Source organism: Psychromarinibacter sp. S121, assembly GCF_049801035.1.
Taxonomy (GTDB): Bacteria; Pseudomonadota; Alphaproteobacteria; order Rhodobacterales; family Rhodobacteraceae; genus Psychromarinibacter.
In genome coordinates, this window is the sequence record NZ_JBNAGE010000002.1 from 822487 (window position 1) to 874925 (window position 52439).

Genomic DNA, 52439 nt, shown 5'->3' on the forward strand with positions numbered 1-52439 from the left:
TCGCCGAGATCTCGGCGGAATCGACTTCGGTGCTGGCCGAGCGGGCAATCCCGCGCGGCGAGGTGTCGAAGGAGTTCCTCGACGAACTGCGCGCCGAGGCGGAAGCCCGGCACGAGGCCGCCGAGGACCACGAGAAGGACATCACGTCCAAGGCGCTGTCCGATCTGGCCCACCTGGCCGAGGACATGGTCTGACCGACCCAGCCTTAAGGCACTCTTAAAGAAGCCCCGGCAGACTTGCCGGGGCTTTTTCTTTTCGTAAAATCGGAATTCGCGAGGGGCGAATTCAATCTTGGATTGCAGGGGTCGGAGGAAACGATCGGAATGAGACGGCTGAGCAACTACCTGGTCGGTGTCGATCAGGGCAGCGTTCCGATGTTCTCTGATTTCGAGAACGACGGCCGCATGTGGTCCGGCGACGGCCCCCGGATGCGCCGCCGCAAGGTCGCGTTCTCTCACCCGTTCCGCGCAACCCCCGCCGTTCACGTGTCTATTTCCATGTGGGATACCGACGGCGACCGCAACCAGCGCGCCGACATCTCGGCCGAGGCGATCACGCCCGAGGGGTTCGAGCTTGTGTTCCGGACTTGGGGCGACAGCCGTGTCGCGCGCATCCGGGCGGACTGGCTGGCCATCGGCGAGCTGCCGCACGACGACGACTGGCAAATGTACTAGCGGTCAGTTCACGCTTGCCTTGACGCGGGTGGCGGGAAACAAACCGTCATGGCGCTTCGCATTGGTCCATACGTCTTTATTCTCGCCACGCTGGTGATCGACGCCATCGGCATCGGGATCGTGTTTCCGATCATGCCCGACCTGATGGAACGCGTCGGCGCGCACGACACCGCCGAGGGCTCGATCTGGGCGGGTGTGCTGATGGCGGCCTATGCCGGGGCGCAGTTCGTCTTCGGCCCTATCGTGGGCTCTGTGTCCGACGCGTGGGGCCGCAAGCCGGTGCTGCTGGCGGCACTGTTCTTCCTTGCCATCGACTATGTGGTGATGGCGCTTGCGGGCACGTTTTGGCTGCTGCTGATCGGTCGGACTTTGGCCGGGTTGGCGGGCGCGACCTTCATCACCGCCACGGCCTATATCTCGGACATCACCCCGCGCGAGGACAGAGCGGCACGGTTCGGCATGATCGGCGCGGCCTTCGGCATCGGCTTCGTGATCGGCCCGTCGCTGGGCGGGCTTGTCGCCGCATGGCACGTCACCGCGCCGTTCTGGGTGGCAGCGGTGCTGGCGGCCGCGAACCTTGTGCTGGGGCTGCTGGTGCTGCCGGAATCGCTGCCGAAGGACCGCCGCCGGGCCTTCGGCGCCCGAGACCTGAATCCCTTCGCCAGTTTCGCAATCGCGTGGGCAATGCCGGGCATGGCGATCCCGCTGATTTGTATCGGCCTCTTCGAGTTCGCCAACATGGTCTACCCGACGCTCTGGGCCTTCTGGGGCCGCGAGATGTTCGGCTGGTCCGCGCTGGTGATCGGCCTGTCGCTGTCGGGCTACGGCCTGCTGGCCGCGCTGGCCCAGATTTTCGTGATGCCCGTCGCCGTGGCCCGGCTGGGAGAGGGCAGGCTGGCGCTGTGCGGACTGATAACGGCGCTGGTCGGGTTCATGGGCTTCGGGCTGGCGGGCAGCGTCTGGGCCGTGGCGCTGGTGATGCCGTTGGCGGCTCTGTCGGACCTCGTTCCGCCAACCCTGACCGCCCTGTCCGCAAATGCCGCCGACGAAGACCGGCAGGGCATGATCCAGGGCGTGATCGCCTCGCTCGGCTCGCTTGCCGCCGTGATCGGCCCCTTGGTGTTCACCCCGGTATTCTCGGTCTTCGCAGGTCCGGACGCGGCGGTGCGAATGCCCGGCGCGCCCTTCCTGCTGTCGGCAGCCATCGTCGCGTGCGTATTGCCGCTCGCGTACCGGCTGACCCGGCCCGGCGTTCAGAACCGGGCGTAGGTGCCTTCGTAGATCGGATGCAGCGTCTCGGTCTCGAACAGAGACGAGACAGAGGTGCCGTTCCAGATGTTCAGGATCGCCTGAGCGAAGATCGGAGCGGTCGGAACGATACGGATGTTCTTCGCGGCCTTCACCGGCGCGGTCGCCTGAATGGTGTCAGTGATCACCAGCGACTTCATCACCGACTTGGTGATCCGCTCGACGGCAGGGCCGGACAGAACGCCGTGCGTGATATACGAGTGGACCTCTTTCGCGCCCTGCTCCATCAGCACCTCGGCCGCCTTGCACAGGGTGCCGGCGGTGTCGCAGATGTCGTCGACGATGATACAGGTCTTGCCCTTCACGTCACCGATCACGGTCATCTCGGCGACCTCGCCCGGCTTCTCGCGGCGCTTGTCCACGATGGCCAGTTGCACGCCGATCCGCTTTGCAAGCTCGCGGGCGCGCGCCACGCCACCCACGTCGGGCGAAATCACGGTGACGTCCTTCAGCTTGCCCTTGAACTGGTGCTCGATGTCCAGCGCGAAGACCGGTGCGGCGTACAGGTTGTCCACCGGGATGTCGAAGAAACCCTGAATCTGCGCCGCGTGCAGGTCCATCGTCAGGATCCGCTCGATCCCTGCGGTGACCATCATGTTGGCGACCAGCTTGGCCGAAATCGGAGTGCGGGCCTTGGTGCGGCGATCCTGACGGGCATAGCCGAAATAGGGGATCACGGCGGTGATCCGCGCCGCCGACGACCGGCGCAGCGCGTCGGCCATGATCAGCAGTTCCATAAGGTTGTCGTTCGCCGGGTTCGAGGTCGGCTGGAGGATGAACATATCCTCGCCGCGGACGTTCTCGAAGACCTCGACGAAGATCTCGCCGTCGTTGAAGCGCTCGACCCGCGCTTCCACCAGGCCGACGTTCACGCCCCGGTGCATCGACATCCGCCGTGCGACGGCAGAGGCGAGGGTCAGGTTGGCGTTGCCGGACATCAGTTTGGGTTCGTGGATCGCGGGCATGGCAGCAGGTCTCTGGGAAGATGCAGGGATGACGGATTCGTGACGTTGGCCACCGCTTAGCACCCTGATACGGTCTTGCAAACAAGACGCAGCGTAGGGAGGCCGGGCCGTTGCCGCATATCGACTATTACTTCTCGACAATCTCGCCATTCAGCTATCTCGCAGGGACCCGGATGGAAGAGATCGCCGGGAAGCACGGGGTCTCGGTGACCTACAAGCCCTATGACCTGATGGCGGCGTTTCCCCGCACCGGAGGCACCCCGCCCGCCGAGCGCTTCGAGGGCCGGCTGGTCTATCGCCTTCAGCTTCTTGCGCGGACGGCAAAGAAGCTTGGGATGCCGATCAACCTGAAACCCGCGCATTTTCCAACCAACGCGGCGCCGTCGTCCTATGCCATCATCGCGGCGCAGTCTGCGGGCGGCGGCGACATGGCGGCGCTGACCCACGGCATTCTTCGCGCCTGCTGGGCGGAAGAGAAGGACATCGCGCAGGACGACGTGATCCGCGACTGCCTGTCCGCGGCGGGCTTCGACCCGTCCCTTGCCGACAGCGGGCTGCTGGCCGGGGCCGAGACCTACGCCACGAACCTTGAAGACGCCGTTTCGCATGGCGTCTTCGGCTCGCCCTTCTACATCACGGATGGCGACGAAAGGTTCTGGGGGCAGGACAGTCTCGAAGATCTTGACCTGCACCTGTCCGGCAAGCTCTGACGGGCCAAGGTCAGGCGGTCAGTGCACCAAGGAAGCTGTCGATCTCGTCCTCGCCGGTGCACCAGCTGCACACGAGCCGGCCCGAGACGGGCTGATCCGGGTCGCCGTCAAGCGACTGGTGGCCGGGCCAGACGTGATACGCCGCGCCCGCCGCGCGCACCTTGTGGTGCAGCCCGCGCGGGAAGGCGGCGAACACCATGTTGGCGTCCTGCGGATGGACAAGGCTGGCGCCGGGCACCTTCAGGATGCCCTCGGCCAGCCGGTCGGCGCGCGCGTTCGCGGTCCGCGCCATGTCCAGCCACAGGTCGTCGGTCAGATAGGCCTGCATCTGCGCCGACAGGAAGCGATGCTTCGAGAACAAGTGCCCGCCGCGTTTGCGGCGCAACTCGAACTCCCATGCCTTCTTCGGATCGAACAGCACGACAGCCTCGACCCCCATCAGGCCGTTCTTGGTGCCGCCGAAGGACAGCACGTCGACGCCCGCGCGCCACGTCAGGTCGGCGGGCGAGGCGTTGGTCGACACCAGCGCATTCGCGAACCGCGCGCCGTCCATGTGGACCGGCAGGTCATAGTCCTTCGCCACGGCGGCCAGCGCCGCGACCTCGGATACCGAATAGACCGTCCCGTTCTCCGTCACGTCGGTGATCGACACCATACCGCGCTGCACGTTGTGCACCCCGCCGCGCCCAGTGAAGCGGATCGTCTCGCGCAGACCCTCCGGTGTCATCTTGGCGTGCTCGCCATCCACCAGCACCAACTTGGCGCCGCCGGTATAGAACTCGGGCGACGCGCATTCGTCCTCCTCGATATGCGCGTTGCGGTGGCAGAAGATCGCGGCCCACGGCGGACAGTAGCAGGCCAGCGACAGCACGTTCGCGGCGGTGCCGGTGGCGACCAGATACACCGCGGCCTCCGGCGCCTCGAAGATGTCGCGGATGCGGTCGCGCACTTCGTCCATGATCGGATCGGCGCCGTAGGACGGCACGTAACCGGAATTGGCGGCGGCCAGCGCCTCGATCACCTTGGGATGCGCGGGGGACGTGTTGTCGGAAGAGAAGAACATCGCGGTCGTCCTGAAGTTCGGGGATTGCCCGTGTCAGACCATATTCAGCGGCAGAGGGCAATCGCGCCCGCTGATGCGTGTTCTGACCGGAAATGCCCGGGGAAACGCGGGGCGCCGGCCCCATGCAAGCGCGGCGTCAGCCTTTCGGCTCTTCGATGATATAGTCTTCCCAGTCTTCTTCCGGGATTTCGAACTCTGGCACCGTCCAGCCCTGCACCGAGACGCCCGCCTCGTGAACCGTGTCCGGCGTGCCCGAGATCAGCGGGTGCCAGTCGTACAGCGCCTTGCCTTCGTACAGCAGCCGGTAGGCGCAGGTCTCGGGCATCCAATAGGCGATCTCGCCGATGTTCTTCGGGGTCAGCACGACGCAGTCGGGCACGAACTGCTTGCGGATCTCGTACTGCGCACAGCGGCAGGTCGCGTCGTCCAGCAGGCGGCAGGCGATGCGGGTAAAGGCGACCTCGTTGGTGTCCGGGTCTTCAAGCTTGTTCAGACAGCACTTGCCGCAGCCGTCGCACAGCGCCTCCCACTCGCGCGCGGTGAGGTTCTTCAGCGGCACCCGTTCCCAGAACCTGTCCCGCAATCCGTGGCGGTCGATCGGGTCGGCGGTCATGGCAGCGCCGCGAGGATCTCTCGCGCGCGGGCGCAGTCGGCGTCCATCTGCGCGACCAAAGCGTCGAGGCTGTCGAACTTCGCCTCGGGGCGCAGGTAGTCGACCAGCGCGATCGACAGGTGCTGGTCGTACAGATCGCCGCTGAAGTCGAACAGGAAGGTTTCGAGGTTCGGCACGTTCTCTCCGAACATCGGGCGCAGGCCGATGTTCGCGGCGCCGTCATAGCTGCCCTTGTGCGGTCCGGTCAGGATGTCGGCCTTCACGGCATAGACGCCGAATTTCGGCGGGTGCAGCCCGGTGATCGACATGTTGGCGGTCGGATAGCCAAGGTCGCGGCCCCGCTTGTCGCCATGCCGCACGGCGCCGTCGATCCGGTGCCAGTGCCCCAGCATCGCGGCGGCGTGGCGCGGCTCGCCCTCGGCCAGCGCGGTGCGTATGCGTGTCGACGAGACTTCCAGCCCGGCCGTCTCGACAAGCTCGGCGACCGTCACGCCAAAGCCGAAACGCGCGCCGAACTCCTGCAACATCCCGGTGGTGCCCGTCCGGCCCTTCCCAAAGCAGAAGTCGGCGCCGACGACGACATGGCTCAGGCCCAGCCCCTCGGCGATCACCACGCGGGCAAAGTCCTCGGCCGACAGGCCCGACAGCCGGGCGTCGAACGGAAGCTGGTACAACTGATCCACGCCCAGCTTCTCCAGCCGGTGCGACTTCGTCTCGGCGCTCATCAGCCGGAAGGGCGGTGCGTCGGGGGCGAAGAACTCGCGCGGGTGCGGCTCGAAGGTCATGATGCCAAGCGGCGCGCCGGTGCGCGTCGCCTCGGACCGGGCGATGTCGATGACAGCCTGATGGCCAAGGTGTACGCCGTCGAAATTGCCGATAGCGGCGGACGCGCCCTTGTCGGCGTCGGCGATCCCTGTCCAGTCGGTGAAGGTCTTCATGGTCCCCCGAGCGACGGGGGAGGCCCCGTCCGTCAGTCGAATTTCCGGCTGGGCGCCAGGACCAGCGCTTCGCCTTTCAGGACGACCGTATCGCCCACGGCGCAGTGACAATCAAGCGTGACCCGCCGCCGCGAGTGATCGATCTCGCGCACCTTCACCTCGGCATAGACCATGTCGCCGGGGCGCACCGGGGCCATGAATTTCAGCGTCTGGCCAAGGTAGACCGTTCCATGTCCGGGAAGCTGCTCGCCGATGACCGCCGAGATCAGCCCCGCGGTCAGCATCCCGTGCGCGATGCGGCCCTCGAAGATCGTGTCCATCGCATAGGCATCGTCCAGATGCACCGGGTTGCGGTCGGTCGACACCTCGGCGAACAGCTCGATATCGCGGTCGGTGACCTGCTTGCGCAGATAGCGGCACATGCCGATCTCGAGATCCTCGATACAGATCGTGCCACGTTCCAGATTGTCGAGCATGACGGCCTCCGGGCGGTTGTTGCACTGCAGCATATACCGTCCGGCGGCCTACGGATCAATCACGAAAGTAATTTAGGTCACGAAATGCCGCACAATTTGAAATTTTATTGCTGCTCCGTTTCGGGCTAGCGTAGGAACCCGATGCTGAAGGTCGGGTCGAACCCGTGGATGTTCAGCCATGCGTCCAGCCGGTCGGAATGCGGATGCGCGCCGTCCAGCGTGTCCTCTGCCGCCAGCCCGCCCGCGACGAAAAGCACGTCCAGATCCTCGCCCACCGCGCCTTGCACATCCGTGTGGATGCCGTCGCCGATGCAGAGGATGCGCGCCTCGGGCACATCTTTCTCTATCGCGGCCAGACGCCGCCGGGCCAGATCGTAGATCGGTGGGTGCGGCTTGCCGAAATACAGGCTTTCGCCGCCCATCTCGGTATAAAGTTCGGCCAGCGCGCCGGCGCACCACTGGCGCTTGTCCCCCACGTCGACGATCACGTCGGGGTTCATGCACAGAAGCTTCATGCCCTTGGTCTTCGCGTACAGGAAGTCACCGCGATAGACCGACGGATCGGCATAGGGGTCTTCCGGCCCGGCAACGACCAACCCCTCGGCCTCTTGCAGCGGCACCACGTCGACATGGATCGGATCGTCCAGAATTTTCGGCGGCTCGAAGATGGTGCGGTCGGTCTCGTAGCCGATGAAATGCACCTTGCTGCCCACCGCGCCGGTGAACAGTGCGGTGCGGGCGCTGTCGCCCGACGTCGCAATCGCATCCCATGCGTCGCGCGGCACGCCGATCCGGTCCAGGCCCTTCGCCACCTCGGTCCAGGCGCGCGGGGCGTTGGTGACAAGCACCACCGACCCGCCCTTGGCCCGGAACGCCTGCAATGCGGCGACCGCCTCGGCGAAGGGCTCGCGCCCGTTGTGCAGGCAGCCCCAGACGTCGCAGAAAACGGCGTCATACTCGGCGGAAATCTCGGAAAGGTGGTGGATGATGCGGGTCATGGGGCGGGCCTTGGCTGCGCGTTCGGGGGCGGTATCGCACGAACCAACAGGCGCTGGAACCCGCGATCGTGGCGCCCGGACGCCGGATGCCGCAAGCGTGTCACGGGTTCAGGATCTGGCCCGCAAGTCCCGCGCATCGGACAGAAGGCGCGCCATGTCGGCATCCTCGATTTTCAGGATCTCGAAGTGCTCGGCGAGGTTCTCGATATACTCGAGGCTGGTGCCAAGGATGCCTTCGCCCGTCGCGGCATAGGCGACCTGATCCGCGTGAGACAGGTCGGGATGGATCATGTCGGCGTCGTGGTCGGCGGCAAAGGCAAGCACGGTAATCTCGCCATGGTCGGTGCCCGCGGGCAGGAACTCCTCGTGGTAACAGGGCGAGATGCGCTCGCGGCGCCACAGGATGTCGGTCTCTTCCTCCAGCCGTTCGGCGGCGATGCGAAACGCAAGCCCGTCGCAACCCGGCCCGTCCGGGTCGCGGTCCAGCGCCGCCATGACGCCGGGATGATCCGGCGTGCCGCGACCACCCGAGACGTCTTTCAGGATGAAACGGCGGGCGAAGCCGGGCAGGTGGGCGCGGCGCACTTCCTCGAACAGGAAGGCCGGGTTCCACATCAGCGAACCATAGGCGAAGACCCACAGGTCGCTGTCGCGCCGGTCCTCAAGCGCGGCGTTGCGGAATGCTTCGCGCACATCGTCCGGATAGGCGGGCATCGGGTCAAGGCCGCGTGCCGCCAGTTCCGCCTCGATCGCAGCGGGGTCGAAGGTGCGGAAGAACGAGGTCAGCGGATCCTCGATCTTGCCGCGCAGGCCGGGGTGATGGCGGTAGGGATCGGTCATCTGGCTCTCGCTGGACTGCAACGCGCCATGGGTGACAGCCGCACCCGGCGGGCACAACCCGGATCGCCGCACACAGATGGTGCACGAGGGCCCGATACGAAAAGACCCCCGGCGATGCGGGGGTCTTCAGGCATTCGGAAAGCGGTTCGCTTACAGCGTCAGCGCCGGGATGATCTGCTTCTTGCGGCTCATCACGCCCGGCAGCACCACGGTGTCGCCCGAAACGGTTGCGCCAAAGCTCTTCTCGGCCACGGTCTTGACCGTGTCATTCGGCACCAGCAACGTCGCTTCTTCCTTCAGGATATCGACGACGAACAGCAGAACCTCGTCCACGCCATCCTCGGCGGCGACGGTTTTCATCGTCTCCATCAGCGACGCCTTGCGGTCCAGCGGGATGTTCGGCGCGGTGGTTTCCAGAACCGAGACGCGGAACTTGGTGCCCGAAACTTCGTATTCCTTCGAGTCCATGCGGATCAGTTCGGCGTCCGAGAAGGCCGACACATCCGATTTCGCCGCGAACATCTCGGCGGCGTAGTCCGGGATCGACAGGCCGAGGTCGGCGGCAAGCTGCTCGGCCAGCGCCTTGTCCTGCTCGGTCGTGGTGGGCGAGCGGAATTCCAGCGTGTCGGACAGGATGCACGACAGCATCAGGCCCTTGATGCCTTCGGGCATCTTGGCGTCGTTGTCGCCCATCAGGTTGTGCATGATGGTCGCGGTGCAGGCGAGCGGCTTGATCGTGATGTCGATCGGGCCTTTCGTTTCCAGACCGCCGGTCAGCTTGTGGTGGTCGATGATCTGCAGGATGTCCGCGTCGTTGATCGCGTCGGGCAGTTCGGCCGGGTTGTTGGTGTCGACGATGACGACCTCGTCACCCGCTGCGACGCCCGAGATGATCTCGGGCTTGTCATAGCCCCAGCGCTTCAGGACGAATGCGGCCTCGGTGTTGGGCTCGCCCAGCAGCTTCGCCTCGGCGGGCTGGCCGCGGTGCTCGGAAAGGTACCAGGCCCAGATCAGGGGCGAGCCGGTGGAATCGGTGTCGGGGGATTTGTGGCCGAAGACTTTGATGGTCATGTCTCTGTCCGTCGTTTTCAGGAAGGCGTTGGTGCAGGCGTATCGGTCGTGCGTTTCGGGCGCCTCTATAGGGCTACGGCGGCGGGTTGTCACGCGGCGGCAGGTGAGGTCAAGTGGCGCGCATGGCCGACATGCGCGAAACAGATCTCTACCCGCCCGTGAAGGCGTTTCTCGAAGGGCAGGGGTACGAGGTGAAAGGCGACGTGGCCGAGGCCGACGTGGTCGCCTGTCGCGGCGACGCCCCGCCGGTGATCGTCGAGCTGAAGACGGCCTTCTCGCTGACCCTTCTGCATCAGGCCGTGGCGCGGCTGGCGATCAGCGACACCGTCTATGTCTGCGTCCCGCGCAAGACGGGGCGCGCGTTTCACCGCGCGTTGAAGGACAACATCGCGCTGTGCCGCCGCCTTGGGCTTGGGGTGATCCTTGTCCGCCTGTCGGACGGCCATGTCGAGGTGCCCTGCGACCCCGGACCCTACGCCCCGCGCCAGTCCGCGAAACGCCGCGACCGCCTGCTGCGCGAGTTCGCGCGGCGCGAAGGCGACCCGTCGCCCGGCGGCTCGGTCCGGGGCGGTGTGGTCACCGCCTACCGGCAGGATGCAATGCGTCTTGCGGCGCATCTGGCAGAGCATGGCCCGAGCAAGGGCGCCGAGGTGGCCCGCGCGACCGGCGTCGAAAAGGCTACCCGGATGATGGCGGACGACCATTACGGCTGGTTCGAGAGGGTCCAGAAGGGCGTCTACGGATTGACGCCAAAAGGTGCAAAATCGCTGGACTGCACCGATTCCGACGTGGACCTCGCGTCAAGTTCTTGAATTTACATGCGTTTAGCAGGTATTTGCCCCAATTCCGCCGGAATGTCGGGGCTTGAACGGGCTGTGCGGCCGCAAAGCGGCGTGTTCAAGACAGGCGGAAAGCGATGTCATCCCAGAACGGGGGCGATACCATTAACGGCGACTGGCAGGACAATGACCTGACCGGGACCGAAGGCGACGACAGCATATCCGGCGCGACCGGCAACGACACTCTTGATGGCGGCGGCGGTGACGACACGCTGCACGGTGGCGACGGAAGCGACGGTCTGACGGGCGGCGAGGGCAACGACAGCCTCGACGGCGGTTCGCAGACCGATACGCTGGATGGCGGCGCTGGCAACGACACGCTTTACGGCCAAAGCGAGAACGACGTCGTGATCGGCGGTGACGGCGACGATTACCTCGATGGCGGAGCGCAGGACGACAGCCTGTATGGCGGTGCGGGGAACGACACGCTGGTCGGCGGGACGGACAGCGACCTGATGGACGGCGGCGCCGGCGACGACATGATCTATGCCGGCGGCTACGAAGGTGGCCACGACATGATCGTGTGGGGCGCCGACGGCGGTCACGACACGATCAGCGGATTCAGCCCCGAGGACGATGTCATCTATGTCGATGGCGCGACCATCGACGACGTCGTGCTGACGGCGACGGATGATCCGAAGATCTGGGTCATGACCCTGAAAGGCGTCGACGACGCCAGCCTGACCATCGACTTCACCTATTTCTGGAACAGCGGCATCACTGTCGAGGAACTGAAACAGCAGGTGGTGACCGAGAAGGATGTCACCATTCCCGACTCGCCCGCCGCCGCGCCTGTCTGCCTGACAGCCGGGGCGATGGTGGACACGGCGACGGGCCCACGCCCGGTCGAGACACTTGCCGAAGGCGATCTTCTGCGCGTTGCGGATGGCGGCTTGCGCCCGGTCCGCGCCGTGCTGCGCAACCGCGTAAGCGTCGCCGCCCAGCAGGCCGATCCGGCGCTGCGGCCGGTCGAGGTAGCGGCAGGCGCTTTCGGCGACGGCCTGCCAAGACGGCGCATGCTGGTGTCGCTTCAGCACGCCTTTCTTGCGCTGGACGACCGGCCCAACGGCAAGGGCGAGGTGCTGGTGCGCGCCCGCCATCTGGCCGAGGAACTGGGACTTGCCCGTCTGGTGGCGATGCCGCGTGCGAACGTCACCTATTTTCATCTGGTGATGGACCGCCACGAACTGATCAACGCCGACGGCGTCTGGACTGAGACCGTCTTCGCGGGCCCCGAGGCGCTGGCGGCGGACGTGGTGTTGCAGCGAATGCTCGAAGGCCACGACATCCGGCCGATGGACCGTCGCGCGCGACCGTTGCTGCTGCGCAAGCACCTGCGCCGGTTCGCACGGCTCAGGATCGGTCGCGGTGCAGGTGAAAAGGACGCTGCCGCCTAAGACGGCGGCGCGTTACTTTGCCATTCGGGGCCTTCGGGTCACGCTGAACCCTTCCTCTTCCAGCAGGTGCAGCAGTCCGGCCTCTCCGGGCAGGTGCATCGCGCCCACGGCGACCAGCGTGTCGCCTTCGGCTGACAGGATGCGCTCCATCCAGGCGGCGTTGCGGTCCTCGATCAGGACCGTTTCGAACCGGTCGATCTGGTCGGCGAGTTCTTCCGCCGAAAAGGCGGGGTCGTCCACGGACTGCGCGATGGTGAACTCCCAGATCAGCTGGATCTCTTCGCGGAAATAAGCCTCTGCCATCGTCACCGCTTGATCGGCGCTTTGTCCTGCCTGCTGGGCCAGCCCGTAGCGCAGAAGATCAAGCTGCTCTTCCTCGGTGAACGCCGCGAAGGCCTTCAGCGCGGTGTCGATCGGCTCGAGCGCCAGTGCCGGCTTGTCCATCGCCTCGGCGGCGGCGGTGATCATGCCGTCCAGCCCGCGCTTGCCCTCCTGCAAGGCCTCCAGGTCGCAGCGTGTCATGCCAAGCTGCGCCATCGCCATCCACGGACGCATCTGCGACGCAAGAAAACCCGGCACGCCCCGGTCGGCCATCGCTTCACGCAGGCGGGCCCAGTCTTCTTCGCCCAAAAGGTCGGGTAGGGTCGGGCCTTCGGTGATGAAGGCAAGCGAAGGCTCTGCGGCGATCATGCGTTGTAGCCGCGCCTCGTCGCCCGAGCCCATCTCGAGATAGACCGCATCCGCGGTTTCCAGGAACGGGCGCACCTGTTCCATCGTCGCCTCGTGGCGCGGGTCGTACAGGTGCATGGTGCCGACCAGCAGGATGTGCCGCCCGTCGCGTTCGGCGTCCCACAGGATGCCGCTGCCGTGCGGAACCGCGTCGGCAAGGTCCCGCAGACGGGCCTGTTCATCCGCCGGAAGGGCTGTTATCAGGTCGCTTCCGCCACAGTCGGCTGTGGCCGCTGCGGGCCTCAGCGCGACCAGCGCGAGGAAAAGAAACGTAAGAAATTTGCGCACTTGCGGAACCTCCGGGGGTGTCGCGCAAGAGGGTAAGCCAGCTATCCCCGCACGCAAGCAAATTTCTGTGAAGCCGCCTGTTGACTCGTGGAAGCCCGCTCCTTATCTCCGGCTCGTTAGCACTCGATGGAGGTGAGTGCTAACTTGGGAGAACAATGAACCAAGGAGCGTTCAGAGATGGCATTCACCCCGCTGCATGACCGTGTGCTGGTCCGCCGTGTGGAATCCGACGAGAAGACCAAGGGTGGTCTGATCATCCCCGACAGCGCGAAAGAGAAACCGGCCGAAGGCGAGATCGTCGCTGTTGGCGCCGGCGCCAAGGACGACGACGGCGATCGCATCGCGATGGACGTCAAAGCCGGCGACAAGATCCTGTTCGGCAAGTGGTCCGGCACCGAGATCTCGCTGGATGGCGAAGAGCTGCTGATCATGAAGGAAAGCGACATTCTCGGCATCATCGCCTGAGACCTGTCCCCTTCAATCACTCAAACAATTCAGACGGAGTAACCAATCATGGCTGCTAAGGACGTCAAGTTCGACACCGACGCCCGTAACCGTATGCTCAAGGGTGTAAACATCCTTGCCGATGCGGTGAAAGTGACCCTCGGCCCGAAAGGCCGCAACGTGGTCATCGAGAAATCGTTCGGTGCCCCGCGCATCACCAAGGACGGTGTTTCGGTCGCCAAGGAAATCGAACTGGAAGACAAGTTCGAGAACATGGGCGCCCAGATGGTGAAGGAAGTCGCTTCCCGCACCAACGACGAAGCCGGCGACGGCACCACCACCGCGACGGTTCTGGCCCAGGCCATCGTCAAGGACGGCCTCAAGTCGGTTGCCGCCGGCATGAACCCGATGGATCTGAAGCGCGGCATCGACCTGGCCACCGCCAAGGTCGTCGAAGCGATCAAGAACGCTGCCCGCGACGTGACCGACTCGGCTGAAGTCGCTCAGGTCGGCACCATCTCTGCCAACGGCGAAGAAGCCATCGGCAAGCAGATCGCCGACGCGATGCAGAAAGTCGGCAACGACGGCGTCATCACCGTCGAAGAGAACAAAGGCCTCGAGACCGAGACCGAAGTCGTCGAAGGCATGCAGTTCGACCGCGGCTACCTGTCGCCCTACTTCGTCACCAACCCGGACAAGATGATTGCCGAGCTGGATGACTGCATGATCCTGCTGCACGAGAAGAAACTCTCGTCGCTGCAGCCGCTGGTTCCGCTGCTCGAGCAGGTGATCCAGTCGCAGAAGCCGCTTCTGATCATCGCCGAAGACGTCGAAGGCGAAGCGCTGGCGACCCTCGTGGTCAACAAGCTGCGCGGCGGCCTGAAGATCGCTGCCGTCAAAGCTCCGGGCTTCGGCGACCGCCGCAAGGCCATGCTGCAGGACATCGCGATCCTGACCGGCGGCCAGGTGATCTCGGAAGACCTCGGCATGAAGCTCGAGTCGGTGACCATGGACATGCTCGGCACCGCCAAGACCGTGTCGATCACCAAGGACGAGACCACCATCGTCGACGGCCACGGCGAGAAGGCAGAGATCGAAGCCCGCGTGGCCCAGATCCGCACGCAGATCGAGGAAACCACCTCGGACTACGACCGCGAGAAGCTGCAGGAACGTGTTGCCAAGCTGGCGGGCGGCGTTGCCGTCATCCGCGTTGGCGGCATGACCGAAGTGGAAGTGAAAGAGCGTAAAGACCGCGTCGACGACGCGCTGAACGCGACCCGCGCTGCTGTGCAGGAAGGTGTCGTGGTCGGTGGCGGTGTTGCCCTGATCCAGGGTGGCAAGGCCCTCGAAGGTCTGGAAGGCGCGAATAGCGACCAGAACGCCGGTATCGCCATCGTGCGCAAGGCTCTGGAAGCTCCGCTTCGTCAGATCGCCGAGAACGCTGGCGTTGACGGTTCGGTCGTTGCCGGCAAGATCCGCGAAAGCCAGGACCTGTCCTTCGGCTTCAACGCTCAGACCGAAGAATACGGCGACATGTTCAAGTTCGGCGTGATCGACCCCGCGAAGGTCGTCCGCACCGCGCTGGAAGACGCTGCCTCGGTTGCCGGTCTGCTGATCACCACCGAAGCGATGGTCGCCGACAAGCCGCAGAAGGAAGGCGCCGGCGGCGCCCCCGACATGGGCGGCATGGGCGGCATGGGCGGCATGATGTAATCAGCCGCTCCATCCGGAGTTACGGGAAAGGGCGCCCCTTGCGGCGCCCTTTTTCTTTGCCCGCGGTCCCTTCCGGCAACCGACTGCCGAACAAGGACACGCGGCCAAGCGCGCACTTGCGACTCGCCACCGGACCGCCGCTAATGTTCCTGCGCATCGGGGGACGTCATGGGGCCGAAACGGATCGTCATTCTGGGCAATGCGGGCAGCGGGAAATCCACGCTGGCGCGGATGCTTGGACATGAGCTGTCGCTGCCGGTGATCCATCTCGACAAGCTGTTCTGGGGGCCGGGCTGGACCAAGCCCGTCCGCAGCGCGTTCCGGCAAAAGGTCTCGGACGCCGTCGAAGGCCCCGCCTGGATTACCGAGGGCAATTATCACCATCAGACCTTCGACCTGCGCCTGCCGCGCGCCGATCTCGTGATCTGGATGGACACGCCCCGCCTGACCTGCGCCAAGCGGGTCGCGCTTCGGACGGTCCGAAGCGACCAAAGGACCGATCTGCCCGCAGGCTGCGCCGAGAAGCTGGATCGCGAGTTCATTGCCTTCCTGCGATACGTCTGGCGCTTCGACGAAGTGTACCGTCCCGTCATCGAGGCCGCCCGCGAAACGCACGGCGGCCATGTGCCGGTCATCCGGCTGGGTGGGCGCGCCAAGGTCCGGCACTTCGTCGAGACGTTGCAACCCTCGGCCACGACGGGCTGAACGCTACGGCAGACCCATTTGATCCGTAACAAGGCGCGCGCGGCGCCCCGCGCCTAGACTGCCGGCGAATCGCGACAGCCAATGGCAGGGGGAGAACCGCCATGAAACGCCTGTTCCTGATTGTTTTGGCCTGTCTGGCCGCCACCGCCGCATCGGCGCAATCCGACGACAACGCATTCCTCGACATCGGCAACGATGCCTTCCGCGCTGGCAACAGTGTCAGCTTCTCCGCCGACGGCACGGAGGACCTGTTCGCCGCCGGTCAACGGGTGACGGTCGGGTCCGACATCTCCGGCTCTGCCCACCTTGCGGGCCGCACGGTCGAAGCGTCGGGCGCTATCGGTGGCAACGTCTATGCCATGGGGATGAATGTCGACGTGACCGGCGCCGTGGCCGGAAACGCGACGCTGACGGGCTATTCGGTGCAGGTCGGCGCGGTCTCGGGCGACCTGCGCGGCGCGGGGTCCGAGGTGACGGTCACCGGCCCGGTCGGCGGCTATGCCCTGCTGTCGGGCGAGACGGTGCGGGTCGAAGGCGCGATCGCGGGCGATGTGCGCATCGCGGCCAACACGGTCGAGTTCGGGCCGGACGCGTCGATCAACGGCACGCTGACGCTGTACGAGGAAAAGCCGGACAGCATCGACGTGCCGGAGAGTGTCATCGCCGAAGACCGGATCGAACGCATCGCATGGGACGGCAGCCGCGCGCCGGGTGACGTGCGCGGCTGGACCTTCAAGGCGTTCCTCGGCGCGCTCTGGAGCTTCGTCGCCACCGTCCTGTTCGTCGCGGCGCTGGCGGCGCTGGCGGCGGCGCTGTTCCCGGAATGGCTTGCGGCAACGCGGCGCCGCATCCTGTCGCGCCCGCTGGGCACGCTGGGGCTTGGGTTCCTGCTGATGTCCACGATCCTTGGATCGTCGATCATGCTGGCGCTGACGGTGATCGGCATCTTCATCACCCCGGCGGTGCTGGTGCTTGGCGGGCTCGTGGTGCTGGCAGGCTACCTGCTGGGCACCTACGCGCTGGGCGTCGGCGTGATGATGGCCGTTGGCCGCCCGGAACCAGATCGCGTGCTGGAACGCGCGCTGGCGGGAGGGTTGGGCGCGATCATCGCGGGCCTTCTGGCGCTGATCCCGCTGCTGGGGTGGCTGTTCGTGCTGGCGCTGACGCTCGCTGGCGCAGGGGCGATGGCATGGCGCACGCTGGCGCCGCGCCTCGCCGCTCCCAGCTGACGGAACTCAGGCGGCGCGGGCCTTCGCGGCCTTCGCCGCCAGCCGTTCGCGATGCAGGGTGTAAAGCCCGGTCGCGACGATGATCAGCGCGCCGATCCATGTCCAGAAATCCGGCAGCTGGTTGAATACCAGCCAGCCGTAAAAGGTCGACCAGATCAGCAGCGAATACTGCACCGGCGCCACCACGGCGGCCTGTCCGACTTCCAGCGCCTTGATCAGAGTGAACTCTCCCGCTCCCGCCAGAACCGCGACGCCCAGCATCAGCAGAAACTCGACCCCGGTCGTCGGCGTCTGCCAGACGAAGGGCAGGGGCAGCGTCAGAAGGACGACGCTGGCCAGCGCGGTATAGGCGACGGTGGTGATGGTGCGGTCCGAGTTCGCCAGCGCGCGCGACACGATCTGCCGCAATGCGAAGGCCGCCGCCGCGAGGATCACGAAGAAGATCGCCGGGTGGACCACGCCAAGCCCGGGCCGGATCACGATAAGCGTCCCGATGAAGCCGATGGTCACCGCCACCCAGCGCCGGATGCCCACCGTCTCGCGCAGCACCAAAGCCGACAGAAGCGTCACGACAAAGGGCGCGATGAAGCTGATCGAAACCGCATCCGCCAGCGGCACGAAGCTGACCGCCACGATGAAACACAGGGCCGAGACAGCCGCCAGAAACCCGCGGAAAAGCTGAAGGTAGGGATGCGATGTCTTCAGCAACGACGGCCCGTGACGCGCCAGCAGGAACAGCATCGCCGCGAACAGCCCCAGTTGGCGGGTCCAGGTGACCTGAACCGGGTGCAGCGTCTGGGTCAGGAACTTCGCCTGCGTGTCCACCGCCGAGAAAATGAACATCGCCAGCGCCATCAGGGCAAGGCCGCGCATGTTGTCGACCTGCTGTCCCGGCGGGGACGGCACGTTCATCGGGGAGGACGGGATGGGAATGATCTTGCTCCGGAACTGACCGGCTGTGCCCGGCTCTTCGTTAGTGCTACGCCCGTGCAGCCGGAGGGTCCAGTGCCGCCCGGCGGGAATCTGGTGGCGGGAGAATGTCGGTATGCGTCTGTTCGGACTGGTGGCGCTGGTGATGGTGGCCTTCGCGGCGAACTCGGTCCTGAACCGGCTGGCGGTCGGCGGCGGCTGGATCGACGCGATGGACTTCGCCCTGATCCGCGTCGCGTCCGGCGCGGCGGCGCTGTCGGCGATGGTGCTGATCCGTGACCGGCGGCTGACGCTTGGAGGGCCGCACCGGCTGGCCGGTGTCCTGTCGCTGACGCTGTACCTCGCCGGGTTCTCTGCGGCCTATGTCACGCTGGATGCGGGGGCGGGGGCGCTAATCCTGTTCGGCGGTGTTCAGGTGACGATGTTCGCGGGCGCCGTCCTTGCGCGCGAGCCGATGCCGGTGCTGCGCTGGATCGGCGCTTTGGTCGCCCTTTCGGGACTGGCGTGGATGTTCTGGCCCGGCAACGGCGCGCGGGTGCCGCCTGTCGCGGGCGCGATGATGGCGGCGGCGGCGGTCGGGTGGGGCGTTTACTCGCTGGTCGGACGCCGCTCGGGCGAACCGCTGCGCGCGACCGCGGCGAACTTCCTGCTGGCGGTGCCGGTCTGCGCCGTGATCGCCCTTCTGGCGCGCGCGGGCACCGCGATCACGCCCCACGGCATCCTGCTGGCGCTGACCTCCGGCATCGTGACCTCGGGTCTCGGCTATGCCCTGTGGTACGCCGTCCTGCCGCGCCTTGCCGCCAGCGTCGCGGCGGTGGCGCAACTGACCGTGCCGGTGATCGCGCTGGCGGGCGGCGCGCTGATCCTGTCGGAACCCGTCACCCCGGCGCTGATCGCCGCCTGCGCGCTGGTGCTGGGCGGCGTCGCGCTGTCGGTACTGGCGCGGCGCTAGCACTGGTCGGAGGCGCGTGATGGCATATCTCAGGGCGATGCGCGTGCTTCTAGTGATCCTCTTGCTGTTCCCAGTTCCCGCCGCGGCCGATTGCGTCGTGCTGCTGCACGGGCTGGCCCGCAGCGCGACCAGCATGGTCCCGCTGGCCGAGGCCCTTCGTCTGAACGGCTACCGCGTGGTGAATCGCGGCTACCCCTCGACCGAGCGCAAGATCGAGGTGCTGGTCGACATGGCCGTCGGCCCTGCGGTCGAGGATTGCGGCGACGACCGCGTTCATTTCGTGACGCACTCCATGGGCGGTATCCTTGTCCGCCTGTGGCTGGCCGATCACCGTCCCAAAACCATGGGCCGCGTGGTGATGATGGGGCCGCCCAATCAGGGCAGCGAACTCGTCGACGAATTCGGCGACCTTGCCCCGTTCGAATGGATCAACGGCCCGGCGGGGCTGGAACTGGGCACCGGGCCGGACAGCGTGCCGAACCAACTGGGCCAGCCGCATTTCGAACTGGGAATCATCGCGGGCACCCGCTCGCTGAATCCGGTCTATTCCAACGTCATCGACGGGCAGGACGACGGCAAGGTCTCGGTCGATTCCACCCGCCTGCGCGGAATGACCGATCACCTTGTCCTGCCGGTCACGCACACGTTCATGATGATGAACCCGCTGGTGATCGCAGAGGCGATGGAATTTCTGGAACACGGGCGTTTCCGCCCCGAGATGACCTATGGCGAGGCGCTTACGCGGGTGACCGGCGGCTGAGCCCTAGCTTTTCGGCCCGGTGATCCGGTTCACGTGACCCATCTTGCGGCCCGGCCGCGCCTCGGCCTTGCCGTAAAGGTGGATCGCCGTCGCCGGATCGCGGGCCAGCTCTGGCACCCGCAGGATGTCGTCGCCGATCAGGTTCTCCATCACCACGTCCGAATGCCGACCGCCGTCACCCAGCGGCCAACCCGCCACGGCGCGGATGTGCTGCTCGAACTGGTCCGACACACAGCCTGTCTGCGTCCAGTGGCCCGAGTTGTGGACCCGGGGCGCGATCTCGTTGACCAGCAAGCCCTGCGGCGTCACGAACAGCTCCACCCCCAGTACGCCCACGTAATCCAGCGCGTTCAGGATGCGGCCCGCCAGCAGGATGGCGTCGGTCTTCAGCGCGGCAGAGATGCGCGCGGGCACCGTGGTGGTGTCAAGGATGCCGTCCTTGTGGACGTTCTCGCCGGGATCGAAAGCCGCGACCTCGCCATTCGCACCGCGCGCGGCGATCACGCTGATCTCCATCGAGAAATCGACGAAGCCTTCAAGGATCGCGGGCGCGCCGTTCATGTCGGCCAGCGCGCTGTCCGCGTCTTCGGGCGACCGCAGCCGCGCCTGTCCCTTGCCGTCATACCCGAACCGCCGGGTCTTCAGGATCGCGGGCGTGCCGATCTCGTCAATCGCCTTCGCAAGATCCTCGGCGCTGTCGACGGCGGCGAACGGGGCGGTGCCAAGCCCGAGTTCCCGCAGAAAGGTCTTCTCGGTCAGCCGGTCCTGACTGGTGGCCAGCGCCTGCCGTCCCGGATGGATCGGCTTCAGCGATTCCAGCAGGTCCAGCGCGGCGGTCGGGATGTTCTCGAACTCGTAGGTGATCACGTCGACAGAGGCGGCGAAGGTCTTCAGCGCCTTCTCGTCCTCGTAGGGCGCGGTGGTCACGCGGTGCGCGACGTGGCCCGCCGGAGGCTCGGCGCCCGGCTCGTAGATATGCGTCAGGAAGCCAAGACGCGACGCCGCGACCGACAGCATCCGGCCAAGCTGGCCGCCGCCTAGAATGCCGATGGTGGCGCCGGGAGTAAGGGGAAGGCTCATGCGGGACTCCGGGTCAGGGCTCCAGCCGCTTGCCGATCGCGGCGAGGGCATCGCGCAGGGTGTCATGGGCGCCGCCGTCGCGCAGCGCCTCGGTCATCTGAAGGCTGAGGCTGCCAGCGGTGGCAAGCGCGTCGCGCTCTTCGGCCAGCCGTCCGGCGCTGCCTTTCGACATGGCGGACAGGAAGCCCGACAAAAGTTGCGTGGTGTAGAATTCCGCCCCGTCGGCATCGCCGGTGTGATCCGCCAGCCAGCCAGAGGCGCTGGCCGCCAGATCAAGCACGCCGGGCACGAAAGCGCAGATCGCGAAATGCGCGTTCAGCGCGGCTTCCGAGGCGACCTTCACCACCGGGTTCTCGGGGGCGAACAGATCGGCCAGCAGGTCGTCGTTGCCGAACGCGGCCAGCGGGCAGCCGCCCTGCTCGAGGTAGCCCAGCGGGATCGTCTGCACCATGTCGGCGGCGGGGGCGCACAGACGGCCAAGCTCGGCGCGCGAGACACCCGCCATCACCGAGACGATCCGCTGGTCGGCGCGGAAGGTCAGTGGCTCCAGCGCCTCGGCGGCGTGTTGCGGTCGGACGCAGAGAAACACGATGTCGGATGCGTCGACCACGGCCTGCGGCTCGGCCACGGTGACGCCAAGCTCGGCTTTCAGCGCGGCGGAAACGGCCTCGCCCCGGCGGGTGACTGCGATCTCGTGCCCGCGCTCGGCTAGAAAGCGGACCATGGGCGCGGCGATGTGGCCGGTGCCGATGAAGCCCAGCTTAGCCATCGGAGGGCTCGTCCGGGATCGAGGCGGACAGCGCGTCGCGCCATGCGTCGACGCGTTCGGCCAGGGCCGCATCGGTGACGGCAAGGATCTGCGCCGCCATCAGCCCGGCGTTCGCGGCGCCGCCGATGGCCATCGTGGCGACCGGAAAGCCGCGCGGCATCTGCACGATGGAATACAGCGAGTCGACGCCTCCCAGCGCCCGCGTCTGCACCGGCACGCCGACCACAGGAATGCGGGTCTTTGACGCCATCATGCCCGGCAGGTGCGCCGCGCCACCGGCGCCCGCGATGATCACCTTCAACCCGCGCGCGGCAGCGGTCTTGCCATAGTCCCAAAGGCGGTCCGGCGTGCGGTGCGCCGACACGATCTTCGACTCGTAGGAAATCCCCAGCTCGTCGAGGATCTCGGCGGCGAGCTTCATGGTGGGCCAGTCGCTTTGGCTGCCCATGATGATACCCACGTCCACGGTCATGTCCTGTCCCCCGTACCTTCGCCCGCCTGAAACGCCCCGTTCCTCGGGAACGCGCAATATACGCGGGAGGGGCAGCGATGCAATCGGCAGGGTGACGGTTTGGCTCAGGCGATGATGTCGGGCAGCAGCCGGTCCTCGATCCGGCGGATCTTGTCCTTCAGCATCAGCTTTTGCCGTTTCAGCCGGCTCAGCCGCAGCTGGTCGGCGCGCTGCGTCTCTTGCAGCGCCGAGATCGCGTCATCGAGATCGCGGTGTTCTCGTCTCAGGACTTCCAGTTCCACCCTCAGAACCTCGGTCTCGTCCATTTGGCCGGATGCGTTCATTGCGCGTTCATCCCCGTGCCCTGGCTCCTGTCTGGGTTCTTCGCTGTGGCGCGAGTATTACCGCCATTTCCCGAATTCTCAAAGCCACTTGCAGGCACACACCCTTGCGGGGTCCGGCCGTGCTGCCCATATTCGTTAAAAGGGTCGCCGCAACGGGGCCCTTACGCAGTGTCGCTTATGAAAGGGCAAGGCCATGACGAAAGTTGGCTTGGGTTCGCATCCCTTCTTCTTGGGATTCGAACAGCTTGAACGGCTTATGGAACGGACGGTGAAGTCCGAAAACAACGGATACCCGCCGTTCAACATCGAGCAGACCAGCGCGAATTCCTACCGCATCACCCTTGCCGTGGCGGGGTTTGCCGAGGATGACCTGTCGATCACCATCGAGGACCGGCAGCTTATGATCCGCGGCCGCCAGAGCGAAGAGGATGACGGCCGGATCTTCCTGCACCGTGGCATCGCCGCGCGGCAGTTCCAGCGCAGCTTCGTTCTGGCCGAGGGTGTCGAGGTATCCGGCGCCGCCATGGAAAACGGACTGCTGCATGTAGACCTGAGCCGGGCCGAGCCCGAGAAGGTCGTGCGGACGATCCAGATCGACCGCAGGTAAACCGGGGGTGAGACCATGAACACCACTTACGACTTCGCGGCCGAGATGCCGCAGGACATCGTGTATGTCCGTTCCGTCGACGTCGCCGACCTGCCCGAGGACGTGCAGGCCGAGGTCGAGGGGCTGGAAACCATCTTCGCCGTCCACAACACCGAGGGCGAGCGGTTGGCGCTGGTGCGCGACCGCAAAATGGCCTTCGCGCTGGCGCGGCAAAACGATCTGGCGCCCGTAAGCGTCCACTGAACGAAGGAACGCGGGGCATGCCGATGGATTTCGACTGGGTCGACGCCTTCACGGCTGTGCCCTTCGGCGGCAACGGCTGTGCCGTGGTCTATGACGACGGCGGCCTCGACCCCGAGACCTGCATGACCTTCGTGCGCGAGACGGGGCTGGTGGAGTGTACTTTCATCGGCCCCTCCGACATCGCGGACGTGAAGATCCGATACTTCATGAACAACATGGAGATCCCCTTCGCGGGACACCCGACGCTTGCCTCGGTCGCGTCGATGGCGGATCGCGGCCGCGCGAAGCCGGGCCTTCTGCGGTGCGAGACCGGCGCCGGCGTCATCCCGGTCGAGATCGAGACCACGCCCGACGGCCCGTTGATCACCATGACGCAGGTCGCGCCCACCTTCGGCGAAAAGATGGACCCGGCGCTTGTCGCCGCAGCCGGCGGCCTGTCAGCCGGGGATATAGTCGGCACGCCGCAGGTGGTCTCGACCGGCCTGCCGTTCGTCATCACCGTGGTGAAGGACAAGGACTGCCTGCGCCGACTGTCGCCCGACTTCGACGCGATGCGCATGGTGCGCGGTGCGCATGACACGATGGAACCGTTCTGGGTCTCGCTTGGCGGCGAGACGGCAGAGGGGGACACGTTCTCGCGCCTCGTCCTTGCGCCGCCGCTGCCGCCCGAGGACCCCTTCACGGGTTCGGCCACCGGCGCGATGGCATCGTACCTCTGGCATCACGGACTGATCGACAGCCCGCGCTTTGTTGCGGAGCAGGGGCACTGGATGGGCCGCCCCGGACGTGCGGATGTCGAGGTTCTGGGCCCGCGCGACGCCATCGAGGGCGTCCGCGTCGGCGGGCGCGGTCACGTGCTGATGCGCGGATACCTGAACCTTTAGGGCTCAGGGCCAGAGGCCATAGGTCTCTCTCATGTAATCGAAACACTGACGGTCGGCGGTTCGCCGGTCTGCGCCGTCCAGCACCGCCTGATACAGCGGCGCACGGTCGTGGTTCGACAAAAGGCGCGGGCCCTTGATCCCGGCCGGCGCCCAGATCCGCGTGCCGGCCTTCGCCAGCATCCCCGACAGCCAGATATCGTCCACCGACCACAGCACCGGCGGGATGTCGAACACGTCGTCGTCGAAGAACGATGGCCGCACCAGAACCCCGCCGTAGCCCTGAAAGATGTCGCGATAGCCTGGCGTGCGGATATGCGCGTGGCTTGGTCCCTCGCCGCGATAGCCCAGGGCCGACGCCACCGAATGCAGCGCGCTCTTCACCTGGTAGGGCAGGTCCATAGCCTTGTTCGCCCGCTGTGCCTGCGGCTGGGGCCGGTCGCGCTGATCCGAGGTGAACATCTCGTCCGCCGCCCACGAGATCGGGGCGATGGCGTCGTCGGGCCGGTCGCGGCGCGCGTCGTAGAAGACCGAGGACCAGTCGGGCCGGTACAGCCGGTCGTCATCGCCGAACAGGATCTCGACGTTCTCGCCACGATGGGCGCGAACCGCGTGCAGCACCTTGCTGGCGGGGCCGAAATCCTCGTCGGGACGGACGATGGTCACACCCTCGGGTACCTCGGGCACAGAGCCGTCGTAGTCAGGAAACCGGCGATAGCGTCGCGGCACGTACAGTTCCACCCGATCCGCCGGCCGGCGCTGATTCAGCATTGACCGAAGCGCGCCGCCGATTTCGGCGAAGCGGGGCGGTATGGTGGTCAGGGTGATAAGACGCAGGGGCGGCAAGCCGGGCTCCGGATCGGGATCGGCTTTCGTGTTAGCCCGCCGGCGGCCCCGTGTCACGGCGGGTCAGGCAGACGCCGCCACGCAATGCGCGCGGCGGCGTCAATTGGATCAGGCGGCGATCAGCCCCATCGATTCCAGCTTCAGGATCACCTGATGGGCGCAGTTGTCGACGTCCACGTTCTCGGTATCCAGCGACAGTTCGGGGTTCGCGGGTACATCGTAGGGGTCGGAGATGCCGGTGAACTCCTTGATCTTGCCCTCGCGCGCCAGCTTGTAGAGCCCCTTGCGGTCGCGCCGTTCGCATTCCTCCAGCGAGGTCGCGACGTGGACCTCGACGAAGGCGCCGAACTGCTCGATGTCCTCGCGCACCGCGCGGCGGGTCGTCGCGTACGGCGCGATGGGCGCACAGATCGCGATACCGCCGTTCTTGGTGATCTCGGACGCGACGAAGCCGATGCGCCGGATGTTCAGGTCGCGGTGCTCTTTCGAGAAGCCCAGTTCCGAACTGAGGTTCTTCCGCACGATGTCGCCGTCCAGCAGCGTGACGGGACGGCCGCCCATCTCCATGAGCTTGACCATAAGCGCGTTCGCGATCGTCGATTTGCCCGACCCCGAGAAGCCGGTGAAGAAGACGGTGAAGCCCTGCTGCGACCGCGGCGGACGCGTGCGGCGCAGTTCCTTGACCACCTCGGGGAACGAAAACCACTCGGGGATCTCAAGACCCTCGGCCAGACGGCGGCGCAGTTCGGTGCCCGAGATGTTCAGGACGGTGACGCCATCCTCGATCTCGTCGGCGGGCTCGTACTGGGCGCGTTCCTGCACGTAGACCATGTGCTTGAACGGAACCATCTCCAGCCCGATCTCGGATTCGTACTGCTTGAATAGCTCCTGCGCATCGTAGGGGCCGTAGAAGTCCTCGCCCGCAGAGTTCTTGCCGGGGCCGGCGTGGTCGCGGCCCACGATGAAGTGGGTGCAGCCGTGGTTGGCGCGGATCAGGCCGTGCCACACCGCCTCGCGCGGGCCCGCCATGCGCATCGCGAGGTTCAGCAGCGACATCGAGGTGGTCGAGGCCGGGTACTTGTCCAGCACCGCCTCGTAACAGCGGACGCGGGTGAAGTGATCGACGTCGCCCGGCTTGGTCATGCCGACGATCGGGTGGATCAGCAGGTTGGCCTGCGCTTCCTTCGCGGCGCGGAAGGTCAGTTCCTGGTGCGCGCGATGCAGCGGGTTGCGGGTCTGGAACGCGACGACGCGGCGCCAGCCCATTTTGCGGAAGAAGGCGCGCAATTCGTTCGGCGTGTCGCGGCGGGCGCGGAAGTCATAGTGCACCGGCTGCTGAATGCCGGTGACCGGGCCGCCCAGATAGATCTTGCCCGCGTGGTTGTGCAGGTAGTTCACCGCCGGGTGCGCGCTGTCATCGGCGCCGAACACCTTCTCGGCCTCGTTCGCCTTGTTCGGCTCCCACTTGTCGGTGACGGTCATCGTGCCAAGGATCACGCCTTCCTGATCGCGCAGGGCGATGTCCTGCCCGACCTCAATCGAGTCGGCGAACTTCTCGTTCACGTCCAGCGTGATGGGCATCGGCCACAGCGTGCCATCGGCGAGACGCATGTTCTCGACCACGCCGTTGTAGTCCTCTTCCGACAGGAAGCCCTTGAGCGGGTTGAAGCCGCCGTTCATCAGCAGTTCCAGGTCGCAGATCTGTCGCGGGGTCAGATCCCAGCTGGTCAGGTCGGCGGCTTCGACCTTCAGCTTCTGGGCGCTTTCATAAGAGACGTAAAGTTCCGGGATCGGAGCGAGGTTGTTCAACTGCATTTCGGGCCTACTGGTTCGGAACGACGCGCGTATCGCGTCTTTCAAGGTATCGCGGGCCGTCTAGACCCGGACCGACGCCGAAGTCTAGGGAACCCGCCCTGTTTTCGGGCAAAAGGTCTGCGATTGCGCGATTTTCGGCGCAAATGGGACGCGCGTTCAGGAATTTGCGACTCGGCGGAACGCCTTGAGGCAGGGTGTTCCGAACGGCGGTCAGGCGTTCCGCCGCAGCGCAGAAACGGACGCGAGGGAAACATGCCCGACATCGACTTCCGCCCGGCCACGCCCGGCGACGCGAAGCGACTGGTGGAATTCGTCATGATGGCGGGCGAGGGCCTGCCCGAAATGGCGTGGGCCGAAATGGCCGATCCCTGGCAGAAACCCCGCGACGTGGGACTGGCGCGCGCCGAGAGGGACGAAGGCAGTTTCAGCTATCGCAACGCGACGATGGCGCAGCGTCTGGGCCGGGTGCTGGGCGGCATGATCGGCTATGCGCTGCCCGACGACCCGGTCGAGATCGGCCCCGGTTTCCCTGCGCCCTTCGTGCCCTTGCAAGAGCTCGAGAACATGGCGACAGGCACGTGGTACCTGAACGTGCTGGCGGTCTATCCCGAACTGCGGGGGCAGGGGCTTGGCGGCAGGTTGCTGGAACGGGCCGAATGGATTGCGAAACGGCAGGGGCGCTCTGGCGTCTCGATCATCGCCTTCGCATCGAATCCCGGTGCGGTGCGGCTGTATCTTCGGATGGGATTCGAAGAAATAGCCCGGCGCCGCATGGCGGTGCCGGGCTGGGCCCACGACGGGACCGATGCAATTCTGCTGGTAAAGCCGGTCTAGACCTTACTCTGCCGGCGCACCGACCTCGGCCACCGGGGCATCCGGCGCCACGACCGCCTCGCCCTCGGCTGCAAGGAAACGCTCGGCTTCAAGCGCGGCCATGCAGCCCATGCCAGCCGATGTCACCGCCTGACGGTACTTGTGGTCGGTCAGGTCGCCCGCGGCGAACACGCCGGGGATCGAGGTCTCGGTGGAATCGGGCTTGGTCACCACGTAGCCGCCCATGTGCGTTTCCAGCTGGTCCTTCACCAGTTCGGACGCGGGCGCGTGGCCGATCGCGACGAAGAAGCCATCGCACGGGATCTTGCGCTCTTCGCCGGTGTTCACGTCGCGGACCTTCACGCCCTCGACGCCGCGGGGCTGGTCGGCGCCATAGACTTCCTCGACCGTGGTATTCCACGCGATCTCGACCTTCGGATGCTCGAACAGCCGTTTTTGCAGGATCTTCTCGGCCCGCAGGCTGTCGCGGCGGTGGACCAGCGTGACCTTCGACGCGAAGTTGGTCAGGAACAGCGCTTCTTCCACGGCGGTATTGCCGCCGCCGATGACCACGACCTCCTTGCCGCGATAGAAGAAGCCGTCGCAGGTCGCACAGGCCGAAACGCCGAAGCCCTTGAAATGCTCTTCCGACGGCAGGCCCAGCCACTTTGCCTGCGCCCCCGTCGCAAGGATCACGGCGTCGGCGGTATAGGTGGTGCCGGTGTCGCCCTGCGCCACGAAAGGCCGCTTCGACAGGTCGATGGACGAAATGTGGTCCGAGATGATCTCGGTGCCGACGGCGCGGGCATGGGCTTCCATGTTGACCATCAGGTCGGGGCCCTGAATCTCTGTCTCACCCGGCCAGTTCTCGACCTCGGTGGTGATCGTCAGCTGGCCGCCCGGCTGGATGCCCTGCACCAGCACCGGTTCCAGCATCGCGCGGCTGGCATAGACACCGGCGGTATAGCCGGCCGGGCCGGAGCCGATGATAAGAACCTTGGTGTGCTTCGTCTCGGCCATCGCGGACCTCCTGCGGGTTCGTTAAAATCTGGAACACGCATATAACCATGCCGGCCCCGTCCTGAAAGCCCCGCAAACGGTATCGCTCATCATGCTGCATCTGCATAATGATGTTGCGCGATCTTGAAATATTATTGCCGAGGCTATTCTCTTTCGGTATCTATCGGAAAAACAGATGCGGAGTTGCCATGCCCGGTTCCAAGCTTGACCCGATTGATCGCCAGATCCTTGCGGAATTGCAGGCTGACGGTCGCATGACGAACGTCGAACTGGCCAAGCGCGTGGGCATTTCCGCGCCGCCCTGCCTGCGTCGTGTGCGCACGTTGGAAGAACAGGGCTTTATCCGCGGCTATCACGCCGAGGTCGACGCCCGCCAACTGGGGTTCGAGGTGCAGGTTTTCGCGATGGTCGGTCTGCAAAGCCAGGCCGAGGCCGACCTGTCCGCGTTCGAACGGCGCTGCCGCGACTGGCCGCTGGTCCGCGAGTGCCACATGCTGAACGGCGAGGTGGACTTTATCCTGAAATGCGTGGCGCCGGATCTGTCGACCTTCCAGACCTTCCTGACGGAACAGCTGACGGCGGCGGACAACGTGATCTCGGTGAAGACCTCGCTGGTGATCCGGGGCGCCAAGGACGAACCGGGCGTGCCCTTCGACATTCTGGAGCAAAGGCTGAACCAGACCGCCTGACGCCTCAAAGGGCGCCGGCGGCCGGCAGGTTCAGTAGATCGCCGTCTCGTATTCTTCCGGCGACAGGCGCGGTGCGCACAGCGGGCCGAACTCGGCCAGCGACGTGACATGCGGGAAGAAGGACAGGAACAGGCGCATCCCGTCCGCGCCCAGCCGGGTCATCAGATCGGTGCCCGGGTGGTAGCTTTCGATCTCCAGCCCGTTCGCGCGCAGGATCTGATGATCGCGGAACGCAAGATGGTAGGTGTTCACCGGCGAGGCGGGCGCCACGCGGATCACGCTTTGACCGTCCTCGAACGCCGTGATCGGGGTCAGCGCGCTGTCGCCCTGCACCACGTCCTGCAACCGCGCGTGGCGGTGCAGCAGGCGGGCGTGCGGGGCCAGCATCAGGTCGGGCATAGGCCGCGAGGGGCCGAAGCTGTCCACCGGAATACGGAACAGGCGCGGCGGCGTCTGGCCGGGCTGCTGGCCGGGAATAAGCGTGATGTTCCCGATCCACATCAGCGGCTGATAGCCGTTGTCGCGAGTCTCGATCCGCATGCCGGGCAGCAGGTCCTCGACGGCGACGGGGCCATCCTCGGTCGCCATGATCGTGCCGCGGGCCAAGGCGCAGAACGCGCTCTCGAACACCGGATGGGCCGGCGCGCGCTTGATGATCTCGGCCAGCGAGCCATCCGGCAGCAGCGACAGCGCCTCGAAACGGCGTGCGGGGAATTGTTGTTGCGGTTGCGGTGTGCCTGCGTTGGCGCGACGGACCGTCCAGCGATGCTGACCCATCGGTGCGGCAGTGCGGGCGACGGCAGCTTCGCCCGGCCGATGCGGATATGTCATTCGTTTCCCTCTCGACTGCCCCGCACAGCCGAAGGCGACCATGCGGGTGCACGCCATGGCTTCGCCACGGCTCCCCGGTGACACGGACGCAATCACGCCCGCGGCAGACTATTCCCCCATAGGTCGGGCCTGGGCCCCGACTGGGGCCCGTCCCTCGTTCGCGTATCCCTGGGTGCCGTCAGCGCGCGGCGTGCAGCGCTTGGTCCGGCTTGGCCGCGGCAGCGGCCCGCTTGGCGATGAAGGCGTCGCGGCGTGCGCCGCGGGTCCAGGGCATCTTCACCTCCAGCTTGGCGGACTCTTTCGCGACCGTTGCGATCCAGTTCGACTTGCTGGCCATGACGTCTCTCCTCGATTCGCGCGAAGGCAGTCCGCGCTCTCTCTCGTCGTTTCCCGAAGCGGGGCAATCGGCCCTCGCTTGGTCGACTATCGGCGGGCAATGGGGCTGCAGAATGTCGGGGTCAGGATTCTTTACGGCTCAATAAGGCCGGGAATGTGGCGCTGTGCCGGCTTTGGAAACGCTGCGGTCAAGAGCTACCGCGACGTCGCCGAAAATGAGCGGATCAGAGCCGAACGACGGAAATCAGGCGACCGTAGTCCGCCTCGCTCCGGTGCTGGCTGCGGCGATAGGAAAAGAATCGCCGAGGGTCGGCATAGGTGCACCAGCGGGTCCATTCGGCCCGGCCAACGCCGGCAGCGCGCAAGCGATGCAGCCCATAGCCGGGCAGGTCGAACTGCTGCCGGTCGCCGTCGCCCGCCTTGAAGAACCGCGCGTTCGCCGGATCGTCGGCAAGGAAGGCGTCAAGGAACTCGGGCCCGACCTCGTAGGCGGACTGGCTGATCGTCGGGCCGATCGCCGCGACGATACGGTCCCGCTGTGCGCCCGCCTCAACCATTAGGTCGACGGTCGCCTCCAGCACCCCGTCCAGCGCGCCGCGCCACCCGGCATGGGCCGCACCCACGACGCCCCCTTCGCGGTCCGCGAACAGGACCGGCTGGCAGTCGGCGGTCAGGATCGCAAGCGCCATGCCGGGCGTGGTGCTGACCATCGCGTCGGCGCGCGGGCTCTCGGCACCGATATCCTCGGCCCGGACGGCGGTGGCCGAATGCACCTGCCGCACACCGATCAGTGTCTCGGGAGAGACCTCCATCGCATCGGCCACGCGGGACCGGTTGATCTTGACGATGTCGGATTGGTCCGAGGAACCGGGCCCGCAGTTCAGGCCGGAAAATACACCGGAGGACGCGCCGCCAAGCCGGGTGAAGAACCCGTGGCGCACGCCGTCGAGTGCGGGAGAGGTCAGGATTTCAAGCGTCATCGCTCCAGCCCTGGCGGGGGCGCTGTTCCTTCCGGGTGAATGGCAAGCACCTTGAACAGACTTCCCATTTCCTGCGGGTGGGTCAAGCGGCGATGCGCGGCGACCAACGCGTCCAGCGGCGCACTAGTCAGCCCGTCCGCAAGCTGCTGCGCCCGCTGCGTGATGCCCAGCCGCTCCAGAAACACGCCCTGAGCGACCATGGCCGAGGTCGCGGCGCCCTGAGCGCCCCGCGCGAAAGCCTCGAAGTCGACATGCGCGGTCAGGTCCGCCTCACCGGGATGTGAAAGCGGATTGTCCGGCTGATGCGCCCGCAGCGCCTGCAACGTGTCCCCTTTCGATCGCCAGTCGCCATAGTCGACGAAAATCGCGGCGCCGCCCCGTGCGGCGATCCGGGGCGCTACAGCCTCTGCCACCGCCGCCGCCGGAGCGCAGGTCTCGACAAGGTCGCCGTCCACGGTATCCGCCAGCCGATCCGCCAGCGCACCAAGCGGCGTGACCGCCCCCAGCCCGAAAGCCAGCGCACCGTCCACAACCGTCACCAGCCGTTCCCGCCACCCGATCCCGTCCCGCAAGAATTGCCGGATCGGCAAGGCGTCGAGGAACTCGTTCGCCACAAGAAACAGCGGCCCCGTCGGCAGCGCGCCAACGTCGTCGCACCACGAGACATCATGCCCCGCGAGCGTCTCGCGCTGCTTCCGGCGCAGCGTCGGCGACGCCTCGACAAGACAGACCCGCGCCGCGTCGTGAAACCCCGGAACCCGCGCCGTCGCCCGCAGCAGGTCCGCCATCAGCGTGCCGCGCCCCGGTCCAAGCTCGGCCAGCACGAAAGGGTCCGGCGCGCCCTGATCCATCCACGCCTGCGCCAGCGACAGGCCCAGCAGCTCGCCAAACATCTGGCTGATCTCGGGCGCGGTGGTGAAATCGCCCGCGGCGCCGAACGGATCGCGGGTGGTGTAATACCCATGCTCGGGGTGCAGCAGGCATTCGGCCATGTACTCGGCCACCGTCAGCGGCCCGGTTGCGGCGATCCTGCGTAAAAGGAGCTCGGCCAGCGCCGTCATGGCGCGGCGGGCGCGCGCCTGCGGGCCCAGATCACCAGCGCGACCCCGATCAACAGCATCGGCAGCGACAGCAACTGGCCCATCTTCAGGCCAAACGCGCCAAGCTGCACGACATAGCCCATCGGGTTGTCCAGCGTGATGTATTGCGCATCGGCCTGCCGGAAGAACTCGACGAAGAACCGCGCCGCACCGTAGCCGCCGATGAACACGCCGGTGATCGCCCAGGGCGTCCGGAACCATTTGCGCGCGAAGACCAGGAACAGGATCAGCAGGCCCAGCGCCAGCCCCTCCAGCCCCGCTTCGTACAGCTGCGACGGGTGGCGGGCGCAAGGTCCGTCCACCAGCGGGCAGTCCTGCGCCGCAAGCCCGGGAAAGATCACACCCCACGGCATCGTGGTCGGCAGGCCCCACAGCTCGGCGTTGATGAAGTTGGCCAGCCGCCCCAGCAAAAGCCCCGGCGGCGTCGCGGCCACCAGCATGTCGGCCACACTGCCCGTGACCGCACCGATGCGGCGCGAATAGACAAGGATCACCGTCATCACGCCAAGGAAGCCGCCGTGGAACGACATGCCGCCGTTCCAGATCTGCAGGATCTCAAGCGGATGGCTCAGGTAATAGCCGGGCGCGTAGAACAGCACGAAGCCCAGACGCCCGCCAAGGATCACGCCCACGATCACCCACGTTACGAAGTCGTCGACCTGCGCCGCCGTCATCGGCGGCTCGCCGCGCCACAAGTGCGGGCGGCGCACGAAGGCCACCGCCATCCGCCAGCCGATGATGATGCCCACGATGTAGGCCATCGCGTACCAGCGCAGCGCGAAGGTGAAACTGCCGATGTCGATCGAGAAGATCTCGGGCGAGACAGAGGGGAAGGGGATGGCGGCCAACATGCGCTCTCCTTGGCCACGGCGGCGAAGTGAAGTCAACCGGACGAACGCGACCTTGCCCGCCGCGCCGCGGCGGCCCATATAGGGGGGAAGTGGAACGGAGCTAAGACATGCAGACCCGCAACAAGGTTTTCGACGATATCGGCCAGCTGATGACCAACGCCATGGGCGTTGCGCAGGGTGCGCGGCAGGAAGCCGAAACCGCGATGAAGGGCCTCGTCGACCGCTGGCTTGCCGATCGCGATTTCGTCACGCGCGAGGAATTCGACGCCGTGCGCGCCATGGCCCAGAAAGCCCGCGAAGAGAACGAGGCGCTGAAGGCCCGTCTCGACGCTCTGGAAGCCGCGTCCAAGTCCTGACGTTAAGCCGGTGCAACCGCTCTGGTTGCACCGCTGCTCCGGCGATTCACCGATCTGTTACCGGATTATGTGCCCTTTGCCGGGTCATCCCCAAGTTATTGCAGTTATCCCCGATTTAGTGCTTTACAGTGCGAATCACTCGCCCTTACCATATCTCGTAGGACGCGCGGCATAGATCGCCGATCCTAGAGCAGGCACCTAGTTCTGGGGCGAATTCACGACCCCCGAACGATAAGCAGAGAGGCGGGGGCATGGCACTGGCAGAGCAGTTTCACACGGAAGATCTTCACCCGATCGACATCGTGGAGCATATCGCGGAACACCACGCGTGGGATTTCGACCGGGTGGCCGACGACCAGATCGCGATGGCGGTCGAAGGCCAGTGGCGCACCTACTCGATCACGCTCGCCTGGTCGGACTACGACGAGACGCTGCGCCTGATCTGCACCTTCGAAATGGAGCCGCCCGAGGACAAGCTTCCGGGCATCTACGAGACGCTGAACCGCGCCAACGACATGTGCTGGTCCGGCGCCTTCACCTACTGGGCCGACCAGCGGCTGATGGTCTACCGGTACGGCCTTGTCCTGTCGGGCGGCCAGATGGCCAACCCCGAACAGATCGACACGCTGATCGGCTCGGCGGTCGCGTCGGCCGAGCGCTTCTACCCGGCCTTCCAGCTGGTGGCATGGGGCGACCAGTGTCCGGAAGAGGCGGTGAACGTCGCCATCGCCGAGGCCTACGGCCGCGCCTGACGCGCAACAGCTGCAGAATTCGACGGGCCGCGCCGGGACCAACCCGCGCGGCCCGTTCGCATTTTCGGGCCTCGCTTGTTCCCGCCCGCGCGCAGGGCTAGGAACGTCGCAAAGCAAGGGGGCTGTAACATGTTCGACGATATTTCCCGCCGGGGACTGGTGCTGCTGGGCTGCGGAAAGATGGGCTCTGCGATGCTCGCCGGCTGGCTGGGCCGCGGGCTTCAAGCCGGCTCGGTCTGGGTCATCGACCCGGACCCCTCGGACTGGCTGAACGGCACCGGCGTCAAAATCAACGCCGACCTTCCCGAAAGCCCCGCCGTCGTCCTGATCGCGGTGAAGCCGCAGATGATGGGCTCGGCCCTGCCGGACATCGCCGAATACGGCAACGGCGCCACCCTCTTCGTATCGGTGGCGGCAGGCACCACGATCGAGACCTACGAGGACATGCTGGGCGAAGCCTCTCCCATCGTTCGCGCGATGCCCAACACGCCCGCCGCGGTGGGCCGCGGCATTACCGCCATCGTCGGCAATCCCCGCGTCGCGCCAGCGCAGCTCGACACCGCCGAAGCGCTGCTCGCGGCGGTCGGGCAGGTGGTGCGGCTGGACGACGAAAGCCAGATGGACGCCGTGACCGCCGTCTCCGGCTCGGGCCCGGCCTATGTGTTCCACCTGATCGAAACGCTCGCCGCCGCGGGCGTGGCCGAGGGCCTGCCCGCCGACCTCGCAATGCAACTGGCCAAGGCCACCGTCGCGGGCGCCGGCGCGCTGGCCGAGGACTCGTCTGACGATCCGGCGCAACTGCGGGTCAACGTCACCTCGCCGGGCGGCACCACCGCCGCCGCGCTCGAGGTGCTGATGGACGACGAAACCGGCTTCCCCGCGCTCCTGCGCCGCGCGGTCAGGGCTGCCGCGAACCGGGGCCGGGAGCTTGCGAAATGACCATCGCGGATCTCATCGGCATCGACGACTTCCTCAAGGTCGACATCCGCGTCGGCGTGATCACCCGCGCCGAACCGTTCCCCGAGGCGCGCAAACCCGCTCTCAAGCTGTGGGTCGACTACGGTCCCGAGATCGGCCAGCGCAAAAGCTCGGCCCAGATCACGGTCCACTATGCGCCCGAAGACCTGATCGGTCGCCGGGTGCTGGGCGTCGTCAACTTCCCGCCCCGCCAGATCGGCCCCTTCATGTCCGAAGCGCTGGTCCTCGGCGTTCCCGACGAGAACGGCGCCGTCGTCCTCATCACGCCGGACAAGGACGTGCCTCTGGGCGGCCGCCTGTTCTAGACGTCGCGCGCGCCACGCCCCAGGGCCGGGACCCTCTCAGCCCCTTCTTCTCTTTGAAAATACCTCGGGGAGCACGAGGGGCTGGCCCCTCGTTCCGGCCTGCGCCGACGCTCAGCCGTCGCCCACGGCTTCGCGCCAGTGCTTGCGGCACAACGAAACATAGGTCTCGTTTCCGCCGATCTGCACCTGCGCGCCGTCGCGCAGCGTCTTGCCCTCGGCGTCGCGCCGCACCACCATCGTCGCCTTGCTGCCGCAGTGGCAGATCGTGCGCACCTCGCGCATCTCGTCGGCCAGCGCCAGCAGCGCCGACGAGCCGGGAAACAGCTCGCCCCTGAAATCCACCCGCAACCCGTAGCACATGACCGGAACGCCAAGGTCGTCCACCGCGCGGGCCAGTTGCCAGACCTGTTCCTTGTCGAGGAACTGCGCCTCGTCCACGAAAACGCACGCGATCGGGCCTTCGTCCAGCCGGGCGGCGATCTTGGCGAACAGGTCTTCGCCCGACACGAAGGTGTCCGCCTCGTCGGCGATGCCGATACGGCTGGCGATCCGGCCTTCCCCGGCGCGGCGGTCCATGCGCGCGGTCAGCAGGTAGGTCTGCATGCCCCGTTCACGGTAGTTGTAGGCAGCCTGCAGCAGGATCGTCGACTTGCCGGCGTTCATGGTCGAGTAGTGGAAATACAGCTTTGCCATATGCGTCCTTTGCCCCGAGGACGCACGCCGTGCAAGCGTGCGGGGTGCCGCAGGGGCGGAAACGCTTGATTTTCGCCCCGTAGGCAGGCACGAATAGTTTGCACGGAAAGTTTCCGGCCGCCTTGGGAGGGGCGGTTCTTGCACTGAGGGAGGACAAATTGAAACACTTCGTTAAGACCGCCGCGGCGGCCTGCGCGCTTGCTGTCACGTCGCTGGCGGCGCAGGCGGCCGACGTCACGCTCACCATCTCGTCCTGGGCGCCGCCCACGCACGGAATGAACGCGATCACCTGGCCCGAGATGATCCGCCAGATCGAAGAGGCGACCGAGGGTCGCGTCACCGGCGAGATCAAGTACGGCCTCGCGCCGCCGCCGGCACAGTATGACCTTGTGCTGGACGGCGTGGCCGACATCGCGTGGATCTTCCACGGCTACACCCCCGGCCGCTTCGTCACCACCAAGCTGATCGAACTGCCAGGCTACACCGGCAACGCCGAGGCCGCCTCGGTGGCCTACTGGCGCGCCTATGAGCAGTATTTCGAGGAACTGGGCGAGCACAAAGGCGTCGAGGTGATGGGCCTCATGACCCATGGCCCGGGCGTGGTGCACACCAACGCCGACGTGACCTCGCTGGACGATCTCGCCTCGATGAAGATGCGTATCGGCGGCGGCGTCGCGAACATGGTGGGCGAGGCACTGGGCGTCACCGGCATCAACGTGCCCGCGCCCAAGGTCTACGAAACGCTGGCGTCGAACGCCGCCGACGGCGTGATGATCCCGATGGAGGCCAAGGACAGCTTCAAGCTCTTCGAGGTGGCCAAGAACACCTACACCGTGCCCGGCGGCTTCTATCGCGGTTCGTTCGCGATGATCATGAGCCCCTTCGCGCTCGACAAGGTGTCTGACGAGGACCGCGCCGCGATCGAGGCGCTGTTCGGCGAGAACTTCAGCCGGATGGGCGGCAAGATGTGGGACACCATCGACGCGACCGGCATGGAGGCGCTGGAAGCGGCGGGCGACAACACCCTGCGCGAGGCCTCTGCCGAGGACGTCGCCAAGTGGGAAGAGATGACCAAGCCGATCATCGACGCCGTGGTGGCCGAGGTGAACGACACCGGGGTCGACGCCGAAGCGGCGCGCGCCTTCATCATGGAAGAGATGGCGAACTACTGACCATCGCGCCGGCGGGCCCCGACGGGTCCGCCGGTTCGGACCGCTCTGGCCCGCAGAGGCCGGGCGGCGACCTAGGGGGCGGTCAGGTGACAGGAGGGGGACGCAATGGCCGAGACCGGTGACGGAGCAACGGGGTTTTCCCTGCGCCAGCCCGACATCTGGCATTACATCGCGGTGGTGCCGACATGGATCGCGGCCATCGCGCTGTTCTCGCTGATGTGCATGACCTTCGCCGACGTGCTGCTGCGCTCGGCGCTGGACAATCCCATCGAATACGCCTCGGAACTTACCCGCATCTTTCTTGCGGTGATCGTCTTCGCCTCGCTGCCCGCGGTCTCTTGGAACGGCGGGCACATCGTGGTCGACCTGATGGACCCGCTGTTCTCGCGCCGCATGGCGCGGGTGCGCGACGTGCTGATCGACCTTGCTTGCGGCATCTTGCTGTTCTGGCCCGCGATGCGGGTGCTGGACCTTGCCGAACGCTCTCGCGAATTCGGTGACGTGACCGAATACATGGGCTTTCCTCAGTTTCTTGTCGGCTGGTTCATCGCCGCCTTCACCGCGCTGACCGCGGTGACGCTGATTGCCCGCGGGGTGGCGCGGGTGTTCTTCCCCACGAAGGTTCCCAACTGATGCTGGCCTCGGTCATCGGCCTCGGCGCCGTTCTCGTTCTCGTCTTCCTGCGGATGCCCATCGCCATCGCGATGGGGCTGGTGGGCTTTCTCGGCTACATGGACGAACGCGGCTTCCGCGCAGCGATCTCGATGGTGGGCCGGCTGGTCATCGACACCGCGCAGGACTACGGCCTTTCGGTGGTGCCGCTGTTCATCCTGATGGGCCTGTTCGTGTCGCGCGGCGGCCTGTCGCGTGAACTGTATCAGGTATCCTACGCCTTCCTCGGCCACCTGCGCGGCGGGCTGGCGATGGCGACGATCTGCGCCTGCGCCGGGTTCTCGGCGATCTGCGGCTCGTCGCTGGCGACGGCGGCCACCATGTCGAAAGTCGCGATGCCGCAGATGCGCAGCTATGGCTACAACGACCGCTTGTCGACCGCCTCTATCGCGGCGGGCGGCACGCTGGGCATCCTGATCCCGCCGTCGGTGATCCTCGTGATCTACGGGCTGCTGACCGAAACCTCGATCGGCAAACTGTTCATCGCGGGCGTCGTGCCCGGCATCCTCGGCGTGCTGCTGTATCTCGTCGCGGTGAAATACACGATCACCGTCGACCCCGAGGCGGGACCGGCGGGCGAGAAATCCAGCTGGTCCGATCGCCTTGCCGCCCTGCGCGGCGTCTGGGCAGTGCTCTTGCTGTTCTTCCTCGTCATCGGCGGCCTGTACGGCGCGCTTGATATCTGGCCGGTCTACCTGACCTTCTCGCCGACCGAGGCCGCCGGGATGGGCGCCGCGGGCGCCTTCCTGATCGCCCTGTCGCGCGGCTCGCTGTCGTTCCGCATCGTGGTGCAGGTGCTGGTCGAAGCCGCGCATACCACCGCCTCGCTGTTCGCGGTGCTGATCGGCGCGTGGATCTTCTCGAACTTCGTCAACCTCGCGGGCCTGCCCGAAGCGCTGCGCACGGCGGTCCAAAGCCTTGGCGTCGCGCCGCTGGCGGTGATGCTGATGATCCTGCTGATCTACGTCGTGCTCGGCTGCGTCTTCGAAAGCCTGTCGATGCTGCTGCTGACGGTGCCGATCTTCTTCCCGCTGGTCACCTCGCTTGGCTACGACCCCGTGTGGTTTGGCATCATAGTGGTGGTCGTCACCGAGATCTCGCTGATCACCCCGCCAGTCGGACTGAACGTCTTCGTGCTGAAAGGCGTGGTCGGAGACGTGTCGACCGCGACGATCTTCCGGGGCGTGACGCCGTTCTGGATCGTCGACATCATCCGCCTCGCGCTGCTGGTGCTGATCCCGTCGCTGGTGCTGTTCCTGCCGAACTCGATGTAGACCGGTCGAATGAGCCTGATACGTGCCCGGCTTGCAATCCGGGCCGAATCGTAACATACAAAGTTACATGAAACGGGACAGCCGTCTTTCCTCCGTGCTCCACGCGCTTTTGCACATGGCCGACCATGACGGTCCCATAACATCCGAAGCGCTCGCCTGCTGCATGAGCACCAACCCCGTCGTCGTGCGCCGGACCATGGGGCTTTTGCGCAAGGCCGGGATGGTGTCGTCGGAAAGGGGGCATTCCGGGGGCTGGCGGATCACCGGCGACCTGAACCGGATCACCCTGCGCGACCTGCACGATGCGTTGGGCGAACCGGCGGTCTTCGCCATCGGCAACAAGACCGAAGCCCCGGAGTGCCTTGTCGAACAGGCGGTCAACGCCGCGCTCGATGATGCCTTCGCCGAAGCCGAGGCGCTGCTGCTGTCCCGTTTCCAGAACGTGACCCTCGCCGATCTGGCCGCGGACTTCTCGCGGCGTTTCGCGGAAAGGCGACAGACGAAGGACTGACTTGATGACCTACGACGTGATCGTCGTCGGGGGCAGCTACGCCGGAATGGCAGCCGCCCTGCAGCTTCTCCGTGCGCGCCGCAGCGTACTGATCGTCGATGCCGGCCAAAGGCGGAACCGCTTCGCCAGCCACTCGCACGGCTTCCTTGGACAGGACGGCGCGGACCCGTCCGCGATTGCCGCCGAAGCGCGGGGGCAGTTGATGGCGTACCCGACCCTGACTTGGCTGGACGGCACCGCAACCGCTGCCGAGGGCACGCTCGACGCCTTCACGGTCGCGGACGAACACGGCACCCGGCACACGGCGCGGCGGCTGCTGTTCGCCACCGGTGTGAAGGATGCGCTGCCCGCGATCGAGGGGCTTTCAGAGCGCTGGGGCCAAAGCGTGTTCCACTGTCCCTACTGCCACGGCTACGAGCTGGATCAGGGCGCCATCGGCGTAATCGGCACCGGCCCCGCGTCGCTGCATCAGGCGCTGCTGCTGCCGGAATGGGGACCGACCACCTTCCTGACCAACGGCGCCCTGTCGCTGACCGGCGAAGACCGTGCCGAGCTTGCCAAACGCGGCGCGAAACTCGTGGAAACCCCCATCGCAAGGCTCGACGGGGCGGCGGACGTGGTGCTGACCGATGGCAGCACGCTGTCCTTTGCGGGGCTCTTCACCGCGTCGGTGGTCTCCCCCGCCACGGACCTGCCGCGGGCCATGGGCTGCCACGTGGAAGAAAACCCGATGGGGCAGATGCTGGTGACGACGCCAATGAAGGAGACCACCGTTCCCGGCGTCTATGCCTGCGGCGATCTCGCCCGCATGCCGCACTCGGTCTCGCTGGCCGTGGGCGACGGCGCATGGGCCGGCGCGATGATACACCGCGCGCTGGTGTTTCCCGGAATGTGACCCCTCAGACCACCCGTTCCACGAACCAGAACGCGCCGATCAGGGCGATAAGGACCGAGGCGGGGATCGCGATCCTCGCCCGGTACCACGGCTTGCGGCCGAACCAGTAGCCGACCGTCAGGAACGCCAGCGCGATCACCGTCAGCTGGCCCAGTTCCACCCCGATGTTGAACCCGATCAGCCGCGCGAAGAAGTTGCTGCCGCCGCCGCCCAGTTCGCCCAGCACGCTGGCGAAGCCCAGCCCGTGCAGCAGCCCGAACAGGAACACGACCGCCGTGCGCCAGACGCCAAGTTGCGGGCGAAGGATATTCTCGACGCCGACAAACACGATAGATGCCGCGATCAGCGGCTCTACGATCCCCGCCGGGATGCGCACGATCCCCAGCGACGCCAGCGCCAGCGTCACCGTATGCGCCAGAGTGAAAGCGGTCACCTGCGTCAGCAATGGCCGGAACTGCAACGAGAAGAAGAACAGCCCGAGCACGAAAACGATGTGGTCCAGCCCCTTGGGGATGATGTGCTCGAACCCCTGTACGATGAAGCGCGAGAACACCTCGCCTGCCGTTTCGGTGGCGGCGCCTGTGCGGGGCAGGGGAACGCTGACCTGCCCGCCTTCCAGAAGCGCGGAATAGGCGTCGTCACCCCCCTCGCGTTGCCGGATCACCAGCGGGCCGTAGGCGCCGACCCAGCCCACCGTCACATCTGATCCGTCATCCGGCAGGGCCGCCGCGATCAGCAGCGACGAATCGCGCGGCAGCGACAGATCCCCCGCTTCCGGGATCTCCAGCCGCCGGATCTCGGGCTCCAGCGGCGTGTCCCCGGCCATCAGAAGGAAACCGTCGCTCAGTTCCGGCCAGGCCGCGCGGAATGCCGCGTCCAGCTCGTCCGGGCCCATGGCGCGAAAGCGGTCATACCGGTCCGCCTCGGGCGCGTTGTCGGTGTCGTCCAGACCTTCCAGGTCGATCCCCGCCAGCATCGGCTCCAGCGTCAGCGACAGGAACACCTGCACCCGGTCCTGCTCGACCAGAACGTCGGAAATCGCCGGCCGGATCTCGTGCGCCGCCGCGCCACGCCCGATCACGATGGCGAGCGATAGGACCACCAAGGTTGACAGCCAACGCCACCGTGCCAGCTTGCCTTGCACGCCCTCGCAGAGGATACCAAACATGCGCCTATTACCTTCCTTGTCCGTCGTTCTTGCCCTGATGGCCGGTCCCCTCGGCGCACATGAGTTCTGGATATCTCCCGAAGACTATACGGTCGACCCCGGCGAGAAGATCAAAGCCGAGCTTCGTGTCGGGCAGGATTTCAAGGGGCCGGGCTATGCCTACATCCCCGAGAACTTCAAACGGTTCGAGCTTTGGGCCGGCGACGAACAGGTCGCGGTCGAGGGGCTGATCGGCGACCGGCCCGCATTGGCGACCGCCGCGCCGCAGGACGGTCTGGTCACCGTGGTTCACCAGACGCGGGACTACCTGCTGACCTACAAGGACTGGGAGACCTTCGGCCTGTTCGTCACGCACAAGGACGTCGCGTGGGCGCTGGACCGGCACATCGAACGCGGGTTCACCAAGGACGTCGTGAAAGAGCGGTACAGCCGCTATGCGAAATCGCTGGTCGCGGTCGGCGACGGCGCGGGCGCGGATCAGGAGGTCGGCCTGCTGACCGAGATCGTGGCGCTGGCCAATCCCTACACCGACGACCTGCCCGATGGCCTGCCGGTGCGCGTCCTGCTGGACGGCGAACCGCGCGCCGATGTGCAGGTCGAGGTCTACGCCCGCGCGCCGGACGACACGCTCACGATCACCAAGTACCGCACCGACGCAGAGGGCGTCGCCATCGTCGAGGTGTCTCCGGGCACCGAATACCTCGTCGATTCGGTCGTGCTGCAAGAGATCGAGCCAGAGGCCGAGAGCGATCCCGTCTGGGAATCGCTCTGGGCCTCGCTGACGTTTAGGATGCCCGACTAGCGCAGGTACTGGTCGAAGAAGCCCACCGTGCGGTTCCACGCCAGTGTTGCCGCGTCCTCATCGTAGCGGGGCGTCGTGTCGTTGTGAAACCCATGGTTGGCGCCGTCGTAGATATGCGCGGTGAAGGTCTTGCCGTGCTCTTGCAACGCCGCCTCATAGGCGGGCCAGCCAGCGTTCACCCGCTCGTCCAGCGCGGCATAGTGCAGAAGCAGCGGCGCCTCGATCATCGGTACGTCCGCCGCATCCGCTTGCCGCCCGTAGAACGGGACCGAGCACGCCATGTCCGGGTAGGCCACGGCAAGCGCGTTGCACACGCCGCCGCCATAGCAGAACCCGACCGCACCGGCCTTGCCGTTGCTGGCCTCGTGGTCGCGAACGAACTCGAACCCGGCGAAGAAATCCTCCATCAGCTTGCCGCCGTCCATCGTCCGCTGCATCTCGCGGCCTTCCTCGTCGGTGCCGGGATAGCCGCCCAAGGGCGACAGCCCGTCGGGCCCCAGCGCAAGATACCCCGCCTTCGCGACCCGGCGCACAACGTCCTCGATATACGGGTTCAGTCCCCGGTTCTCGTGTACCACCAGCACGGCGCCCAAGGGCGCGGCCTGACCTGCCGGTTTCGCCATCAGTCCTTCGATCTGACCGTGGCCGTCGGGGCTGTCGTAGGTCACGCGCATCGTCTCGATATCCGGATCGTCCGGATCGACCTGCTGCGCCAGCGCATAATTCGGCTGAAGGCTTTCCAGAATCGCGGCGGCGCTCACGCCGGCCGCCGCGTACTTGGTCGCGTTCGCCAGAAATTCACGTTTCGTCATCTTGCCATGCACGTATCCGTCGAACAGCTCCAGCAGGCGCGGATCGAAGTCGGATGCTTTCTTGCGGGCAGGTGCGGACATACTCGTTTCTCCCTGTGGGTGCCGTTGCGGCAGCCTAGGGGCGGCAGCGTGTCGCACATAATGAAACCTTCGTGTCCAAGGGTTGCTGCGGCGCAGCATTTCCCCTTGCATTCCGCTACGGAATAGCGCCTTTCTGGGCCAAAGGAGACACGCGATGTCCGGTCACGTACTGACGGTTGCACAGCAAAAGGGCGGCGCGGGGAAGACCACGCTGGCCATCAATCTCGCGGTCCGCTTTGCCGAAATGGGCAAGACGGTCGCGGTGCTTGATACCGACCCACAGGGCAGTCTTGGACGATGGTTCATGACCCGCCGCGAACGGATGGATGGCGAAGCGGGGCTCGAGTTCGGCACCGCAAGCGCCTGGGGCGTGTCCTATGAATGCGAGAAGCTGCGGCGCGAACATGATCTGGTCCTGATCGACACCCCGCCGAAAATTGACGCCGATCTGCGACCGGCGCTGCGCGAGGCGGATCTGGTTCTGGTGCCGGTGGCGACCAGCCAGATGGACCTTTGGGCCGTCGAAAGCGTGGTGGAACTGGCCAAACGCGAAAGCCGCGACGCGCTGATCGTCATGAACCGCGTCCCACCACGCGCACGCCTGACCGAGAAGATCACCGAGGAAATCGCGGAAGCCGGGCTGGAACGCGCAACGGCCGCCCTCGGCAACCGCGTCGCCTATGCCGAGGCGCTGGGCCGTGGTCAGGCAGCTTGCGAGTTTCGCCGGACAGGTCCTGCCGCGCAGGAAGTCGCGGCGCTCGCCGAAGAGATCGCGGGTCGGCTCGACTGAGGCGTCAGGTCAGACGCGGCGGTCGAGAATGCGCTGGTTCAGATAGGTCAGCCCGGCGCGGATCTGCACCGCCAACTGGCGCGAGACCGGATCCATGTGCATCACCCGTGCCGCGACACGTTCAAGCGCATGACCGTTGCGCATCTCCTCCATCCGCGCCTCGTAGCTGGCTGTGCCGATATCGGCTGCCACGACAAGGCGCATGAGCATCGCGAAATAGATGAAGAAGATCACGTGCCACAGCGGCAGATAGCGGCTTCGGTTCCGGACCCGGGCGACTTCAAGCCCGTCGTGGTTGAAGCTGACCACCGCCGAGGACCGGCGGTATTCCTGAGCCACGCGGGCGGGAAGGATGCTGAATGGTCTTAACAGGCGTGCCATTGCCGCTTCCTGTGCTGGATGCATGAATTGCCCCAAGGTTACTCGCGATCGGGGCCGAACTTTGGCGCAATACAGGGCCAGATTGTGGCACATCCCGCCGGAGTGGCGGCGTTTCCAAGGAGTTTGTTAACTTGCTTGGTACGATAAACCTGCTGCTTGCTTCAGATGGCGGCCCAGTCCGTGAAGCGGAACGGGATCGGGCGGGGACGCGGGCGGTTGGGGGCTTTCACCGGCTCGGGTTTCGGGGCGCGGTCGGCCATCTGAAGATATCTCCTCTCGGTATCGTTACGTTGGGTACCCAACGCGACACCGGCAGATTCGTTCAGGTTTTCTTGATCACGGCGTATTTCAGTCCGAAACATCGCTGTCGTTAGACCAAGACATCGCGGGCCTGGGGACAGCAGGATCGGCCCGAAATTCGGTCGAGCAAGAAGGGCGCCCGCATTGCTTGGAACGCGCTGAAATTCACCTCTCGAAAGGCCTGCCCGCATTCGGCGACATGCCGCCGCGATGGAAGCCGTGGGGAACCCGGCGCGGCCAGCACCGTTGGTGTTGCAACACACGAACGAACTGGAGGATGCACCAATGTCGCTGAAGAGATTCGCCAAGAAGGCGCTCAAGACCTACGCCCGCTCGAAAAGCCGGTCGGCTCATAGCCACTCGGCACGGCCGGGCGCCTATCACCCCGGCGTGCGCCGGTCCAACCCGAAGGCCGCCGCCGCGAACGCCGCGGTCCGCGAAGTCGGCAAACTTCTGAGGGGCCGCTGACCCCCGCGAAACCGCGCCCGGGCAACCAATGGTCCGGGCGCGGCTCGATATTCTTAATGGTCTTTAGATACTGGCCCAGTCCTTGAACTCGACAGGCGAGGGCAGGGGTTGCTCCGGCGCCTTCTCCGGGCGCGGCTTCCGAGCGGTATTGGTCACGTCGATAGGTCCTGTGTTTCACTGCCTGCGTGGCGGCGGCGCGGATGTAATCCCGGGCGGTGATCCGGTCAATCGAAGCTTTCGTGCGCTAAGCCGGAAAATGCCGCAGGCGGAAACCGAGTCGCCCTCCGATCCCCGCAGCCCCTTGTTTTCAACGTGCCGCAGCCGTTCGCCGCTCGCGAAACGGTTGCAGATATTTCATTGCTTTCACGATGAACGACCGGGGCTGGCGCGTTTCGCCATGGATTCAGGGCCTCACGGCAACGCTACTGGTGCGATCGGACAATTCGGGACGACCTGCCAAACTGTTGCCGCAATCAGGCGCGATGACGGCCGTGTAAATCACGGAAACAATCGGGGGTGAGCGCCATGACTAAGTGGAACTTCGAATCCGAAGATCAGGATCCGAAACAGCACTGGGGCTCCTGGAAGCTGCAGCGCGATAAAAAGAAAATCCAGTTGAACAACTACCTGTCGGCGGGTGTCCTGCTGCTGGCGACGGTCGTCGTCGTCGTGCATCAGGGTGTGATCTAAGCCTGACGGGATTTCACTTTGGGGAAGGGCGGGCCAGACGGCCCGCCTTTTTGTTTTCGAGCTGCGAGGCTCAGGCGAGGGCGAGTTGAACCGCGCTCTCGCGGCCGTCGCGGCCAGCTTCGATTTCGAAGGTGACCTTCTGCCCGTCGGCAAGGCCGGTCAGGCCCGAGCGCTCGACGGCCGAGATGTGCACGAACACGTCGCGCTTGCCGCCTTCGGGCTCGATGAAGCCGTAGCCTTTGGTGGTGTTGAACCATTTCACGGTGCCGGTGGCCATCGTGATATCTCCCGTTTTAGATGCCGCCCGCAGAATGCGGCGGCTCGGCTCAGTCAGTGCAAGATCGAACTGGCGGCCGGTGACGGAAGACAGGGTCGATAGAGGTAACAGTCGCACCCGGGCATATGCGCGGTTTGCGTACAAAAATCAAGCACGGCGTGCACCGTGCGATGTGCGGGATCGGTCGTGACCCCGTCTCTCGTGCGCCAAATCGCTCTTGCCACGCAGGCCCGTCGCGGGGCATTCCACCCGAACCGCATACGGCACGAGGACCCCCCGATGAGCGACACCGACCCCGATGGCGAACTGACCCTCCGCACGCTGGCGATGCCTGCGGACACCAACACCTCTGGCGACATCTTCGGCGGCTGGGTGCTGAGCCAGATGGACATCGCGGGCGGTATCGTCGCCGGCGAGCGCGCGCAGGGCCGGGTGGCGACCGTCGCGGTGGACGCGATGAAGTTCATCCGCCCGGTAAAGGTGGGTGACGTGCTGTGCGTCTATTGCCGCATCCCGCGCGTCGGCCGTACCTCGATCGCGGTCGAGATCGAGGCATGGGTCAAGCGCGACCGCATCGGCGGCCGCGAAAAGGTCACCGAGGCGCTGTTCACCTTCGTGGCGCTGGATGCTGAGGGCAAGGCGCGCGAGGTTCCGACCGCCTAGCCGCCGCAAAGGTTTCGCGCGCGAAACAAACGTTTCGGCCCATTCCCTTCCCCGGCGTCGCGCTCTAGCCTGCGCGGAACCACGGGGAGGGGCACCGCATGCAGGCAATTCTGACGGGTATCGTGATGGGTCTGGCCGGGACGGCCGCGATGGACCTGTGGGCGATCGCACTGGCGCGCTTCGCCGGCCAGCCAAGACCGAATTGGGCGATGCCCGGCCGCTGGCTTGCCCACGCCTTCAGGGGCAAGCTGTTCCACGACGACATCGCCGCCGCTGCACCGGTAGAGGGTGAACTGCGGCTGGGCTGGATCTTCCACTACGCGGTGGGCGTGATCTACGGCGTGGTCTTCGCGGTGTTCGCAGGGTCCGACTGGCTTGCCGCGCCCAGCTTCCTGCCGCTTTGGATCTACGCTCTGGCAACCATCGCCGCCGGCTGGTTCCTTCTTCAACCCGGCATGGGTCTGGGCTGGGCCGCCGCGAAGACACCCAACCCATGGAAGGTGCGCGGTCTGGGTCTGGTGGCGCACACGGTGTTTGGGCTGGGAATGTGGGTTGGGGCGTTGGTTATGGCGTGATGGGGTAGAACCCCATCCTACAGGTGGCTACGGGTGGCGTGGCGGGGGGAACGCTGGTGGCGTAGGATGGGGTTTCACCCCATTGCGCCGCGGTGGTTTGGGGCATGATGGGGTAGAACCCCATCCTCCGGGGTTCACGGTCTGTTAAGTGTGTTCGGTCACCTTGCAGGGATGACCGCTTACCGGCGCGCCCGTATCGAAGGCGCGACTTATTTCTTCACCGTTTGTCTTGCGGCGCGGGGCGCGGCGACCTTGGTCGAGCATGTCGACGTCTTGCGCAGAGCCTATGTGCAGACGCAGTCTGAGCGGCCCTTCCTGAGTGTCGCGGCCGTGGTTCTGCCGGATCATCTTCATACGATCTGGACCCTGCCGGAGGGCGACGCGGATTTCTCCACGCGGTGGGGCGCGATCAAGGCGCGGTTCTCTCGGGATGTGACTGGAATGGGATTGAAGCCGATCCGACGGTCTCGGTCGAAAGCCGCGAAAGGCGACGCGGGAGTCTGGCAGCGGCGGTTCTGGGAGCATGTGATCCGGGACGAGCGGGACCTTTCGCTGCACATCCGGTATTGCTGGGGCAATCCTGTTCGGCATGGTCTTGTCGAGCGCGCGGTCGACTGGCCACATTCCTCGATCCACCGCGATATTCGGGCAGGCCGGGTCGAGCCGGAGTGGGCCGATATGGTGACGGTGGACGGTTTCGGGGAGTAGGATGGGGTTTCACGCCATCGCGTTGCGGGTGGTTTGGGGCATGATGGGGTAGAACCCCATCCTACGGGTGGAGGGTCGTGGAGCGTGACGGAGATGGCGTAGGATGGGGTTTCACCCCATCGCGCCACGGATGGTTTGGAGCATGATGGGGTAGAACCCCATCCTACGGGTGGCGAGACGTGTAGCTTGCCAGGGATAGCGTAGGATGGGGGTTCACCCCATCGCGTTGCGGATGGTTTGGAGCATGATGGGGTAGAACCCCATCCTACGGGTGGTGGACTGCATGCCGTTGAGCGGATGGCGTAGGATGGGGTTTCACCCCATCCCAACAGGTCCCGAAACCCTTACCGCGCGAACTTCTTGTACTTGATCCGCTTCGGCTCGACCGCATCGGGGCCGAGGCGACGTTTCTTGTCTTCCTCGTAATCCTCGAAGTTGCCTTCGAACCATTCCACATGCGCCTCGCCTTCGAAGGCAAGGATGTGGGTGCAGATGCGGTCGAGGAAGAAGCGGTCGTGCGAGATCACCACGGCGCAGCCGGCGAAGTCGACCAGCGCGTCTTCCAGCGCGCGGAGCGTTTCCACGTCAAGGTCGTTGGTCGGTTCGTCGAGCAACAGGACGTTGCCGCCTTCCTTCAGCAGCCGGGCCATGTGGACGCGGTTGCGTTCGCCGCCCGACAGCAGGCCGACCTTCTTCTGCTGGTCGCCGCCCTTGAAGTTGAACGACGAACAGTAGGCGCGCGAGTTCACCTGCGCGTCGCCCAGTTCGATGATCTCGGCGCCGCCAGAGATCGCTTCCCACACCGTGTCATTGTCCTTCAGGTCGTCGCGCGACTGGTCGACGTAGGACAGCTTCACGGTGTCGCCGTATTCGACGGTGCCGCTGTCGGGCTGTTCCTGCCCGGTCAGCATGCGGAACAGGGTCGACTTGCCGGCGCCGTTCGGGCCGATGACGCCGACGATGCCGCCCGGCGGCAGCGAGAAGGACAGGTCCTCGATCAGCTGGCGGTCGCCGTAGTGCTTGTTCAGGCCCTCGACCTCGATGACCTTCGCGCCAAGGCGCGGGCCGTTCGGAATGACGATCTGGGCGCGGGTGATCTTTTCGCGCTCGGATTGCGAGGCCAGCTCGTTATAGGCCTGAATCCGCGCCTTGGACTTCGCCTGCCGGGCTTTCTGGCCCTGCCGCATCCATTCAAGTTCGCGTTCCAGCGTCTTCTGCTTCGACTTGTCCTCGCGCGATTCCTGTTCCAGCCGCTTGGCCTTCTGTTCCAGCCACGAGGAATAGTTGCCCTCGTAGGGAATGCCGCGGCCGCGGTCGAGTTCGAGGATCCAGCCGGTGATGTCATCCAGGAAGTAGCGGTCGTGGGTGACGATCAGGCAGGTGCCTTTGTAGTCGATCAGGTGCTGTTGCAGCCATGCGATCGTCTCGGCGTCGAGGTGGTTGGTCGGTTCGTCGAGCAGCAGCATGTCGGGCGCTTCGAGCAGCAGCTTGCACAGCGCGACGCGGCGCTTTTCACCGCCCGAGAGGGTCGCGACCTGCGCCTCGTCCGGCGGGCAGCGCAGGGCTTCCATCGCGATGTCGATCTGCGCGTCGAGGTCCCACAGGTTCTGGCTGTCGATCTCGTCCTGCAGTGCGGCCATCTCGTCGGCGGTTTCGTCGCTGTAGTTCATCGCCAGTTCGTTGAACCGGTCGAGCTTGGCCTTCTTGGCCGCCACGCCCAGCATGACGTTGTCGCGGACGTTCAGGCTTTCGTCCAGCTGCGGTTCCTGCGGGAGATAGCCGACCTTGGCGCCCTCGGCGGCCCAGGCTTCGCCGGTGAAGTCCTTGTCCATCCCGGCCATGATCTTAAGCAGGGTGGATTTACCCGCGCCGTTGACGCCGACGACGCCGATCTTGACGCCGGGCAGGAACGACAGGCGGATGTTCTCGAAGCATTTCTTGCCGCCGGGATAGGTCTTGGAGACGCCATCCATGTGGTAGACGTATTGATAGCTGGCCATTGGGGGAAGGCTCCGGTCTGCGTGTCGGGTTGGGCGGTGTGATATCCAAGCCGGGCGCAAAGGGCAATCCGGCGTTGCAGGGTTGGCCGCAGGCGATGGGCGTTGCCGAGATGTCGCGGGATTCCGCCGCCCGGGAGGCCGGGCGAGAAAGGTGTTGCCGGATGCGGACGGGCCGGGCTATGCGGACGTCACTGACCGGAAGACCCGGAAACAGGAGTACGACTTATGACCGCACGCATGTTTGCAAATATCGCTGGGGGCAACCCCTAAAGCGGCTTGCGGAATTAAGTCATTTTAACCCGGAGGCCGCCCTTTGACGCGGCCTTTTTCGTTTTCGGAATCCGGGTTTCACGGGCGGACCTCTCTACCAAGGAGAAAGTCATGCCCGTTGTTCAGAACAACATCGTCTACCTGCCCCTGACCCGCCGCGCCGGCCTGGTCCGGCTGTTCGCCCGCCTCGTGCGCGCGATGCCCGTTGAAGCGCCGCGCGTGCTGGCCGACGACGTGCCCGCCTACCTGCGGCGTGATGTCGGTCTTCCTCCGCCCATGACCGGGCGCGAGGCGTCGGGGCCGCCCGTTCACGGGCGGGTTGGCATCATGTGATGCCAGGCCCTCCGTTCCGGTCGTGTGCCGGGGCGGGGGGCTGACCTTCCCAGATTTTCGATCCAAGAGCTGAGGGTAGCGCCGACCCGCGGGGTGGCGCAAAAGCGCCGCCCCATGGGGGCGGGTCGGCGCTGCCCGGCGTTCCGCCGGGCGGGGCATCGGGTTGGTGGTGCGGCGGCCTACGACGCCGCCACCGTCTTCTCGAAAAACACGTCCGGATAGGGATCGTCGTTGTACCTCGGGATCTCGGTCCAGCCGGTCCTGCGGTACAGCGCGATCGCTTCCGGAAGCGCCGAATTTGTGTCGAGCCGCAGGATGCGGATGCCAAGGTCGCGGGCCGCGTCCTCTGCCGCCGCCATCAGGCGGTGCGACAGTTTCAAACCGCGCGCAGAGGGCGCGATCCACAGGCGCTTGATCTCGGCGACGTCCTCGCCCCAGCCCTTCAACGCGACGCAGCCGATGGGAAGCCCGTCGGACATGGCAATGAAGAACCCGCCGCGCGGCGGCACCATGTCGGCGGCGTCGGGGTCGCGGCTGAGGTTCACGTCGAACCCCTGCGCGAAGCGGCGGCCGAGTTCGGCGTAGTATTCACCAAGGCAATAGATCGCGTCCTCGCTGCGCGGATCGGCGGGGATCACCTCGATCCGGTGCTGGCCCAGCGCGCTGGCCACAAGGTCCATTGCCGCCAGCAACGCATCGGACCGGGGATGCGCCTTCAGCAGGCGTTCGGCCCGGCCGTCCGACAGGGCATCGTAGCGCGCGACCTCGGCCTCGCCCGTGGCGGTCAGGCGCGCGATGCGGCGGCGGCCGTCCTCGGGGTCGGGGGCAAGGGTCACCAGACCTTCTTCTTCAAGCCCCTTCAGCACGCGCGACAGCAGGCCCTTGTCGAGTTGCAGGAGATCCCGGATCGCGGTCACCTCGATACCGTCGCGGGTGACGGCGCACAGCACGCGCGCCACGCCAAGGGGACGGCCGCGGCCGAGATAGGATGCATCGAGCGCGCCGACCTCTACGGTGACGGCCCGGTTGAAGCGGCGGATGCGTTGGATCGGGGTCGGACTCATGATCGTTGACTTAGGTCAACTTAATGGACCCCGTCAAGACGGCCCGCACGGTTGTTGCAGGGCACGGGGCGCGTCATAAACTGGCGGATGAACGGGACAGGACGGAGACACGCGGCGTGACATTTGCCGCCATCGCGAAGCAACTGCGCGG

At 65.9% G+C, this 52439-nt stretch carries 64 protein-coding genes (2 of these 64 only partly in view); 35 read left to right on the forward strand and 29 right to left on the reverse strand.

Annotated features, from left to right (window positions below):
* The 3 genes from ACP156_RS12395 to ACP156_RS12405 form a co-directional block, all read left to right on the forward strand.
* A protein-coding gene (locus ACP156_RS12395) for a F0F1 ATP synthase subunit epsilon (RefSeq protein WP_425051640.1) crosses the window boundary here: on the forward strand, positions 1–194 show its end. 202 nt of this gene lie to the left of the window's left edge; the window shows 194 of its 396 coding nt (coding positions 203–396); its start codon lies beyond the left edge, outside the window; the stop codon is at positions 192–194.
* 129 nt (positions 195–323) lie between these two features.
* Positions 324–674 (forward strand): H-type lectin domain-containing protein, encoded by a 351-nt coding sequence (locus ACP156_RS12400; RefSeq protein WP_425051641.1) that lies wholly within the window; start codon positions 324–326, stop codon positions 672–674.
* 48 nt (positions 675–722) lie between these two features.
* Positions 723–1943 carry an MFS transporter gene (locus ACP156_RS12405; RefSeq protein WP_425051642.1) on the forward strand — a complete coding sequence of 407 codons (1221 nt, stop codon included), beginning with the start codon at positions 723–725 and terminating at the stop codon, positions 1941–1943.
* Here ACP156_RS12405 and ACP156_RS12410 read toward each other — a convergent pair.
* Positions 1928–2947, reverse strand: a complete 1020-nt coding sequence (locus ACP156_RS12410; RefSeq protein WP_425051643.1) for a ribose-phosphate pyrophosphokinase — start codon at positions 2945–2947, stop codon at positions 1928–1930. The genes ACP156_RS12405 and ACP156_RS12410 overlap by 16 nt on opposite strands.
* Positions 2948–3057: 110 nt before the next feature.
* Here ACP156_RS12410 and ACP156_RS12415 point away from each other — a divergent pair, with 110 nt between their 5' ends.
* Positions 3058–3657 (forward strand): 2-hydroxychromene-2-carboxylate isomerase, encoded by a 600-nt coding sequence (locus tag ACP156_RS12415; protein ID WP_425051644.1) that lies wholly within the window; start codon positions 3058–3060, stop codon positions 3655–3657.
* Positions 3658–3667: 10 nt separating this feature from the next.
* Here the strand turns inward: ACP156_RS12415 and ACP156_RS12420 are convergent, their stop codons facing one another.
* The 7 genes from ACP156_RS12420 to ACP156_RS12450 all read right to left on the reverse strand — a co-directional run bounded on the left by ACP156_RS12420 (position 3668) and on the right by ACP156_RS12450 (position 9656).
* Positions 3668–4720, reverse strand: a complete 1053-nt coding sequence (locus ACP156_RS12420; protein WP_425051645.1) for a threonine aldolase family protein — start codon at positions 4718–4720, stop codon at positions 3668–3670.
* Between the two features lie 136 nt (positions 4721–4856).
* Positions 4857–5333 carry a YcgN family cysteine cluster protein gene (locus ACP156_RS12425; RefSeq protein WP_425051646.1) on the reverse strand — a complete coding sequence of 159 codons (477 nt, stop codon included), beginning with the start codon at positions 5331–5333 and terminating at the stop codon, positions 4857–4859.
* Positions 5330–6271, reverse strand: coding sequence for a bifunctional riboflavin kinase/FAD synthetase (locus tag ACP156_RS12430; RefSeq protein ID WP_425051647.1), 942 nt, complete (start codon positions 6269–6271; stop codon positions 5330–5332). Before ACP156_RS12430 ends, ACP156_RS12425 begins: the two co-directional genes overlap by 4 nt.
* Before the next feature lie 32 nt (positions 6272–6303).
* A complete protein-coding gene (locus ACP156_RS12435; protein WP_425051648.1) occupies positions 6304–6747 on the reverse strand; it encodes a MaoC family dehydratase in 444 nt (147 codons plus the stop codon).
* Between the two features lie 125 nt (positions 6748–6872).
* On the reverse strand, positions 6873–7745 hold the full coding sequence (locus ACP156_RS12440; RefSeq protein ID WP_425051649.1) for a TIGR01459 family HAD-type hydrolase: 873 nt from the start codon (positions 7743–7745) through the stop codon (positions 6873–6875).
* Positions 7746–7853: 108 nt separating this feature from the next.
* Positions 7854–8585, reverse strand: a complete 732-nt coding sequence (locus ACP156_RS12445) for a gamma-glutamylcyclotransferase (protein ID WP_425051650.1) — start codon at positions 8583–8585, stop codon at positions 7854–7856.
* Positions 8586–8735: 150 nt separating this feature from the next.
* Positions 8736–9656, reverse strand: coding sequence for a manganese-dependent inorganic pyrophosphatase (locus ACP156_RS12450; RefSeq protein WP_425051651.1), 921 nt, complete (start codon positions 9654–9656; stop codon positions 8736–8738).
* Positions 9657–9778: 122 nt separating this feature from the next.
* Between ACP156_RS12450 and ACP156_RS12455 the strand changes: the two genes are divergently transcribed.
* Both ACP156_RS12455 and ACP156_RS12460 read left to right on the forward strand, forming a co-directional pair.
* Entirely contained in the window at positions 9779–10468 is a 690-nt protein-coding gene (locus tag ACP156_RS12455; protein WP_425051652.1) for a DUF2161 domain-containing phosphodiesterase, read from the forward strand.
* A 104-nt stretch (positions 10469–10572) separates the two neighbouring features.
* Positions 10573–11892, forward strand: coding sequence for a Hint domain-containing protein (locus tag ACP156_RS12460; protein WP_425051653.1), 1320 nt, complete (start codon positions 10573–10575; stop codon positions 11890–11892).
* Between the two features lie 12 nt (positions 11893–11904).
* On the opposite strand, the gene ACP156_RS12465 is transcribed toward ACP156_RS12460, so the two are convergent.
* Positions 11905–12909, reverse strand: a complete 1005-nt coding sequence (locus tag ACP156_RS12465; RefSeq protein WP_425051655.1) for a TraB/GumN family protein — start codon at positions 12907–12909, stop codon at positions 11905–11907.
* Positions 12910–13086: 177 nt separating this feature from the next.
* On the opposite strand from ACP156_RS12465, the gene groES reads away from it, so the two are divergent.
* The 4 genes from groES (at position 13087) to ACP156_RS12485 (ending at position 17000) form a co-directional block, all read left to right on the forward strand.
* Positions 13087–13374, forward strand: a complete 288-nt coding sequence (gene groES / locus ACP156_RS12470) for a co-chaperone GroES (protein WP_425051656.1) — start codon at positions 13087–13089, stop codon at positions 13372–13374.
* Positions 13375–13422: 48 nt separating this feature from the next.
* The gene (gene groL / locus ACP156_RS12475) at positions 13423–15066 is read left to right on the forward strand and encodes a chaperonin GroEL (protein ID WP_425051657.1); all 1644 of its coding nucleotides are present in this window, start codon (positions 13423–13425) and stop codon (positions 15064–15066) included.
* A gap of 168 nt (positions 15067–15234) precedes the next feature.
* Positions 15235–15771, forward strand: coding sequence for an AAA family ATPase (locus ACP156_RS12480; RefSeq protein ID WP_425051658.1), 537 nt, complete (start codon positions 15235–15237; stop codon positions 15769–15771).
* A gap of 101 nt (positions 15772–15872) precedes the next feature.
* Positions 15873–17000, forward strand: a complete 1128-nt coding sequence (locus ACP156_RS12485) for a hypothetical protein (protein WP_425051659.1) — start codon at positions 15873–15875, stop codon at positions 16998–17000.
* Between the two features lie 6 nt (positions 17001–17006).
* On the opposite strand, the gene ACP156_RS12490 is transcribed toward ACP156_RS12485, so the two are convergent.
* Positions 17007–17912 (reverse strand): DMT family transporter, encoded by a 906-nt coding sequence (locus ACP156_RS12490; RefSeq protein WP_425051660.1) that lies wholly within the window; start codon positions 17910–17912, stop codon positions 17007–17009.
* A 133-nt stretch (positions 17913–18045) separates the two neighbouring features.
* Here ACP156_RS12490 and ACP156_RS12495 point away from each other — a divergent pair, with 133 nt between their 5' ends.
* The gene (locus ACP156_RS12495) at positions 18046–18882 is read left to right on the forward strand and encodes a DMT family transporter (protein WP_425051661.1); all 837 of its coding nucleotides are present in this window, start codon (positions 18046–18048) and stop codon (positions 18880–18882) included.
* 19 nt (positions 18883–18901) lie between these two features.
* The gene (locus ACP156_RS12500; RefSeq protein WP_425051662.1) at positions 18902–19642 is read left to right on the forward strand and encodes an esterase/lipase family protein; all 741 of its coding nucleotides are present in this window, start codon (positions 18902–18904) and stop codon (positions 19640–19642) included.
* 3 nt (positions 19643–19645) lie between these two features.
* On the opposite strand, the gene ACP156_RS12505 is transcribed toward ACP156_RS12500, so the two are convergent.
* The 4 genes from ACP156_RS12505 to ACP156_RS12520 form a co-directional block, all read right to left on the reverse strand.
* A complete protein-coding gene (locus ACP156_RS12505; protein ID WP_425051663.1) occupies positions 19646–20722 on the reverse strand; it encodes a 5-(carboxyamino)imidazole ribonucleotide synthase in 1077 nt (358 codons plus the stop codon).
* A 13-nt stretch (positions 20723–20735) separates the two neighbouring features.
* Positions 20736–21491, reverse strand: coding sequence for an NAD(P)-binding domain-containing protein (locus tag ACP156_RS12510; RefSeq protein WP_425051664.1), 756 nt, complete (start codon positions 21489–21491; stop codon positions 20736–20738).
* Complete coding sequence (gene purE / locus ACP156_RS12515; RefSeq protein ID WP_425051665.1) at positions 21484–21963, reverse strand: 5-(carboxyamino)imidazole ribonucleotide mutase; 480 nt, start codon at positions 21961–21963, stop codon at positions 21484–21486. Before purE ends, ACP156_RS12510 begins: the two co-directional genes overlap by 8 nt.
* Before the next feature lie 104 nt (positions 21964–22067).
* Entirely contained in the window at positions 22068–22286 is a 219-nt protein-coding gene (locus ACP156_RS12520) for a YdcH family protein (RefSeq protein WP_425051666.1), read from the reverse strand.
* Positions 22287–22479: 193 nt separating this feature from the next.
* Between ACP156_RS12520 and ACP156_RS12525 the strand changes: the two genes are divergently transcribed.
* From ACP156_RS12525 to ACP156_RS12535, 3 genes are read left to right on the forward strand one after another with little or no spacing between them, the layout of a single operon-like run.
* Positions 22480–22893 (forward strand): Hsp20 family protein, encoded by a 414-nt coding sequence (locus tag ACP156_RS12525; protein ID WP_425051667.1) that lies wholly within the window; start codon positions 22480–22482, stop codon positions 22891–22893.
* Between the two features lie 15 nt (positions 22894–22908).
* Complete coding sequence (locus ACP156_RS12530) at positions 22909–23136, forward strand: DUF1150 family protein (protein WP_425051668.1); 228 nt, start codon at positions 22909–22911, stop codon at positions 23134–23136.
* A gap of 17 nt (positions 23137–23153) precedes the next feature.
* The gene (locus tag ACP156_RS12535; RefSeq protein WP_425051669.1) at positions 23154–24020 is read left to right on the forward strand and encodes a PhzF family phenazine biosynthesis protein; all 867 of its coding nucleotides are present in this window, start codon (positions 23154–23156) and stop codon (positions 24018–24020) included.
* 3 nt (positions 24021–24023) lie between these two features.
* Here the strand turns inward: ACP156_RS12535 and ACP156_RS12540 are convergent, their stop codons facing one another.
* Positions 24024–24863 carry a glycosyltransferase family 2 protein gene (locus ACP156_RS12540; protein WP_425051670.1) on the reverse strand — a complete coding sequence of 280 codons (840 nt, stop codon included), beginning with the start codon at positions 24861–24863 and terminating at the stop codon, positions 24024–24026.
* 108 nt (positions 24864–24971) lie between these two features.
* Positions 24972–26678, reverse strand: coding sequence for a bifunctional sulfate adenylyltransferase/adenylylsulfate kinase (locus tag ACP156_RS12545; protein ID WP_425051671.1), 1707 nt, complete (start codon positions 26676–26678; stop codon positions 24972–24974).
* Between the two features lie 252 nt (positions 26679–26930).
* On the opposite strand from ACP156_RS12545, the gene ACP156_RS12550 reads away from it, so the two are divergent.
* Positions 26931–27512 carry a GNAT family N-acetyltransferase gene (locus tag ACP156_RS12550; RefSeq protein ID WP_425051672.1) on the forward strand — a complete coding sequence of 194 codons (582 nt, stop codon included), beginning with the start codon at positions 26931–26933 and terminating at the stop codon, positions 27510–27512.
* 3 nt (positions 27513–27515) lie between these two features.
* Here the strand turns inward: ACP156_RS12550 and trxB are convergent, their stop codons facing one another.
* The gene (trxB, locus tag ACP156_RS12555; RefSeq protein WP_425051673.1) at positions 27516–28511 is read right to left on the reverse strand and encodes a thioredoxin-disulfide reductase; all 996 of its coding nucleotides are present in this window, start codon (positions 28509–28511) and stop codon (positions 27516–27518) included.
* Between the two features lie 188 nt (positions 28512–28699).
* On the opposite strand from trxB, the gene ACP156_RS12560 reads away from it, so the two are divergent.
* Positions 28700–29200: an Lrp/AsnC family transcriptional regulator gene (locus ACP156_RS12560; protein ID WP_425051674.1), complete on the forward strand. Its 501-nt coding sequence runs from the start codon at positions 28700–28702 to the stop codon at positions 29198–29200.
* Between the two features lie 30 nt (positions 29201–29230).
* On the opposite strand, the gene ACP156_RS12565 is transcribed toward ACP156_RS12560, so the two are convergent.
* From ACP156_RS12565 to lgt, 5 genes are all read right to left on the reverse strand, one after another.
* Positions 29231–30031, reverse strand: coding sequence for a Hint domain-containing protein (locus ACP156_RS12565; protein WP_425051675.1), 801 nt, complete (start codon positions 30029–30031; stop codon positions 29231–29233).
* 178 nt (positions 30032–30209) lie between these two features.
* Entirely contained in the window at positions 30210–30368 is a 159-nt protein-coding gene (locus tag ACP156_RS12570) for a hypothetical protein (protein ID WP_425051676.1), read from the reverse strand.
* A 223-nt stretch (positions 30369–30591) separates the two neighbouring features.
* Entirely contained in the window at positions 30592–31347 is a 756-nt protein-coding gene (gene pgeF, locus ACP156_RS12575; RefSeq protein WP_425051677.1) for a peptidoglycan editing factor PgeF, read from the reverse strand.
* Entirely contained in the window at positions 31344–32408 is a 1065-nt protein-coding gene (locus ACP156_RS12580; RefSeq protein ID WP_425051678.1) for a class I SAM-dependent methyltransferase, read from the reverse strand. Before ACP156_RS12580 ends, pgeF begins: the two co-directional genes overlap by 4 nt.
* Positions 32405–33298: a prolipoprotein diacylglyceryl transferase gene (gene lgt / locus ACP156_RS12585; RefSeq protein WP_425051679.1), complete on the reverse strand. Its 894-nt coding sequence runs from the start codon at positions 33296–33298 to the stop codon at positions 32405–32407. The genes ACP156_RS12580 and lgt overlap by 4 nt, the downstream gene beginning before the upstream one ends.
* Before the next feature lie 107 nt (positions 33299–33405).
* On the opposite strand from lgt, the gene ACP156_RS12590 reads away from it, so the two are divergent.
* From ACP156_RS12590 to ACP156_RS12605, 4 genes are all read left to right on the forward strand, one after another.
* Positions 33406–33654, forward strand: coding sequence for an accessory factor UbiK family protein (locus ACP156_RS12590; protein ID WP_425051680.1), 249 nt, complete (start codon positions 33406–33408; stop codon positions 33652–33654).
* Between the two features lie 251 nt (positions 33655–33905).
* Entirely contained in the window at positions 33906–34406 is a 501-nt protein-coding gene (locus ACP156_RS12595; protein ID WP_425051681.1) for a YbjN domain-containing protein, read from the forward strand.
* A 129-nt stretch (positions 34407–34535) separates the two neighbouring features.
* Positions 34536–35345: a pyrroline-5-carboxylate reductase gene (gene proC, locus ACP156_RS12600; RefSeq protein WP_425051682.1), complete on the forward strand. Its 810-nt coding sequence runs from the start codon at positions 34536–34538 to the stop codon at positions 35343–35345.
* On the forward strand, positions 35342–35689 hold the full coding sequence (locus ACP156_RS12605; RefSeq protein WP_425051683.1) for a tRNA-binding protein: 348 nt from the start codon (positions 35342–35344) through the stop codon (positions 35687–35689). The genes proC and ACP156_RS12605 overlap by 4 nt, the downstream gene beginning before the upstream one ends.
* A 111-nt stretch (positions 35690–35800) precedes the next feature.
* Here the strand turns inward: ACP156_RS12605 and ACP156_RS12610 are convergent, their stop codons facing one another.
* On the reverse strand, positions 35801–36382 hold the full coding sequence (locus ACP156_RS12610; protein ID WP_425051684.1) for a thymidine kinase: 582 nt from the start codon (positions 36380–36382) through the stop codon (positions 35801–35803).
* Between the two features lie 158 nt (positions 36383–36540).
* Between ACP156_RS12610 and ACP156_RS12615 the strand changes: the two genes are divergently transcribed.
* The 5 genes from ACP156_RS12615 (at position 36541) to ACP156_RS12635 (ending at position 40906) form a co-directional block, all read left to right on the forward strand.
* Positions 36541–37554 (forward strand): TRAP transporter substrate-binding protein, encoded by a 1014-nt coding sequence (locus ACP156_RS12615; RefSeq protein ID WP_425051685.1) that lies wholly within the window; start codon positions 36541–36543, stop codon positions 37552–37554.
* A 105-nt stretch (positions 37555–37659) separates the two neighbouring features.
* On the forward strand, positions 37660–38187 hold the full coding sequence (locus ACP156_RS12620; RefSeq protein WP_425051686.1) for a TRAP transporter small permease: 528 nt from the start codon (positions 37660–37662) through the stop codon (positions 38185–38187).
* Positions 38187–39500: a TRAP transporter large permease gene (locus tag ACP156_RS12625; RefSeq protein ID WP_425051687.1), complete on the forward strand. Its 1314-nt coding sequence runs from the start codon at positions 38187–38189 to the stop codon at positions 39498–39500. Before ACP156_RS12620 ends, ACP156_RS12625 begins: the two co-directional genes overlap by 1 nt.
* Before the next feature lie 67 nt (positions 39501–39567).
* Entirely contained in the window at positions 39568–40011 is a 444-nt protein-coding gene (locus tag ACP156_RS12630; protein WP_425051688.1) for an RrF2 family transcriptional regulator, read from the forward strand.
* A 4-nt stretch (positions 40012–40015) separates the two neighbouring features.
* Positions 40016–40906, forward strand: coding sequence for an NAD(P)/FAD-dependent oxidoreductase (locus ACP156_RS12635; protein ID WP_425051689.1), 891 nt, complete (start codon positions 40016–40018; stop codon positions 40904–40906).
* Between the two features lie 4 nt (positions 40907–40910).
* Here the strand turns inward: ACP156_RS12635 and ACP156_RS12640 are convergent, their stop codons facing one another.
* A complete protein-coding gene (locus tag ACP156_RS12640; protein ID WP_425051690.1) occupies positions 40911–42074 on the reverse strand; it encodes a HupE/UreJ family protein in 1164 nt (387 codons plus the stop codon).
* Here ACP156_RS12640 and ACP156_RS12645 point away from each other — a divergent pair.
* Complete coding sequence (locus ACP156_RS12645; RefSeq protein ID WP_425051691.1) at positions 42073–42876, forward strand: DUF4198 domain-containing protein; 804 nt, start codon at positions 42073–42075, stop codon at positions 42874–42876. The genes ACP156_RS12640 and ACP156_RS12645 overlap by 2 nt on opposite strands.
* Here the strand turns inward: ACP156_RS12645 and yghX are convergent.
* Positions 42873–43769: a YghX family hydrolase gene (gene yghX, locus ACP156_RS12650; RefSeq protein WP_425051692.1), complete on the reverse strand. Its 897-nt coding sequence runs from the start codon at positions 43767–43769 to the stop codon at positions 42873–42875. The two genes, ACP156_RS12645 and yghX, sit on opposite strands and share 4 nt — an antisense overlap.
* 154 nt (positions 43770–43923) lie before the next feature.
* Between yghX and parA the strand changes: the two genes are divergently transcribed.
* The gene (gene parA / locus ACP156_RS12655; protein ID WP_425051693.1) at positions 43924–44559 is read left to right on the forward strand and encodes a ParA family partition ATPase; all 636 of its coding nucleotides are present in this window, start codon (positions 43924–43926) and stop codon (positions 44557–44559) included.
* A 9-nt stretch (positions 44560–44568) separates the two neighbouring features.
* Here parA and ACP156_RS12660 read toward each other — a convergent pair whose 3' ends face one another.
* On the reverse strand, positions 44569–44940 hold the full coding sequence (locus ACP156_RS12660) for a hypothetical protein (protein WP_425051694.1): 372 nt from the start codon (positions 44938–44940) through the stop codon (positions 44569–44571).
* Positions 44941–45525: 585 nt separating this feature from the next.
* On the opposite strand from ACP156_RS12660, the gene ACP156_RS12665 reads away from it, so the two are divergent.
* Positions 45526–45708 (forward strand): hypothetical protein, encoded by a 183-nt coding sequence (locus ACP156_RS12665; RefSeq protein WP_425051695.1) that lies wholly within the window; start codon positions 45526–45528, stop codon positions 45706–45708.
* 525 nt (positions 45709–46233) lie between these two features.
* Positions 46234–46398: a hypothetical protein gene (locus ACP156_RS12670; RefSeq protein ID WP_425051696.1), complete on the forward strand. Its 165-nt coding sequence runs from the start codon at positions 46234–46236 to the stop codon at positions 46396–46398.
* Between the two features lie 70 nt (positions 46399–46468).
* Here ACP156_RS12670 and ACP156_RS12675 read toward each other — a convergent pair whose 3' ends face one another.
* Positions 46469–46675 (reverse strand): cold-shock protein, encoded by a 207-nt coding sequence (locus tag ACP156_RS12675; protein WP_275634029.1) that lies wholly within the window; start codon positions 46673–46675, stop codon positions 46469–46471.
* A 279-nt stretch (positions 46676–46954) separates the two neighbouring features.
* Between ACP156_RS12675 and yciA the strand changes: the two genes are divergently transcribed.
* From yciA to ACP156_RS12690, 3 genes are all read left to right on the forward strand, one after another.
* Entirely contained in the window at positions 46955–47338 is a 384-nt protein-coding gene (gene yciA, locus ACP156_RS12680; protein WP_425051697.1) for an acyl-CoA thioester hydrolase YciA, read from the forward strand.
* A 98-nt stretch (positions 47339–47436) separates the two neighbouring features.
* Positions 47437–47913 carry a DUF2938 domain-containing protein gene (locus tag ACP156_RS12685; protein WP_425051698.1) on the forward strand — a complete coding sequence of 159 codons (477 nt, stop codon included), beginning with the start codon at positions 47437–47439 and terminating at the stop codon, positions 47911–47913.
* 171 nt (positions 47914–48084) lie between these two features.
* Positions 48085–48621: an REP-associated tyrosine transposase gene (locus ACP156_RS12690; RefSeq protein WP_425051699.1), complete on the forward strand. Its 537-nt coding sequence runs from the start codon at positions 48085–48087 to the stop codon at positions 48619–48621.
* Between the two features lie 344 nt (positions 48622–48965).
* Here the strand turns inward: ACP156_RS12690 and ettA are convergent, their stop codons facing one another.
* Positions 48966–50621 (reverse strand): energy-dependent translational throttle protein EttA, encoded by a 1656-nt coding sequence (gene ettA, locus ACP156_RS12695; protein WP_425051700.1) that lies wholly within the window; start codon positions 50619–50621, stop codon positions 48966–48968.
* 381 nt (positions 50622–51002) lie between these two features.
* Here ettA and ACP156_RS12700 point away from each other — a divergent pair, with 381 nt between their 5' ends.
* Positions 51003–51224 carry a hypothetical protein gene (locus tag ACP156_RS12700; RefSeq protein ID WP_425051701.1) on the forward strand — a complete coding sequence of 74 codons (222 nt, stop codon included), beginning with the start codon at positions 51003–51005 and terminating at the stop codon, positions 51222–51224.
* 179 nt (positions 51225–51403) lie between these two features.
* Here ACP156_RS12700 and ACP156_RS12705 read toward each other — a convergent pair whose 3' ends face one another.
* Positions 51404–52288, reverse strand: a complete 885-nt coding sequence (locus ACP156_RS12705; protein ID WP_425051702.1) for a bifunctional helix-turn-helix transcriptional regulator/GNAT family N-acetyltransferase — start codon at positions 52286–52288, stop codon at positions 51404–51406.
* Between the two features lie 116 nt (positions 52289–52404).
* On the opposite strand from ACP156_RS12705, the gene ACP156_RS12710 reads away from it, so the two are divergent.
* On the forward strand, positions 52405–52439 hold the 5' end (the start) of the coding sequence (locus ACP156_RS12710) for a cytochrome c3 family protein (protein WP_425051703.1). The gene runs 1903 nt beyond the window's last position; 35 of the gene's 1938 nt are visible here — the first part of the coding sequence; it begins with the start codon at positions 52405–52407; its stop codon lies beyond the right edge, outside the window.

Excerpts from the sequence above, each read along its gene's own strand:
- ACP156_RS12500 (WP_425051662.1), top strand. The coding sequence starts at position 18,902 with ATGGCATATCTCAGGGCGATGCGCGTGCTTCTAGTGATCCTCTTGCTG.
- ACP156_RS12580 (WP_425051678.1), bottom strand. The coding sequence starts at position 32,408 with ATGACGGCGCTGGCCGAGCTCCTTTTACGCAGGATCGCCGCAACCGGG.
- ACP156_RS12480 (WP_425051658.1), top strand. The coding sequence starts at position 15,235 with ATGGGGCCGAAACGGATCGTCATTCTGGGCAATGCGGGCAGCGGGAAA.
- ACP156_RS12535 (WP_425051669.1), top strand. The coding sequence starts at position 23,154 with ATGCCGATGGATTTCGACTGGGTCGACGCCTTCACGGCTGTGCCCTTC.
- ACP156_RS12435 (WP_425051648.1), bottom strand. The coding sequence starts at position 6,747 with ATGCTCGACAATCTGGAACGTGGCACGATCTGTATCGAGGATCTCGAG.
- ACP156_RS12525 (WP_425051667.1), top strand. The coding sequence starts at position 22,480 with ATGACGAAAGTTGGCTTGGGTTCGCATCCCTTCTTCTTGGGATTCGAA.
- ACP156_RS12665 (WP_425051695.1), top strand. The coding sequence starts at position 45,526 with ATGTCGCTGAAGAGATTCGCCAAGAAGGCGCTCAAGACCTACGCCCGC.
- ACP156_RS12520 (WP_425051666.1), bottom strand. The coding sequence starts at position 22,286 with ATGAACGCATCCGGCCAAATGGACGAGACCGAGGTTCTGAGGGTGGAA.
- ACP156_RS12460 (WP_425051653.1), top strand. The coding sequence starts at position 10,573 with ATGTCATCCCAGAACGGGGGCGATACCATTAACGGCGACTGGCAGGAC.
- ACP156_RS12545 (WP_425051671.1), bottom strand. The coding sequence starts at position 26,678 with ATGCAGTTGAACAACCTCGCTCCGATCCCGGAACTTTACGTCTCTTAT.
- ACP156_RS12620 (WP_425051686.1), top strand. The coding sequence starts at position 37,660 with ATGGCCGAGACCGGTGACGGAGCAACGGGGTTTTCCCTGCGCCAGCCC.
- yciA (WP_425051697.1), top strand. The coding sequence starts at position 46,955 with ATGAGCGACACCGACCCCGATGGCGAACTGACCCTCCGCACGCTGGCG.
- ACP156_RS12640 (WP_425051690.1), bottom strand. The coding sequence starts at position 42,074 with ATGTTTGGTATCCTCTGCGAGGGCGTGCAAGGCAAGCTGGCACGGTGG.
- ACP156_RS12645 (WP_425051691.1), top strand. The coding sequence starts at position 42,073 with ATGCGCCTATTACCTTCCTTGTCCGTCGTTCTTGCCCTGATGGCCGGT.
- ACP156_RS12560 (WP_425051674.1), top strand. The coding sequence starts at position 28,700 with ATGCCCGGTTCCAAGCTTGACCCGATTGATCGCCAGATCCTTGCGGAA.
- ACP156_RS12570 (WP_425051676.1), bottom strand. The coding sequence starts at position 30,368 with ATGGCCAGCAAGTCGAACTGGATCGCAACGGTCGCGAAAGAGTCCGCC.
- ACP156_RS12530 (WP_425051668.1), top strand. The coding sequence starts at position 22,909 with ATGAACACCACTTACGACTTCGCGGCCGAGATGCCGCAGGACATCGTG.
- ACP156_RS12455 (WP_425051652.1), top strand. The coding sequence starts at position 9,779 with ATGGCCGACATGCGCGAAACAGATCTCTACCCGCCCGTGAAGGCGTTT.
- ACP156_RS12660 (WP_425051694.1), bottom strand. The coding sequence starts at position 44,940 with ATGGCACGCCTGTTAAGACCATTCAGCATCCTTCCCGCCCGCGTGGCT.
- ACP156_RS12610 (WP_425051684.1), bottom strand. The coding sequence starts at position 36,382 with ATGGCAAAGCTGTATTTCCACTACTCGACCATGAACGCCGGCAAGTCG.
- ACP156_RS12490 (WP_425051660.1), bottom strand. The coding sequence starts at position 17,912 with ATGAACGTGCCGTCCCCGCCGGGACAGCAGGTCGACAACATGCGCGGC.
- ACP156_RS12445 (WP_425051650.1), bottom strand. The coding sequence starts at position 8,585 with ATGACCGATCCCTACCGCCATCACCCCGGCCTGCGCGGCAAGATCGAG.
- ACP156_RS12485 (WP_425051659.1), top strand. The coding sequence starts at position 15,873 with ATGAAACGCCTGTTCCTGATTGTTTTGGCCTGTCTGGCCGCCACCGCC.
- ACP156_RS12625 (WP_425051687.1), top strand. The coding sequence starts at position 38,187 with ATGCTGGCCTCGGTCATCGGCCTCGGCGCCGTTCTCGTTCTCGTCTTC.
- lgt (WP_425051679.1), bottom strand. The coding sequence starts at position 33,298 with ATGTTGGCCGCCATCCCCTTCCCCTCTGTCTCGCCCGAGATCTTCTCG.
- ACP156_RS12635 (WP_425051689.1), top strand. The coding sequence starts at position 40,016 with ATGACCTACGACGTGATCGTCGTCGGGGGCAGCTACGCCGGAATGGCA.
- ACP156_RS12430 (WP_425051647.1), bottom strand. The coding sequence starts at position 6,271 with ATGAAGACCTTCACCGACTGGACAGGGATCGCCGACGCCGACAAGGGC.
- ACP156_RS12510 (WP_425051664.1), bottom strand. The coding sequence starts at position 21,491 with ATGGCTAAGCTGGGCTTCATCGGCACCGGCCACATCGCCGCGCCCATG.
- ACP156_RS12590 (WP_425051680.1), top strand. The coding sequence starts at position 33,406 with ATGCAGACCCGCAACAAGGTTTTCGACGATATCGGCCAGCTGATGACC.
- ACP156_RS12565 (WP_425051675.1), bottom strand. The coding sequence starts at position 30,031 with ATGACATATCCGCATCGGCCGGGCGAAGCTGCCGTCGCCCGCACTGCC.
- proC (WP_425051682.1), top strand. The coding sequence starts at position 34,536 with ATGTTCGACGATATTTCCCGCCGGGGACTGGTGCTGCTGGGCTGCGGA.
- yghX (WP_425051692.1), bottom strand. The coding sequence starts at position 43,769 with ATGTCCGCACCTGCCCGCAAGAAAGCATCCGACTTCGATCCGCGCCTG.
- ACP156_RS12495 (WP_425051661.1), top strand. The coding sequence starts at position 18,046 with ATGCGTCTGTTCGGACTGGTGGCGCTGGTGATGGTGGCCTTCGCGGCG.
- ACP156_RS12450 (WP_425051651.1), bottom strand. The coding sequence starts at position 9,656 with ATGACCATCAAAGTCTTCGGCCACAAATCCCCCGACACCGATTCCACC.
- ACP156_RS12675 (WP_275634029.1), bottom strand. The coding sequence starts at position 46,675 with ATGGCCACCGGCACCGTGAAATGGTTCAACACCACCAAAGGCTACGGC.
- parA (WP_425051693.1), top strand. The coding sequence starts at position 43,924 with ATGTCCGGTCACGTACTGACGGTTGCACAGCAAAAGGGCGGCGCGGGG.
- purE (WP_425051665.1), bottom strand. The coding sequence starts at position 21,963 with ATGACCGTGGACGTGGGTATCATCATGGGCAGCCAAAGCGACTGGCCC.
- trxB (WP_425051673.1), bottom strand. The coding sequence starts at position 28,511 with ATGGCCGAGACGAAGCACACCAAGGTTCTTATCATCGGCTCCGGCCCG.
- ACP156_RS12705 (WP_425051702.1), bottom strand. The coding sequence starts at position 52,288 with ATGAGTCCGACCCCGATCCAACGCATCCGCCGCTTCAACCGGGCCGTC.
- ACP156_RS12550 (WP_425051672.1), top strand. The coding sequence starts at position 26,931 with ATGCCCGACATCGACTTCCGCCCGGCCACGCCCGGCGACGCGAAGCGA.
- ACP156_RS12405 (WP_425051642.1), top strand. The coding sequence starts at position 723 with ATGGCGCTTCGCATTGGTCCATACGTCTTTATTCTCGCCACGCTGGTG.
- pgeF (WP_425051677.1), bottom strand. The coding sequence starts at position 31,347 with ATGACGCTTGAAATCCTGACCTCTCCCGCACTCGACGGCGTGCGCCAC.
- groES (WP_425051656.1), top strand. The coding sequence starts at position 13,087 with ATGGCATTCACCCCGCTGCATGACCGTGTGCTGGTCCGCCGTGTGGAA.
- groL (WP_425051657.1), top strand. The coding sequence starts at position 13,423 with ATGGCTGCTAAGGACGTCAAGTTCGACACCGACGCCCGTAACCGTATG.
- ACP156_RS12420 (WP_425051645.1), bottom strand. The coding sequence starts at position 4,720 with ATGTTCTTCTCTTCCGACAACACGTCCCCCGCGCATCCCAAGGTGATC.
- ACP156_RS12410 (WP_425051643.1), bottom strand. The coding sequence starts at position 2,947 with ATGCCCGCGATCCACGAACCCAAACTGATGTCCGGCAACGCCAACCTG.
- ACP156_RS12505 (WP_425051663.1), bottom strand. The coding sequence starts at position 20,722 with ATGAGCCTTCCCCTTACTCCCGGCGCCACCATCGGCATTCTAGGCGGC.
- ACP156_RS12700 (WP_425051701.1), top strand. The coding sequence starts at position 51,003 with ATGCCCGTTGTTCAGAACAACATCGTCTACCTGCCCCTGACCCGCCGC.
- ACP156_RS12400 (WP_425051641.1), top strand. The coding sequence starts at position 324 with ATGAGACGGCTGAGCAACTACCTGGTCGGTGTCGATCAGGGCAGCGTT.
- ACP156_RS12670 (WP_425051696.1), top strand. The coding sequence starts at position 46,234 with ATGACTAAGTGGAACTTCGAATCCGAAGATCAGGATCCGAAACAGCAC.
- ACP156_RS12630 (WP_425051688.1), top strand. The coding sequence starts at position 39,568 with ATGAAACGGGACAGCCGTCTTTCCTCCGTGCTCCACGCGCTTTTGCAC.
- ACP156_RS12690 (WP_425051699.1), top strand. The coding sequence starts at position 48,085 with ATGACCGCTTACCGGCGCGCCCGTATCGAAGGCGCGACTTATTTCTTC.
- ACP156_RS12425 (WP_425051646.1), bottom strand. The coding sequence starts at position 5,333 with ATGACCGCCGACCCGATCGACCGCCACGGATTGCGGGACAGGTTCTGG.
- ACP156_RS12685 (WP_425051698.1), top strand. The coding sequence starts at position 47,437 with ATGCAGGCAATTCTGACGGGTATCGTGATGGGTCTGGCCGGGACGGCC.
- ACP156_RS12440 (WP_425051649.1), bottom strand. The coding sequence starts at position 7,745 with ATGACCCGCATCATCCACCACCTTTCCGAGATTTCCGCCGAGTATGAC.
- ACP156_RS12605 (WP_425051683.1), top strand. The coding sequence starts at position 35,342 with ATGACCATCGCGGATCTCATCGGCATCGACGACTTCCTCAAGGTCGAC.
- ettA (WP_425051700.1), bottom strand. The coding sequence starts at position 50,621 with ATGGCCAGCTATCAATACGTCTACCACATGGATGGCGTCTCCAAGACC.
- ACP156_RS12595 (WP_425051681.1), top strand. The coding sequence starts at position 33,906 with ATGGCACTGGCAGAGCAGTTTCACACGGAAGATCTTCACCCGATCGAC.